Genomic DNA, 57,671 nt, shown 5'->3' on the forward strand with positions numbered 1-57,671 from the left:
CTGCCAGCCGTATTTACCGTTATGGTCGTGCACGCTGCCGATAACAAAAGTGAGACGGCAGAAGATGTGAAGGATGTCATTCGAACGTATTTGCAGCTAGAGGATAAAGTGAATCACGTCTATTCGGTTCAAGCAGATATCGTGGTTATATTAGGCAGCCTGTCAGATCGGCACTCACCGAAAGCGACTGCCGCTGATGTCATCGCACATCTGCAATCGAAAACGCATGCACATCCCTCCCCTTTGTATATCGGAATGGGAAGAGAGTATCGTGATGTCATGAAAATGAGTACAAGTCGATTTGAAGCGATAGAGGTCGTCAAGGCAGTGAAAATTGTTGGAGGACAAGACCTGATTCCATATGATTATGAGAATTTAGGGGTCTTCCGGTTTTTAGACTCCATTTACAGCCATCAAAAAAAGAAAAACGACTTCAATCCAGATTTGTTACGTTTGAAGGAAAAAGACCGCGAAAGTCAAACTTCGTTTTTAAAAACGCTTGAAGTCTACTTATTGAATAACTGCAAGTTAAAGCCAGCAGCGGAGCAGTTGTTTATTCATCAAAATACATTAAACTATCGAATGAAACAAATTTTTGACATGACGTCGATCGACTTAAGTCATTTTAGCCAGCGATGTGAGTTATTTATTGAATTGATGCTGATGAAAAAAGATCAATAATATATGATGGAATCCGCAGGTGCACGGATCACCTGCGGATTTTCATGTGAAATGCGAAAATGGCATACAACTGATGTATTTCGTTGTATGATAGATAAAGATTTTATGAGAAAAATGAAAGGGGGGCCACCTTTGGGTTCAGTCACCTTAGCCATTTTGATTTTCATCATGACCCTCGTCCTTGTCATTTGGCAGCCAGGACGTGTCACCATAGGATGGTCAGCATGTGGGGGTGCCATTCTTGCGCTTGCCTTTGGCGTCGTTCATCTAGGCGATGTATGGGAAGTTACGCAAATTGTATGGAACGCCACCTTTGCTTTTATTGGTATTATTATCATTTCGTTAATTTTAGATGAGATCGGTTTTTTTGAGTGGGCTGCACTGCATATGGCAAAAGCTGCAAGAGGCAACGGTGTCCGCATGTTTATTTATTTAACATTGCTCGGCGCTGTTGTGGCTGCTTTTTTTGCAAACGATGGAGCGGCACTGATTTTGACCCCAATCGTCTTATCTGTCGTGAGAGCGTTGAAGCTGGATGAGCGCATGGTGCTACCTTTTGTGATGGCAAGCGGCTTTATTGCAGATACAACCTCCTTGCCATTTGTCATTAGTAACCTGGTCAATATCGTATCAGCCGACTATTTTCATATTGGTTTTCTAGAATATACAGCGAATATGTTCGTGCCAAACCTTGTGTCGCTTGGAGCGAGCATGCTGGTTCTGTATGTGTTTTACCGAAAACTTATCCCAAAAACCTACGATCTGTCACAGGCGAAAGAGCCGGCATCAGTTATTCGAGATATCCGTATGTTCCGTTTGTCTTGGTATGTGCTCGGCTGTCTGCTTGTTGGTTATTTTGCGGGCGAGCTGATCGGTGTTCCAGTGTCTATTATTGTAGGCGGGATTGCCCTTGCTTTCTTGTGGCTGGCGAGAAGAAGTCCGCAAGTGGCGACAAAGCGAGTGATCAAAGAAGCGCCGTGGTCCATTGTGTTTTTCTCGATCGGTATGTATGTCGTCGTATATGGATTGAAAAATGTTGGCCTTACTGAAATATTGGCGGCATGGATCGAGCAAGGGGCATCACATGGCTTGCTTGCAGGAACGATGTTTATGGGTGTACTTGCCGCAGTGCTGTCCTCTGTGATGAACAATCTGCCGACTGTTTTAATTGATGCGATTGCCATTGGACATACAGATACAGCAGGTGTCATGAGAGACGGGCTGATTTATGCCAATGTTATCGGCTCCAACCTTGGACCGAAAATGACCCCAATCGGCTCATTGGCGACATTGCTGTGGCTTCATGTCTTAAAGAAAAAAGGCGTTCATATCTCTTGGGGGGCTTACATGAAAGCCGGAATCATCCTGACCATCCCAACCTTGATCCTCACTTTACTCGGATTATATGTGTGGTTATGGCTTATTCATTAATTATCGTGTAGAACAAACCCTCGCATTCGCCCGCAGGTCTGCGCTCCGGTGCTTAGGGCTGCAAAGGTTTTCTATCATGCTGAAAAGAGCAGATCCATGAGATCCGCTCTTTTTTTGCTACAGATATTTCGCATAGCGTTTTTCTAAAAAGTCCTGAAGCAATGAGACGACACTGCAAATGCCCCAGTAAATGAGTGCGACCAAAATATACATGGTCATATAATCAAATTCTCGTCCGCCTACAATTTTTGCTTGCTGGAAGAGCTCTGGTACAGTAATCATCGCTGCCAGTGAGGAAGCTTTGATTAAATCAAGCATGACATTGGTCAATGGCGGCAAGGCGATGCGGACGGATTGAGGCAAAATGACACCGCGCATCGTTTGCCAATAGCTGAGACCTAATGATTTAGCGGCTTCCACCTGTCCACTTGGAACAGAGGAGAGGGCCGCCCGATTAATTTCTGCAATATAGGCAGCACTATTGAAGCTGAACCCAATAATGGCGGCAGTGACTGCTGTAAACTCAATGCCGATATAAGGGAACCCAAAATAAAGAATAAACAAAATCACCAGAATGGGCACGCCTCGCATGAATGAGATATACAGCCGTGCAGGCAGCTTAAGAACCCATGAATTCGCCATCCTGGCAAGAGCGATAAAAAAACCAAGAATGGTACCAAAAAACATGCTCACAAAGGAAATGAGCAGCGTCAGCCAGATGCCTTTCATGACAAACGGAAATGACGCCTTTGCCAGTGCAGGATTAAATATATATTCTAAATGAATATCTCCCACGATTGCGGCTCCTTATTTGGAAATGTCGACATCTTCGACATCAGCATCAATTTTCTTTGAGACGTCTGCATGATTAAAGAATTTCTCAGAAATCTTTTTCATTGTTCCGTCTTTTTTCATGTCGCTTAATACACGATTCAATTCTTTTTGAAGCTCTTTGTTGTCCTTCTTCATGACAAATCCTTGTTCATTCGGCATGTATTTCAAGTCAGGGTGAATCGTAATATTTAATTTAGGAAATGCAGCAAGAGCCAGTGTCTGCAAGTAATAATCATTTAAAATGACATCTGTTCGGCCGTTTGCAACATCCTTTAAGTATTGCTCGTTTGTCGCATTATCATAAATGACTTCCTTTGCACCGTACTTACGAGCGACATCCATGTAAATCGTCGTGGCAGCACCTGCTGCTTTCTTTCCTTTTAAATCTTTTAAAGTTTTAATGCCAGATAAATCATCTTTCCGTACGATAGCCGTTCCGTAGGAATACTTATAAGGGGTTGAAAAGGCAAACTTGTCTTTTCTGTCATCTGTGATGTCGATATCATTTGCAGCGGCATCCACTTGACCAGAATTAATGGCGCTCAGCATCCCGTCATAACCCATTTCTTTAAATTCTACTTTCACATCAAGACGTTTAAACGCTTCTTTGACAACTTCTACTTCATAGCCAGTTAATCGATCCTTGCCATTAGAAGTATCATGATAAGAAGTTGGATAAAGGGTGCCTGAAGTTGCAACCACGATTTTTCCTTTCTTTTTAATCTCATCCCACTTTGTGTCTCCAGATTGAGATGAGCCTGATTGACTGCAAGCAGACATGATAAGGATGCAAGCAGATACAACAAGCATGATCCATATAGATTTTTTATGATAAAAACGACTCATTTAAGAATCCTCCTCTATTTTTTATACAAAACAAAACATAGCACGCTTTTTCTGATAGGACAACGTTTTCAGAAGAAAAGTGAAAAAGTAAGAATATTATAAGCAATTAGCGTGTTAAAATAATGTATAAAAAAGGAAAATGAGCGCAAAATAAAGGCGAATAAAGGAGGGAACAACAATGATGAAAAAAATAAGTGGTTTGATCATCTTGTCGATGATGCTGTTATTTGGTTTTCAGATAGAAACGGCTCATGGAGAAACACCTCAAATGGAAAAGCGCCCGGTGACACACCAAGTGAAATTAACAGCAGAACAACAAAAACAAATTGAAATCCTTGAGCAGCAAATTCTTTCTAAACGAAAAGCAGTCATTGAGAAATATGTACAGTATGGCGTGTTAACAAAGGAACAAGGCACACACATCACGAAACGAATGGATGAGCATTACAATCATTTGAAAAAGAACGGATTTGTTCCATTGCTGAAAAAACCACAGCACCATCGCCCATAATAATGATAAAACCGGCAGCGAGGTGCCGGTTTTTTATTGTGATCAGAAGGTGAGACTTTCCCCATCTTGAGGGACAAAAATGGCTTGATCTGCATGATGCTCTTGAATGTAAGCTTCCAAAGCAGCTCTTGTTAACAAGCAATGATTCACAGCTTCAAGATGACAGGCGACAATTTGAGCTTTTGGCTGAGAACGGTGAATGTCTAAAATTTCTTCCTTAGTCATGGTAATCGGATCGCCTTCTAAAAATTGAGCAGCTCCGCTATTGACCACAATGACGTCTGGCTTGCATGTATTCACAACCTCTTTCGGTTCATCACACCAAATGGTATCACCTGCAATATAAAGGGTAGGTTCATCAGGGTGAGAGAAAACAAAACCGCTCACCTGCCCCATTCGCTTCGCCGTTTCTCCCGTCCCATGCTGTCCACCTGTACGTTTAATATGAACGCCGCAAATGTCCATTTCATCTTCAATGCATGTGACATGCTGAAATCCAGCTTCTTCAACTTCTTTTCGATCCTTCTCCGATTGAGTATAAATTGGCCCATCTTGAGCTAATTTCCTTTTGGCCTCGTCGTCAAAGTGGTCCACATGTAAATGAGAGAGTAAGACAGCATCTGGGTGTAACAGACTGTCTAAATCTATATTTACAGGAAGCTCCACAATAGGGTTGTTCAAATGTTGATTGGCTGTATGAGGGAACGGTGGATATGTTCCTTTTGCTGCCAAAAAGGGATCGATTAAAAAAGTTGAATGACCATAGTGAAGGTATAAAGTAGCATTGCGAATGAGTGTAATTTTCATAAAAAGGCCTCCTTTTTTTCTGATTAAGTTTACAGTATATTAAAAGAGTTCTATGTGACAGAGGATCATGAAAGTCTTTTATCGGAAGGGCTTGATTTTTGAAAGAGGTGAGCCAATGCTAGACCAAACAGATATGAATATTTTAAAAGAACTATCAAAGAATAGCCGATTAACGATGAAAGCTCTAGGTGAAAAAGTTCATTTAACCGGCCAAGCTGTTGCAAATCGGGTGTTAAAGCTAGAAGAAGAAGGCGTGATCGAAGCATATACCATTTCAATTGATTGGCAGACGCAAAAGACGATTCAAACATTTTTGCAGCTCTATACCCGGAGTCATCATCATGAACCACTTCTGTCGTTTCTTTATGAAAAGGAAGAAATCAAGAATTTGTTCAAAATAAGTGGTGAGGGCTGTTATATGGCTGAAGGACATTTCTCGAGTCATGATGAGCTTGATCAGTTTTTAACGGAGCTGACAAATTACGCAAATTACAAACTGTCTATTGCGGTTAAACGTCTCATTCATCAATAATCGAAGAGACGCAGGAGGAAAAGGAACGATGCAAAAATTAATCGAAAATCAAGCTGAACCGATGACAAAGGAAACAATCAAAGCAGACTTGGAACAACTTGGTGTGAAAAAGGGCATGATTTTATGTGTTCACTCATCTTTATCATCCATCGGCTGGGTAAACGGAGGCGCTGTAGCCGTCATACAAGCATTGATGGAAACCTTAACAGAAGAGGGGACACTCATTATGCCGGCACAAACGTTAGAGCTTTCTGATCCTGCCGATTGGATTGATCCGCCTGTTCCTTATTCATGGTGGAAATCGATCAAAGAAACAATGCCTGCATTTGATCCAGCTTACACGACGCCAACAGCAATGGGAAAGGTAGCGGAAACATTTTGGAAATACCCAGGCGTGGCGAGAAGCAACCATCCCCATTTTTCATTCACAGCCTGGGGGAAAAGAAAACATGAAATTCTGAAACACCATGCACTTTCCTTTGGATTAGGAGAGCATTCGCCTCTTGGTCGCATGTATGATCTTCATGCTCAAGTGCTGCTGCTTGGTACAACATTTGAAAGCATGACAGCTTTTCATCTAGCTGAATACCGAATCCCCCAGCAGGACCTCATGACAAGAGGAGCCCCTATTTTAGAAAATGGGTGGAGAGTATGGAAAGAGTACCAAGATATCATCACAAGAGAAGAACTATTTGAACAGATTGGCCGTGATTTTCTGCAATCAGGAGGCCTCCATCAGCACAATCAAATCGGACTTGCCAGTTCATATTTATTGCCAGTGAGAGAATCGGTAGACTATGCGGAAAAGTGGCTTGATTTATACGATCAGTCGTAATCTACACTGTTTGGAAATTTACATAATAAACATCTTGATCAGGCTGCTGTGAGGTATAGCAGGTAAGCTGATAGTCTCCTTTTGGAATGGGGAAAGACAGTACATGAGCCATGACGCTTGTGATATAAACTTGATCCCTTGTATGCGTAAAGGGCACTGTTATAGCTCTATCAATAGAGACTTGGGGCTCATCGCTATTTAATGTCACAATAATAGACGCCTTTCCATTATTGATTCCTTCAAAGGAAACTCCTTGATCTCCAGTTGCGAATCCTTGAAGAATGTCCTCATCTGTCCAATCAATGATAGGTGGTGTTTCGCTTCCGGTGTATACCGTGATTTGGTGGTAGGAGATAGATAGAGAATAGGTTTGATTTAAGAGATTCATATAAAAAACTCCTTTATTCATGGATTTTCGTTGAAACGTAAATGGTTGAAAGAGTCATTCTTGAGGAGAAAGTTAGGCAGCAAGACGATTGCAGCCGTCTTGCGCTATTTGTTGTGGGATCTAGATGTGAAATTGCGAGACCATTGCTTTTAAATCTCCTGCTAAATGGGCAAGTGCTTCTGATGAAGCTGTTACTTCTTCCATTGCAGCAAATTGTTCTTCTGTTAAACCTGCTACTTGCTGTGAATGTTCACTCGTTCGTTTAACGCCTTCTGTAATAGACGCAAAAGACTGTTTCGCATCGTTAGTATAAGCTGCGATTTTTTGTGATGCACTCGATAAATGCTTAATGCCATCTGCCATTTCTCTCATGGACTGCTGGATATCATGAAAAGATTCTTCTGTATGAGAGATAAGGACAGCCCCTTGAGCTGCTTCTTCTCTTACTTGTTTGATGGCATTCGTCGAATGAGTCATCTCTTTTTGTATTTCAGAAATGAGATGGGAAATCATGTTTGATGATGCTTGAGATTCTTCAGCGAGCTTTCTCACTTCGTCTGCGACAACAGCAAACCCTTTTCCATGCTCACCTGCCCGTGCTGCTTCAATTGCTGCATTAAGAGCTAGCAGGTTTGTCTGGCTGGCGATATCTGTAATGACTTTGGAAATATGATCAATTTCAGCTGAACGTGTTTCCAATGCTTGAATTGCTGTACCGTTTTCTTCAATTGATTTTGCAATAGATGTCATTTGTGAATGAACTTCACCGATATTGTGTACACCTTTTTGGGCCATTTCTTGTGCGAAGTGACTTCTTGAAGCCATTTGTCCGGCATTTTCAGTGATGTTTGCCAGCTCGTTTGATACTTGAATCATCTTGTGCTCACTAGCTGTCATTTGAGCGGACTGTTCTTCTGAAGATTGTGCCACTTCTTGGATCGTGTGGGTGATTTTTTCTGATGCTGCACTCGTTTCTTCTGCGCTAGCTGACAGCTGTTCAGAGGATGTGGCCACTAATTCAGACGTGTTCATGACATTTAGAATGGTTTGATTTAGTTTTTCACGCATCTTATTGAAATGTCCAGCCAGATCAGACAATTCATCTCCGGCAGTATCCGTCACATTGATGGTTAAATGACCTTCGCCTGCACTCTTAATGGCAGAAGCCAAATGCTTGAGACGTACCTGAATCCGCTTAGTGAAAATAGAAATAATGATGACTGAAACGATCAGACTTAACAAAAGGACGATGACAAATTGTATATAGAATGACTGAAGCATTTGTGAAATCATGCTTTGATTAGCGCCAGTATAAAAAATACCAATTGTTTCGCCTGCTTCATTTTTGATTGGCATATAAGCCGTTTGATAGTCTTTCCCAGCAACATTTGCTGTCCCGTAATAGTTTTCTCCTTTATCTAAAACAGTGGTCTTCACTTCAGGAGAGACTTCTGTACCTACAGCTCGTTTCCCGTTTAACATGACATTCGTAGCAACACGGGTATTTCCTTGAAAAATCGTGATGGTATCACCGGTATATTCGGCTAATTGGTCAACCAATGTGTCATGATCATTGATTTGCGTATTTCCTTTGAATAGCTTGTCTTCTTTAATCTGCCACGAGCCTGACACTTTTTCATTTAGGTAGGCGTAGCCTAGTTTTAAGTCACCTTTTGCTTTTTCAGTTGCCATTTGCTTAATGTTTTCTGTCATTTCGCGATTCACAACATAACCAACAACCGCAGAAAAGATGATGAGGACACTTAAAAAGATCAGCAAAATTTTGGCGCCTAGCCTCAGTTTTCCCTTTTTCTTCATGATTTTTGACTCCTTTAGGTATAAGGTAGGATATCCCTCCTTAAGGATTATCGGCATGAAAAAAGTGTTTAAAATACCTGCAAGCAGTCATGTGAAAGTTTTTTTAATATAGAAAAGGGAAAGGCGGCTAATCGATGATAAATTGAATTCTTGTGCCGTCAGGATCATCCGATAATTGATGACTAACCCACGAGCCTGCGCCTCTATTATCAGAAGGGCGTACATATTTGACAGAAGCTCCACTGCCTCCTTCTTTGCACATCGCCATTGGCCATTCGTCCCGATCATACCCGCGCTTTGTTGGAATGCCATGTAGTGATCGATCTCTCTGCTCATCACTATGTTTACGGTCAATTGTACAAATGGACGAATGACCTTCATCAATGGCTTCTTCTATGTGCTTGGCTGTTTCTGGATAGCGGTCTGATGGAAAATGAATGGTTTTGTCATAAGATGAATTCGCTGTCTCTTGTTTCCCTTGCTCTAGCTGGATATAGCCTGTTGCTACACCAATGACAATCAATAAAAGCAAGAGAATCATTTTAAGAAGTTTCATAGATGCTGGCTCTCTTTCTTGTTTGCGTATTTTGTAAACAGAAGTATAGCAGAATTACTTACCAATTTCTCCTGGTTTTGAAAAAACGTCTTTTAAAATTCAAAAAACAGTTTTTACCTGATTTCTTGCTTTTCATTTTTGTAGAAATTCATAAAAATTTTAATTTTGTGGGTCAGAAAACGAATATGCTCATCCAAAATGGCTTTATCACTGCTTTTTTGGCTAATTTCAAGAATTTAACACACAGAAATTTCAAAAAAATAAAATTGACTAGACCGATCTGCTTTAATAATATGGAGTCAAATATCAAAAAATGTCGTAATTTATCAAAATATGATTCTAATTACATTGTAGGAGGGAAGTACAAATGGCGGATGTCTCATACCGGCTCGGAATAGACATAGGCGGAACATTTACTGATTTATCGCTGATAAATGAAGCAACAGGGGAGCTGACTGAACTCAAAACGCCTACAGTGACTGATGACCCAGCCCAAGGAATTATCAATGGGTTAAATCTTCTAAAAAAAAGAGGTGTTGATTTATCCAACATCCAATACCTCGTTCACGGAATGACAATCGGTCTGAATACATTATTACAGCGAAAAGGAGCAGATTTAGCCCTTTTTGTGACAGAAGGATTTCAAGATATATTGTCACTTCAACGTTTACGACTACCCGTTCCTTATGACTTCAATTCTCGTTTGCCAGAACCATTGATACCACGGAAGCATGTATATCCAATCTCTGAAAGGTTGATACACGATGGTACGATCAAAAAACCTCTCCATCTGCAGCAATTAGATGATGCGGTCCAGCATGTTATATCTAAAAAGCTAGCAGGTATCGTCATTTCATTTTTACATAGTTATCAAAACCCAGTTCATGAATTACAGGCAAAAGCCTATATCAATCATCATTATCCACAGTTAGAAGTCCTTACCTCATCTGAATTATGGCCTCAAATGAGGGAATACGAGCGTACAGTGATGTCTGTTGTTAATTTGTACATTCAGCCAAAGGTGAAACAGTATTTGCAAACATTGAAAAGCCGTTTGAAGGAAGAAGGTGTACCAATTTCTCCATACATTACACAATCAAATGGTGGTTTAATGGATGCAGAAAGTGCGGCAACCTCGCCTGTTAAGACTCTCTTTTCTGGTCCGGCAGCTGGTGTCATCGGTGCGGCGAGAATTGCAGCATCAGCGAGTGAACCCAATCTGATCACTTTTGATGTTGGGGGGACGAGTGCAGATATCTCAATCATTCAAAATGGACAGCCTACAATGGCTCAATCCAATCAGCTTTCAGGCTTCCCAATCATTCTTCCATCTGTTGCGATGTATTCAATAGGAGCAGGAGGAGGTTCGGTAGCATGGATTGATCAGGGCGGACTTCTCAAAGCGGGGCCGGAATCAGTTGGCTCAAACCCGGGACCAGCTTCGTATGGAAAGGGAGAAAAAGCAGCTTTAACTGATGCGTTTCTCATATGCGGTTATCTCAATCAAGAACGTTTTGCCGGAGGACATTTACATTTACAACTATCTGCGGCGAAAAAGGCCTTTCAGCCAATTGCTGATCAGCTCAACAAAACGCTTGAAGAGGCGGCTGACCAGCTCATTCAAGTAGCCGTAGCCAATATGTACACAGAATTAAGCAATGTGATGGAGCAGCAAGGATTTGACCCTAGAGATTTTAGTTTGCTGGCGTTTGGCGGAGCAGGACCGGTTGTGGCGAATTTCCTTGCAAGAGAAATTCATGCGAAAAATGTAGTTGTTCCTCCAAGTCCTGGTACATTATGTGCGTTAGGTGCTTTAACAGCTGATTTTATCCATGATGCGGTGCTGTCGAAGAAAATATGTTTACAAGACTATTCGATCAACCAACTAAAACAAGATTATGAGAAGCTGTCACGAAAAGCGACTGATTGGGTCAGCAAGCAGAACATTCAGCATATCAATCAGACATCCATTCTCTTATTAGCAGACGCACGATATCAAGGGCAGGCATTTGAGATTGAATTGCCATTATCGATTGATTGGTTAAAGCAAGAACAAGACATCCACCAACTTATTGAAGCCTTTCACAAATTGCATCAGCGTCAATATGGTCATAGGGATGATCAGGCAAAAATCGAGTTTACTCATTTACGCGTTCGAGTCATAGGTGAGACGCCTCCGCTGCCTTTTTCACCTGTTCAAGAAGGCATGGGACAGTCTTTGAAACCAAATGAATATAGACGAATTTTTATAGAAGAAAAAGAATACGAAGCATCGGTTTATAATCGGGATACGCTGTCAGTAGGTTCTATTGTAAATGGGCCTGCCGTGATTGAGCAGGATGATACGACAACATTAATTTTGCCAAACTGGACAGGCAGTATTGATCCATCAGGTAACTTAGTGATTTCAAAGGAGGCGGCTTTACATGAGAACTGACCCAGCAAAGCTTGAGATGATGCGCAGTTATTTTAATGCGATTGCATCAGGTATGGGGCATGTCATTGAACGGACGTCGTTTACGACCTTCGTCAAAGAATCTGCTGACTTTGCGACAGCACTAGCCACACCTTCTGGAGATTTCTTTGTTTATCCGAAGACAGTGGGTGTGACGATCTTTTTAGGGCTGAGTCTAAAAAAAGCAATTGAAGAAAGCGGACAGATGCAGCCAGGAGACATTATCATCACTAATGATCCTTATACGACAGATGGTTTGGCGACTCACCTGCCAGATGTCCATATCATTAAGCCGATTTTTGTAGATGGTGAAATCGTAAGCTATGCTTGGTCTTTTGTTCATGTCAGTGATGTGGGTGGCCTTGTGCCTTCGAGTATTTCACCGACAGCAACGGATGTTCATCAAGAAGGATTAAGAATTCCGCCAGTAAAAATTTATGAAGGTGGGAAAGAGAATCAGGTCGTACGTACTTTTTTGAGAGCTAACAGCCGCGCTAGTCATCTAAACGATGGTGATATCAATGCGATGATTGCTGCAGTGAATACAGCAGATATTCGGTTAAAAGAAATGATTGAGAAATTTGGAAAAAACGAAGTGAAACAAGGAATGATAGACTTGCTGAAGCAAGCCGAGGATCGTGCTGGAAAGGTCATTGAAGCTATACCGGATGGAACGAGTGAATTTGCTGATTATTTAGATGATGATATGATTTCAGACGTCCCTATTCGGTTGAAAATCAAGCTAACGATCAAAGGCAAACGGCTGACGCTCGATTTTTCTGAGTGTGACCCGCAAGTAAAAACAGCCTTTAACCTTGTTACCAATGGTCAGAAGCATTCCTTTCTTTATCAAGGGTTGATTAATTACATCATTAGTAAGGATCCTTTTATACCGATTAATGGTGGAATAACGTATCCAATCGATGTGATCTCTCCTAAAGGAACGCTGGTGCATCCAGAATATCCAGCCTCTGTCGGGATTCGTCATTCGATTACGATGAGGCTGTACAATGTCGTGCTAGGTGCGATTGGTAAGCTGCTGCCTGAAGCAGTACCGGCAGCAGGTGCAGGTCAATCTGCCATTGTGGTTCTCTCTGTACCTGATGATCAAACGGGTGGCAGGAAAATGTCCGTTGTCGAACCATTAGGCGGAGGCGGCGGTGCTCAAAATGGTACTGATGGAGTTGACGGTATTGATCATTCGTCAGGCTTTTTGAAGAATACCCCAATTGAGAGTTTGGAACAGCATATTGATATTCATGTTCACCGATATGAGCTTCTGCCGAATACAGGTGGAGCTGGTGAAAATCGAGGCGGACATGCGATTGGTTTGGAATTTGAAATGATGAAGCCTGAATCGATGGTGACAGCACGAGGAATGGAACGGATGAAGTTTCAGCCTTGGGGTTTAATGGGCGGCCGAGCAGGAGCGGTTGGTGAGGTCAAGCTGATCACAGCTCATGGTGAGAAACAAGACCAGCCCAAAATAGATGTTCTGCGACTTGAAAAAGGCGATATCGTTCAATTGATTTCACCAAGTGGAGGCGGCTGGGGGAATCCATTTGCCAGAAAGAAAGAAAAAGTCCTTCAGGAAGTGGAAGCTGGTCTATTAAGTGAAGAAAGAGCGCTGCAGCAATATGGTGTTCAAGTGTATTTAGAGCAAAATGAATGGAAGATTGATGAGGAGCAGACGAGCAAGGTGCGTGAAAAGGCTGGTGATCCTGCAGCTACTGATGTGTGGGATTTCGGAGAACAAAGAGCAGCTTATGAGAAAGTATGGACGGACGAAGCCAGCAGTGAGCTAGCCGTTCAGCTGCGTTCCTATCCGGCTAATGAACGTACGCACTATAAACATGCAGTTCATCAATATTTCAGTCATAGAAATGAGCCGTTAACAAAGGAAGATATTACTCAAGCACTTCGTCAAATGAATGGACAAAAAGGGGGAAATGAATCATGAAAAGAAGGTTAATCGCTATTGTTGCAGGTATCCTATCCATCGTTGTACTGCTGACCGCTTGTGGTGGAAATGGAAAGGATCAAGGCAAACAGCAGCAGACTGTGATTGTTGGCGTATATGGAGGCGATTGGGAAAAGAATATCAAACCAATCCTTGAAAAGTTTGAAAAAGATACCGGAATTAAAGTGCAGACCGTCTCTGGAGCGGATTCTGAATGGTTTACAAAATTAAAAGCGTCAAATGGGAAAAATCCACCATATGACTTACTTATCTTACAGCCTGATACGATTCAAAGAGGAATTGCAGCAAACGTTCTTGCGCCTATCGATGAAGATCAAGCGCCGAACGTCAAGAAACTTTACCGTTCTGTCCAAAAGAAGCTGACTGTGAATGGAAAACAATATGCAGCAGGCTTTAGTATGGGGCAGCTTGGAATTGCTTATAGAAAAGACCTCGTCAAGCAGGAACCAAACAGCTGGACTGACCTATGGAGCAGTCAGTTGAAAGGGAAGGTAGCCATTTCATCTCCGACTTATTCAGCTGGTTTGCAATTTTTCTCTGCACTTGTTCATGCACAAGGGGGGACAGAATCAAATCCTAAGGATATTGATAAAGCATTTAAAAGTCTCGCGCAATTAAAAGGTCATGTCGCTGCTTTTCCGGATAACCCAGGATCGATTCAAACCTTGTTAGAACGTGGGGATGTCGCAGCTGTTCCGTATTGGGACGGGCGAGTATTTGCACTTGAAGAAGAAGGAATGGATATTGGTTTCTCATATCCGAAAGAAGGCGCTGTTGCAGCTGTAGCGAGCTGGGCTTTAACGAAGGGAAGTCAGCACGAAGAAGCGGCATACAAACTATTAAACTACTTGAGTGGAAAAGAAGCTCAGGAGGCTTTCTCGGAAAAATCTTATTATGGCATGTCGAATTCTGATGTAAAATACGATGACAAGATTAAGGGGAAAGTGAAAGTTGGAGAAAATTATTACAGCAAGCTGACTTGGGTAGATTATGAAACAGCAACCTCTGAGCTTGGCAATTGGACAAATCGATGGAACGAAGTATTAGGCGGAGGAAATTAGGTGATCGCATGAGTGGAATTCATTTAGAACACATCAGTCAGCACTTCGGTGAGCAGATTGCTCTCAACGATGTCAGTCTTACTGTGAATGAGGGAGAGTTTTTCTCTCTTCTCGGTCCTAGCGGCTGCGGAAAATCAACATTATTAAACATCATTGGCGGTTTTTTAGAACCAACAAAAGGCGTCGTCTATATTGGTGATCAGGATGTGACAGCTTTGCCGCCTTATCAAAGAAAAACAGGTATGGTCTTTCAAAGCTATGCACTCTTTCCGCATCTGACTGTATTTGATAATGTGGCGTACGGGCTTAAGGTTCAAAAGAAAAAGAAGGCGGAAATCAAAGAGAAGGTGATGGAAAGCTTGTCTCTTGTTCAATTAGAGGCATTTGCGAAACGGATGCCCCACCAATTAAGCGGTGGTCAGCAGCAGCGAGTAGCGATAGCAAGAGCGCTGGCGATTCAGCCGTCTGTTCTCCTTCTTGATGAACCGCTCAGCAACCTAGATGCCAAACTAAGAAAAAACATGCAGACAGAGCTGCGAAATATTCAAAGAAATGTCGGGATTACAACCATTCTTGTGACACATGATCAAGAGGAGGCCTTAAGCCTTTCTGATCGAGTTGGAATTTTAGGAGAGGGTAGAATTCAGCAGATTGGGACGCCTTTAGAGGTGTACCGCCAGCCAAACAATCGATTTGTAGCTGAATTCATCGGACAGGTGAATATCTTTGAGGCCGTGTACAATGAAGCTGATGCTGCATTTACGGTTCCGCATGTAACCCATTCAAACGGTCAGCATCTTCAACTGCAGGCTGCGGCACATCAAGAGAAAAGGGAAAAGCAACTGCTTATGCTGCGTCCTGAAAGAATCAGCATCTCTTCTGAGCAGGAGAAAGTTCAGCCAAACCATGTATCAGGCGTGCTGTCAGATGTGAGTTATATTGGACATTCATTACGTTTGGTTGTGGGGCTTGATAATGGTGAAATCATTGTCCATGCTTCTGATGCGGCATTTCCCGAGCTGCCTGAAGTTGGAGAAACCGTCCATATCCATTGGCAGCCTGAAGATATCGTTTTCTTAGATTCGAAGGTGCATACGTGATGCGAATCAAGAAAAAGAATCAACGATTTCATTGGTTTATGCTGCTGCCAGCTTGTTTGTTTCTTGTTGTATTTTTACTAGCTCCGCTTGTGATGATGCTCGTTCTCAGTTTTCGCGATGTCGATTCGATGATGAATACATTACAAACGTATAGCTTTTCTCAATATATTCATGTGTTCACGACAGATGCATATGTAAAGGCGATTGGAAGTACTGTGTGGGTGGCTTTACAGACAACGGTGATTTGTTTATTGATGGCATACCCAGCAGCATACGTGCTTGTCAAAGCACCTAATCCGCGTCTGCGGGCATTTTTCTATATCTTACTTGTGTCGCCGCTTTTGACAAGTGTTGTGATTCGGACGTTTGCATGGATTGTTCTTCTTTCGCAAAATGGTCTGATCAATGGCATGTTACTAGATTTACATGTGATTGAGAAGCCGCTCTCGATGCTGTGGAATATGAATGCGGTCATTATTGCATATGTCCAGGTCATGCTGCCATTTGCAGTACTGCCGATCGCAACAAGTTTAACCGATATGGATCGTCACTTAAAACCGGCTTCTATGAGTCTTGGAGCTGGCCGGATTCGAACCTTTTTTCATGTCACCTTACCACTGACCATTCCAGGCATGGTGACTGGCGCGATCATCGTCTTCTCACTGGCAGCAGGAAGCTATATCACCCCGCTATTAGTCGGCGGACGGATGCAGCCGCTGCTGCCGCTGTCAATTTATCAGCAGGTGATGCAGGTGTATAACCTGCCTCTTGCTGCAGCTATGTCCTTTACATTATTGGTTTGTGTGCTTGTGGTGGTCAGTCTATTAAGCTATTTATTGAAGCGTTGGGAGGCGAGGATGCATGCGTAAAAAGTCAATAGGTGACCGCTTGCTTTCTATCCTGATTTGGACTGCTGGGTCATTGGTTTATCTTTTTTTAACCATTCCTGTTCTTGTGATCGTCCTATCTGCTTTTAGTCCAAATGCCTTTCCTGAATTTCCACCGACTTCGTTCTCTGTTCGTTGGTTTCATGAGGTCGTGTCAAATCCAGAATGGATGGAATCGCTTCGGATCAGTGTGATTCTGCTATTCATCGTGACGCCTCTCACGGTTCTTTTAGGAACAATGGCTTCGTATGCTTTAGCAAGGCTTTCCTTTAAGGGAAAGGAGGCTGTCCAAGCTTTCATTCTGTCACCTCTCATGATTCCTCAAGTGGTGTTAGGGATTGCTATGCTTTACTTGTTTACGGCTATGGGCTTTACAGGGTCTTTGTGGGCGCTCGTCATTGGTCATGTCATCATTGGTTTTCCCTATGTGGTTCGAACGGTAGGCGTGAGTGTTTCGAATTTAGATCCGCGGCTTGAGCTGGCTTCAATGAATCTTGGCGCAGGACCCATTCGCACGTTTTTTCGAGTCACATTGCCTTTGATTAAGCCGGGAATCATTGCAGGCGGAGTGTTTTCAGCTGTGACGTCATTTGGGGAAATATCGATCAGTTTATTCGTTTCCTCACCTCAAACCATCACAATTCCGGTCAGGACCTTTAATTACATTGAGCAGACCTTTGATCCAAGTGTCAATGCGATATCTGTCATATTTATTATCATTTCTATCATTGCGCTGCTCATTATTGAGAAAACGATTGGTCTGTCTAAGGTGATGTAAATATAATGAAGAAACAAGGAGTTGTCATTTGAAATGGCAGCTCTTTTTTTTGTTGTTTTTACAGTAAAAAAATTCATTTTTTTAGGGAATGTAGTTCTTAAGATTTAAGAATTTGCGGGAAACGAAAGGAGACCTCTATCCTAGATTTTCGGCCATATTTTCAATATTTAAGGGAAAATATGAAATTTTTGCGGTATTTAGTCGATTATTTTCGGTTGAACGCAACTATTATTAGTTATTTTCGGTAAATATCGTCAATTATCATGTAAACCCTTCGGTATAACGCATGAATCTTTACACCCATTTTTCGGTGAAAAAAACAATATTTTCATATAAAGTGGACGTAAATAGAAAATATCTAAAAGAAAAGAAGAAAAAGGCAAATCTATGGAAACATAGAGACGCAAAGCCATGTCCTAAGGTAAATGATTCTTTTTTTGCTAAGGTCGGCAGGCTACCGAATCAAAATGGGAGTCCCTCCGTTTTATTCGGGGTGGGCTCCTTTTCTGTTAAAGCGTCTATTTTAATGAAATAGACTTGGTTCTTTTGATATAGAGGGTGCAGGGTGAAATTGGTGGAGAAAACATAGAAGAGGCGGAGGATGAGAATGAATACAGTTTATTACCCCTTAACACATGCGCAAAAGCGAGTATTCTACACGGAAAGATTTTATCCAGGTACAAGTATTTCTAATTTGGGTGGATTCGCCAGGTTGAGATCAGCATCAGGTCTCAATCCTTCTTTGGTCGTCGATGTGCTTCAAGCGTATATTCGACAAACTGACTCTCTTCGACTGAGGCTCAAGTATCGAGATGAAGAGGAGGAGCCTGTTCAATATATCAAACCTTATGAAAAACAGCCGATTCGCATGGAGAAGGGCTGGAGTGAAGAGGAAGTAAGGGCTTGGGCGAACGAGCAAATTCGTGAGCCGATGCCATTGATTGACAGCCCCTTGATTGAATTTACGGTATTTCAAATCAGTGATCAAGAGTGCTGGCTGTTCTGTAAAGCACATCATATTGTCGCGGATGGGATTTCTATCATTTTAATGGGAAATCGCATTATTGATTTATATCATGACATGCTGCAAGGAGTAGACATTTCGCCAGTTGAGGAGATTTCCTTCGTTGATCACATTATGAGTGAGCAGACCTATGAATCTTCTAAACGTTTTCAAAAAGATCAAGCTTTTTGGAATGAGCAATTTGCTCATATTCCAGACTTCGCATCTTTAAAACCGCATAAGGGATATGAGATGAGTTTACATGCGGAGCGATTTTCAGGGGATGTTCCAGATTCTTTAAAGGAGAAGCTTCGTGTCTTTTGTGAAGAACAGAAAGTCAGTATGCTTTCGATGTTTATGTCCACTGTCTATATTTACTTACATCGTTTTAGCGGTATGGAGGATGTCGTTCTTGGAACCTTTATGGGTAACCGGACGAATGCCAAAGAGAAAAAGATGATTGGGATGTTTGTATCGACGATTCCAATGCGTGCATCTGTTCAAGGGTCGCAATCGTTTGTTGATTTCGTAAAGCAGGTCATGGCGGATCAAATGAAGATCTTGCGACACCAAAAATACCCTTACAATCTGCTCATGAATGATTTGCGGGAAAGAGAAGGGTTTACAGGACGCCTTTTTGATATTTCTTTAGAATATCAGGTCATGCAGTGGCAGAAAAAAGAGAACTTGTCGTTCATTACTGAACCGATTTTTAGCGGGAGCGGAATGAATGATATTTCAATACATGTGAAAGACCGCTGGGATACTGATACATTGACCATTGATTTGGATTACCGTACAGATGTATTCACAGAAGAAGAAATGAGTAAGATGTTTGATCGATTCTTGATTTTACTAGAAGCGGCGGTCTCTCAGCCTGAGCAGCTGATCGGGACACTGCCTTTACTTTCAGCAGGTGAACAAAAGGAACTGCTGCAATTATCTGAGGGAGAACCGTTTGAAAGACCAGCAGCAAAACCGGTTCATCACATGTTTGATGAGACAGCCAACAAATATGCAGATCGAACAGCCGTTGTAGCAGAAAATGGAACAATTACTTATGGAGAGCTGCAACAACAGGCAGAAAAGCTTGCACGTTTTCTTCAAATGAAAGGTATCTCACGTGATGTGCCTGTTGCTGTTTTGATGGAGCGGAAGGTAGATGCCATGGTAGCAGTCTTCGGCATACTAAAGGCTGGCGGGGCATATGTACCAATAGATCCAGCATTACCTGAGGAGCGCATTCAATTTATTGTGGAGGATTCAGGTGCTTCTATCGTGTTAACAGAGGAATCGTTCATTCAAGAGTACCCAGCCCTCTCGGAAAAATTGATCGTGCAGCAGCAACTATTATTAGATGATGGACGGCTGCCTGAGCTTGTCGATCAGACGGCGCCCGAAGATTTAGCCTACATGATTTATACATCGGGTACGACTGGAAAGCCGAAGGGCGTCATGATTGAGCATCTTCAGCTTCATCATTTGGTCCATGCTTTGCATCATGAGATGTATCAAGGGGCGAATGAGCTTCAAATGGCGCTTCTAGCCCCATTCCATTTCGATGCATCGGTGAAACAAATATTTGCTGCCCTTTTATTTGGACATACGCTTCATATCATCCCGCGAGAAACGACGAGAAATGGCATGCAGCTAGCGGCTTATTACAGAAAACATCAAATTGAAGCGGCAGATGGAACTCCGGCGCATGTGCAGCTTTTACTTGCAGCGGATTTGGACGGTCTGTCATTGACGCACATGTTGATTGGGGGAGAAGCGCTGCCTGCGAAAGCAGCACGTTCACTTATCGAAGCGGTTCGTATGAGTCAGCCTGATTTTACTCTATGGAATGTGTATGGTCCAACTGAGACGTGTGTGGATGCGGCAGTTCATCGCCTGAATCTCAGTGAGCTGAGCGAATCAACTGAACAGCGCTATGTGTCGATTGGAAAACCGCTTGGTCATCATCGTATTTATATTTTAAATGAACATGATCAATTACAGGTGCCAGGGGCTGCAGGAGAACTTTGCATTGCCGGTATAGGTGTTGGGCGAGGCTATGTGAATCAGCCTGAATTGACGAAGAAGGTATTCACGGCAGATCCGTTTTCTCCGAATGAGCGGATGTATCGAACAGGGGATCTAGTCAGATGGCTTCCAGATGGCACGATTGATTATCTTGGCAGAATGGACGATCAAGTGAAAATAAGGGGTTACCGCATAGAAACAGGTGAGATTGAAGCGGTGATGGAGCAGGTAGATGGAGTTGATAAGGCTGTCGTGCTAGTAGTTGATGAAGCGGATGGGGAAAAGGCGTTAAGTGCTTACTATCAAGCTCGTCATGAAGGTGTGTCTGTTGACATGCTGCAAGCGGCTATCAAACATCAGCTCCCTGCTTACATGATGCCGCTTTATTTCAAAGAGCTCGATGCTTTTCCACTCACAGTCAGCGGCAAAGTCGACCGTCGTGCACTTGCTGCCTTAAAAGGTGATAGAGCGGTTCATGCTGTTTATACGGCACCTAGAAACCATATAGAAACGAAGCTTGTTCATTTGTGGGAAGACATTCTTGATCAAGAACAAATCGGTGTATATGATTCTTTCTTCGATCGAGGCGGGCATTCGCTCAAAGCGATGACCGTACTTACAAAGGTTCAGCGAGACTTTCAAGTGGAGGTGCCGCTCTCTGTTTTATTTGAACAGCAGACGATTGCTGCTCTTGCTGCTTATATTGAGCAAGCAGAAAAGTCTACTGAAACGGTGATACCAAAAGCGCCGTCTGCAGATCATTATCCGTTATCGCCTCCACAGCAGCGTGTCTATATGGTGAGTCAATTGGAGCAAAGCACTGCCTATCATATGCCTGCTGTTGTGAGGTTAAAAGGAGCTCTGCAGCTTGAGAAGCTGACTGAAGCCTTTGACAGACTGATCTCACGTCATGATATGCTGCGTACTTCTTTTCATACGATAAAAGGTGTCCCTCGTCAGCGGATCGCTTCATCCGTTTTCTTTGAAATAGAACAGCTGACAGGCGGTACGATGGAAGAAAACATGCAGCACTTTGTCAGACCTTTTGATCTTGAGTGTGCGCCACTTCTTCGAATAGGATTGCAGTCATTGCATGATCAGGAGCATTTGCTCTTTTTCGATATGCATCATCTGATTTCAGATGGTCTTTCGATCGATTTAATACTGCGTGAGCTGTCAGATGCTTACGAGGGATCGGTGAAAGAACCATTGAAGCTTCAATATCAAGATTATGCTGTTTGGCAACAGCACCAAGACTTTCAAAAAGAAGAGGCATTCTGGCTGCAAGAATTTTCGGGGGATATCCCTGCTTTACAGCTGCTGACCGATTATCAGCGTCCAGCTGTCCAGTCCTTCGCAGGTGATCGTATCATCAAAGAAATCGATGAGGCGTTAAAGAATCAATTACAGGAGATTGCAGCAAACCATCACACTACACTGTATACGGTGCTGCTTTCTGCTTACTATACATTGCTTGCGAAATATACGGGTCAAAAGGAATTTGTGGTCGGAACACCGGCAGCAGGGCGTGTGCATACAGATTTGAATGACATGATCGGTATGTTTGTCCAGACACTTGCTTTGCGGTCAGAGGTAGATCCGAATGGAACCATGTCTCAGTTGATTGAGCAAGTAAAGGAAAAGACGATGCAGGCATTTGAGCATCAGCAATATCCGTTTGAGCGGCTGCTTGAAAAACTGAATGTGCCAAGAGATTTTAGCCGTCATCCATTGTTTGATACCGTCTTTACAATCGCGCCGGATCATTCAACAGCACAGCATATTGGAGACATGCTGGTCGAAGTCGAAGAAACCAATTTCCATATTGCAAAGTTTGATTTAACACTGCAAGCGATGGAGTCAGATCAAGGTTTATCCTTTGTACTCGATTACAGTACGGCGCTATTTAAACGAAGTACAGCAGAGCAGATGCTCAAACATTATGTTTATCTGCTGGAGCAAATGGTTCAAACGCCGCAGGAAGCTATTCAATCCTATCGCTTACTGTCTGAACAAGAAGCAGAAGCTCAGCTAAATAGGTGGAATCCGTTACCTGCGCCTTATCCAGCAGAAGAAACCATTGTGACGCAGTTTGAAGCACAGGTGCAGCAGTATGGTCATCAGCCTGCATTGCAATGTGAAGATGTGGTTCTTTCTTATCAAGAGCTGAATGACCGAGTGAATCAGCTGGCACATTATTTGCGTGAAAATGGTTTTGAAAAAGGAATGAAAGCAGCCTTATTCTTTGAACGATCCAATGAAATGGTGCTCTCTGTTCTAGCTGTGCTTAAGGCGGGCGGAGTCTATGTACCAATTGACCCCGATTTCCCTGATGAGCGCGTGAAGCACTTTTTAACAGACAGCGGTGCACAATTCTTATTGACACATCAAGTGCTGCGCCATCGCTCGGTGCTCACTGCATTTGAGGGAATCATCATAGAAACAGAAAATCAAGCGATTGCTCAGCAGTCAGACAGCCCAATAGATGCTCATATTTTACCTGAGGACTTGGCGAATTTGACCTATACATCTGGTACAACCGGTAAACCTAAAGGAAATATGGTGACACACCGGAACATTTTGAGAACGGTGAAGCAATCGAATTATCTCACCATTCATCATGAAGATACGGTGATGAGCATCTCAAACTATGTATTTGATGCCTTTATGTTTGATGTGTTTGGTGCTTTATTAAACGGAGCAAAACTCATTGTTCTGCCAAAGGACCATATTTTAAACATGAATGAGCTTTCTGGAGCGATTGAGAAGGAAAAAGTCAGTATTTTAATGATCACGACAGCTCTTTTTCACTTACTCATCGATATGAAAAAAGACAGTCTGAAGAACGTAAGAAAAGTGCTGTTTGGCGGAGAACGTGCTTCTGTGCCTCATGTGGTGACTGCACTTGAGACAGTGGGGAAAGACAAGCTTGTTCATATGTACGGACCTTCTGAGAGCACAATTTTCACCACATATTATCCTGTGAACCACATTGAGAAGCACGCGTTATCCATCCCAATCGGCAAGCCAGTGAGTCAAACGGCTGTTTATATTGTAGATGAATTTGGACATGTACAGCCGCCGGGCGTGGCAGGAGAGCTATGTGTCGCTGGTGATGGACTTGTGAAAGGATATTATAAGCAGCCAGAACTAACGAGCGAAAAGTTTGTCAAAAATCCTTTCCGCCCTGGAGAGATCATGTATAAAACGGGCGATCTTGCACGCTGGCTGTCAAATGGAGATATTGAATTCATTGGACGGATCGATCATCAAGTGAAGATTCGCGGACAGCGTATCGAGCTTGGGGAAATTGAACATCAACTGCTGCAGCATCCTCAGGTGAAGGAAGCTATCGTGATTGCTGCTCCGAATGACACGTTATGTGCGTATTTCACAGCAGAAGGATCTGTCTCATTAACTGATTTGCGCGAGCAAGCAGGACGTGAACTGCCCGTGTATATGCTGCCGGCATTTTTCATGCAATTAGAGGAGCTTCCTTTAACGAATAACGGCAAGGTCGATAGGCGGGCGCTGCCGGCACCTGATCTTAGTGAGCAGGGGGCAAATGAATACACCTCTCCTCAATCAGAAACAGAGCGTCTGCTGGCGAACATTTGGGAGGAAGTTCTTGAAGTACCGCGAATCGGCAAACACGATCATTTCTTTGAATGCGGGGGCCATTCGCTGCGCGGCATGAAAATGCTGAACAGGTTGTATGAAGAGATGCAGGTGGAGCTCACTTTGAAATCTTTATTTGAATCCCCAACATTAGAAGCGTTCGCGCTTGCGGTAGATCAAGCGGATCAAACGGAGATCAAGCGAGTGGAAGTTGCCAAAGAGGCGGCCTATTATCCAGTGACATCTGCTCAAAAAAGACTGTTTGTTTTGGAGAAAATGACTGATGCGGAGCAAAGCTACCATATGCCGGCTGCCTTAAAGCTAGAAGGCGTCTTTGATGAAAAACGATTTGAAAAGGCAATTGATCAGCTAGTCCAACGTCATGAAGCGTTCCGAACGAGCTTTGATTTTGTTCAGAATGAACCTGTTCAACGTATTGAAACAAATGTCTCAATAAACATTGAAAAAATTGAACAGAACGGCCGAGACATACAGCAATTGATGAATGACTTTATCAGGCCATTTGATGTAGAAAAAGCGCCTTTACTCAGAATAGGTCTAGTTTCCGTCTCCGTAAATGTCCATTATTTACTGATTGATATGCATCATATCATTTCAGATGGGGCGTCTGTTGGCATTTTAATTGAGGAGCTTTCAGCCCTGTATCGAGGAGACAAACTAGAGGAATTGCCTGTTCAATATAAGGATTATGCAGTTTGGTCAAAAAGTGAGGCATCTGCTGCGCAAAAAGCAGATGAAGAGGCATTCTGGCTGGATCAATTACAAGGAGAGCTGCCTGTACTGGCACTGCCGGAAGACCTGCCAAGGCCAAAAGTGCAAACATTCGCTGGAGATCGTGTCTCATTTACAATTGAAGGTTCGCTTAAATCAAAATTGGACGAACTCGTTAGAACGCTCAACAGTACGACCTATACAGTCCTGCTTGCTGGCTACAGTATTCTTTTAAGCAAGCTTTCAAGACAAGAGGATATCATCATTGGTTCTCCGGTTGTGGGTAGAACCCATCCTGATATTCAATCTGTGATTGGCATGTTTGTGAACACGCTGGCACTTAGAACAAAGCCAGCAGGACATCAGACAGCTGCTGAATTTGCGTCAAATGTTCATCAGCTTGTGTTAGAGGCAAACGAGCATCAGCTGTACCCATTTGAAGAATTGGTGGATCAGGTGCAAACGGTTCGAGACACAAGCCGTCATCCAATTTTTGATGTGGTCTTCTCAATGGAAAATGCGGATATTCGTGATTTATCAATGGATGGGCTTCACGTTGTTCCACAGCCATTCGAGGAGAATATCGCCAAATTTGATTTGACCTTAACTGGAAACGAATACGCAGATCGAATTGAGCTCGTGTTTGATTTTAATTGTTCTATCTTTCAAAAGACGTCAATTGAAAAGTGGAAAGAATATTTCCTTCATTTGCTGGAACAAATGGTGTCAGCGCCAGATCAATCGTTAGATCAAATGAAATTATTGTCACCGCAGCAGCAGCAAAAACAGCTGAACGAATGGTCAGGACCAGACCTTGTTGTTCCGTCAGATCAAACCGTTCATGCCCTGATTGAGGCGAAGGCACAAGAAGCACTGCATCAAAAAGCAGCGACATTCTGCGGAACGAGCTGGACGTATAAAGAGTTGAACAGCCGGGCAAATGTAGTCGCTTCAAGGCTCATCGCAAACGGCACAAAACCAGGAGACCGCGTCGGCATTCTCACTCGCCCATCCCTTGATATGACAGCCGCTGTCCTTGGTGTCCTCAAGGCAGGTGCGGCATTCGTTCCAATTGATGCGGATTATCCAGCGCAGCGTATTGCGTACATGCTGGAAGACTGCGGGTCAGAGGTACTTCTGATGCAGAAAGGACTCACTGCACCATCTTCATTCACAGGTCATGTCCTGTTCATAGAAGATGCGGTAGAGGGAGAAGCTCACGAGATTCAGGTTCATGTCAAACCAACGGACCTTGCCTACATGATTTACACGTCTGGGACGACGGGACAGCCGAAGGGTGTCATGGTCGAGCACCAGTCCCTTGTGAATCTTGCATTCTGGCATAATGATGCGTTCCAAGTGACGAACAAGGATCGAACTGCGAAATATGCCGGCTTTGGCTTTGACGCCTCCATTTGGGAGATGTTCCCGACGTGGATCGCCGGCGCAGAGCTGCACATTATTGACGAAGCAATTCGCCTCGATATGATCAAGCTTAATGCGTATTTCAATGAAGAAGGGATCACCATTGCCTTCCTGCCAACGCAGTTATGCGAGCAGTTTATGTCAATGGACAACCATTCTCTACGCTATTTACTAACAGGTGGAGACAAGCTGAAACAGGTGAAGCCAGTACCATATGAACTCGTCAATAACTACGGTCCAACAGAAAATACAGTCGTAGCGACAAGTGCAGTCATCGACCCAGAACAAGGCACGCTTCCGATTGGAACAGCCATTGCCAATACTCGTTTTTACATTATGGGTTCGTTATATGACCTGTCGCCGCCAGGCGTACCGGGTGAGCTCGTGATTGCAGGAAAAGGACTGGCAAGAGGCTACTGGAATCTTCCAGAGGAAACAGATAAACGATTTGTCCCAGATCCATTTTATCCAGGCGAGCGCATGTACCGCACAGGCGATTTAGTGAAATGGACAGAGGGTGGCGAGCTGATCTATCTCGGCAGAATAGACCATCAGGTCAACATCCGCGGCTTCCGTATTGAGCTGTCAGAAATTGAAGCCCAGCTTCTGACGCTGGATTTGGTGAAAGAAGCCGTCGTGACAACAGTCAAAGATGTGAGTGATCAAGATGCACTTATCGCTTATGTCATCGCGGCTGAAGAAACAACAGCCCTGAAAGAAAGCCTAAAACGAACGTTGCCTGAATACATGGTGCCATCATGGATCATCAAGCTAGACCAATTTCCAATGACGGCAAATGGAAAAGTTGATCTGAAAGCATTGCCAGCTCCTGATATCGAAGCGAACCAAACGGTATACGAAGCACCAAGAGATGAAGTTGAAACGCTGCTTTGCGGCATTTGGGAAGATGTCCTTGGCGTCAGCCAAGTCGGTATTCACGATCACTTCTTCTTCCTTGGAGGAGATTCGATTAAAGGCATCCAAATGGCAAGCAGACTCACGCAAGCAGGCTGGAAGCTCGATATGAAACTTCTATTCCAGTACCCAACGATTGCGGAGCTCCGCCCATATATCGAGGAAGCCGATCTTCTCACAGCCGACCAATCACCTGTCGAAGGAGAAGTCATTTTAACACCGATTCAACGCTGGTTCTTTGAACGAAACTTTACGAATCAGCATCATTGGAACCAATCGGTTATGCTCCAAGCACCAAATGGTTTGGATGAGGAAGTCGTTCAGCAAGTACTGGAACAGCTCATGATTCATCATGATGCCTTGCGACTGGTGTATCCGCTCGAAGAAGGGCGCGTCATCCAGCGTCATCGAGGAATCGAGGAAAACAATGTGGCAATTGACGTGGTGGAAGTAAAAGGAGAGCTGTCGCAGCAAATCAGGCAGGTAGAAAAGCTGGCAAATGAAGTGCAGGCGAGTATATCGCTAGCAGACGGGTCTTTAGTGAGATCTGCTATTTTCCGAACGGATCAAGGGGATCATTTATTGCTTGCTATACACCATCTTGTCATTGATGGGGTGTCATGGCGCATTTTCCTTGAAGATTTCATGGCTCTTTATGAACAGTCGAAGCGCGGGGAAACTCTTACCCTCCCTGAAAAAACACACTCCTTCCAAGAATATGCCCAGAAGCTGACTGAATACGCTGTGTCAGATGAGCTGCTATCGGAAAGAGCGTATTGGAAAAAGGTACTTGCGCATTCCGTTCCTCCGCTTCAAAAGGATCATGTCACGGAGGATCAACGAATGCTTCATACAGAAACCATTCGTTTTACATTGTCTGAAGAGGAAACGCACAGGCTGCTGACGGATGTACATGAAGCCTACCAAACAGAAATCAATGATATTTTGCTGACGGCATTAGGATTGTCCATGAAAGAGTGGACAGGTGAAGACAGGCACTTTATTCATCTTGAAGGGCACGGGAGAGAAGACATCCTCCCTGCGGTTAACGTGTCACGGACCATCGGCTGGTTTACTAGCATGTATCCTGTGTTACTGGATATGTCGCATGCAGACGATCTTTCTTATCAAATCAAGCATTTAAAAGAGGAACTCAGACACATTCCGAACAAGGGGATCGGCTATGGCGTTTTAAAATACTTAACGCCTGACAAGATGAAGGACGATATTGATTTTCAAGTCACACCAGATATCAGCTTTAACTATCTTGGCCAGTTTGATGAACAGATCGGTGGCGGTGAAATGAGACGCTCTGCATGGCATGCAGGACAATCGCTGAGCCCTGAATCCGAGAAACCTCATGCGCTAGATATTGTTGGTTTCGTAGAACAAGCAATGCTCCATGTGACGATTTCCTATCATCACCTTGAATTCGAAGAGCGGACGATGGAACAGTTCAAGGAACTCCTAGAAAAGAATGTGAAGGCTTTGATCTCACATTGTCTATCACAGGATGAGAGTCAGATCACACCTAGTGATGTGGGGGATGAGGATCTTACCATGGATGAACTTGAAAAGCTAATGGATCTATTTTAAGCAAAATGAAGAGGTGGACTTATGAGCAAGCAGAAAATTCAAAAGGTATATCCTTTAACACCAATGCAAGAGGGCATGCTGTATCATGCCATGCTAGACCCTGATTCCTCCTCTTATTTCACACAGCTTGAGCTTGGAATAAGCGGAGATTTTGATCTCGATCTTTTTGAAAAGAGCCTCAATGAACTCGTACGGACATATGACATTCTGCGTACAGCCTTTGTCTATCAGCAGTTACAAAAGCCTCGTCAGGTTGTATTGGCTGAACGTCATTTAGATGTGTATAGAGAGGATCTATCGCATCTGAATGATCAAGAGCAGAAAAAGGTATTGGATCAATATAAAAAACAAGTGAGAAAGCAAGGATTTCACTTAACGAATGATCTGTTGTTGAAAGTCGCTGTTTTTCAATTAAATGAAACAAACTGGCACCTGATTTGGAGCAACCATCACATCATCATGGATGGTTGGTCCATGGGTGTTTTGATGAAAAAACTGTTTCATTACTATGAATCTTATCGGAACGACCGAACCCCGGATCGCTCACAAGGTAAGCCTTATGCGGACTATATCCAGTGGCTTGGAAAGCAAAACAAACAAGAAGCGGAAGACTATTGGAAGGAGCGGCTGGATGGCGCTGTTCAGCACCAAGGGCTGCTGCAGCAAAAAGAGGCGAACGGACAATATGACCATCAGGAATGGACGTTTACATGGGATGCACAAACGGTACAAGCCATTCAAGATGCGGCAAGACAATGCCAAGTGACAGCACCGAACCTTTTTCAGGCTGTCTGGTCCGTTCTTTTAAGCACCTATCATGCAGCAGATGATGTCACATTCGGAACAGTCGTATCGGGCAGACCTCCAAGTGTGTCTGGAATTGAGCGAATGGCAGGGCTGTTTATCAATACGATACCTGTTCGGGTGACATTGGATCAGGAACAGACCTTCAAACAGCTGTTTCAAAAGGTTCAGCAGCATGCACTGGAAGCGGAAAACTATGATTTTATGCCGCTTTATGACATTCAGCAGAAAACAGCTGCTGGAGGAAAGCTCTTTGATCATTTGGTTGGGTTTGAAAACTATCCTTTAGATCAGGAGCTGTCTGGTGACACCATGTCTGCACGTCTCGGTTTTGCCATTGATGTAAAGGACGGATTTGAACAAACGAATTTCGATCTGAATCTTCTTGTCTATCCGGGTGAAACGTGGACATTGAAAATCAAATACAATGCGGTGGCGTTTGAAGAAAAAGTCATTGAAAATATATCGAAACATCTGACCAATCTCATAAAGCAAATCATTCAAAATCCTGACATGTATCTTCATGAAGTGACATGTATCACAGAAGAAGAAAAGCAGCAGATTGCAGCGTGGAATCAGACGGAGAGAGATTATCCGAAGCACCTGTCCATTCCCGAGCTGCTCAATGAACGTATCAAAGCGCAGCCAAACCACCTGGCATTAGTCGAAGGCGAGCGAACATTCACATACGAAGAGCTTGGACAAGAAATCCGTCGTTTAGCCAGCATCCTTGTAGAAAACGGCGTTCAGCCGGGGGATGCTGTCGCGGTGTATATGAACCGATCAGCAGATGCGGTGATCGCCATTTTAGCCATTTTACACGCAGGGGCTGCCTATGTGCCGATTGATCCAGCTCAGCCTGAGGAGAGAATCCGTTGGATGCTTGAAGACAGTGGCGTAGCCATTTTGCTTTATGCTGACAGCCAGCCGCCGGTTGATGAAAGCATCAAAGCAATTCATGTGACCGGCATGACTCATCACTCACAAGCGGAGTTTTCAGTCGTCGAGACGTCTCCATCTCAATTGGCATATATCATGTTCACATCGGGATCAACTGGACGGCCCAAAGGAGTGCAAATTGAGCATCAGCATATTGTGAGGTTAGCATGCTCTCAGGAGAAATTGGGCTTGAACACGTCGGATCGTATGGCGCATACAGGAGCTGTCAGCTTTGATGCGATTACCCTTGAAATCTTCACTACGCTTCTGAATGGGGCGACGCTTTATCCTGTTGACCGTGATACTTTATTGGATATACACCGATTCGAACAATTTATCCAAACACATCAAATCACGGCGCTCTTTTTAACGACTGGTTTATTTAATCAGCTCGCTCAGCAGCGGCCGCAAATGTTCAAAGGGTTAAAAACATTATTCACCGGCGGTGATGTGATCAATGAGAAAAGTGCGGAGCTTGTGAAAAAGCATCATCCATCACTTACCTTGCTGAATGTCTATGGTCCAACAGAAAATACAACCATCTCGACCATTTACGAAGTAAGAGGAGATGAAACGGGTCCGATCCCAATTGGTCAGCCGATCAATCATACGTCAGCTTATATTTTAGATGACTATCAGAGACTTCAGCCAATTGGAGCGCCAGGAGAGCTGTATGTAGGCGGGGACGGTGTTTCAAGAGGGTACATCAAACGTCCAGATTTGACTGATCAAGTATTCATGGCAGATCCTTTTAAGCCGTCAGGACGGATGTATCGAACAGGTGACTTGGCTAGATATGGTGCGGATGGTCAGATCGAATTCCTTGGCCGTGCAGATGATCAGGTGAAAATTCGAGGCTTCCGTATTGAGCTTGGAGAAATTGAAACGGTGCTTCGCCAAGAAACGGGTATCGATGATGCGGTTGTACTTGTTCAGCAGCTTTCTTCAGAAGAAAAGGAAATCATCGCCTACTTCACAGGGAGACTCGCAGAAGAAGAGGTGCGAGATGTATTCAATCAAAAGCTGCCAGCTTATATGGTGCCGCACTATGTGATGAAGCTGGATACCTTTGCACTGACAACGAACGGGAAGGTAGATCGAAAAGCTTTACCAAAGCCGGACGAAGTGCATCGCGAAGAGATCAAAATCATGCCGCCTGAGACCGAGACAGAAAAGGTACTCGCTGACATTTGGGAGGAGCTTCTTGGAAAAACGATTGGGATAGACGAGCATTTCTTCATGGCTGGCGGGCACTCGCTCAAGGCGATGATGATGTCTGCGAAGGTTCAAGAAGCGCTTCAAAAGGAAGTGCCGATTCAAATGATTTTTGAGAAGCCGACGATTCGCTCATTAGCGGCTTACATCGATCAGGAAGGTCAAGAAGATGCTGGACATCCTATTTTACCAGCAGAGCAGGCGGGCGAATATCCGGTATCACCAGCTCAGCGCCGTTTATACATTTTGCAGACACTTGAACCTGACAGCACGAATTATCATATTCCAATCGTCTTAACGCTTGAAGGAACACTCGAATATGAGCGTCTCAAATCAGCATTTAATCAGTTAATCCAAACGCATGAAATCTTAAGAACGAGTTTTCATATGAATGGGGAAGACATTGTCCAAAGGGTGCATGAATGGTCAGCATTTGACCTTCCTGTTCATGACATCAAGGAAGAAGAGGCTGAGGCATTTCTTGCTGAACGTCAATCGCCATTTGATTTAACAGCGGCACCCCTTTTACGAGCTCAGCTGCTAAAGGTCAGTGAGAATCGTCATCTTCTCGTTTTGGAAGCACATCATCTCATTACAGATGGCAGCTCCATGAAGACGTTCATTCAAGATTTGGCGAAGGCTTATGATGGAGAAGCTCTTGCTGAAAGAGCCATTCATTATAAAGATTACGCTGTCTGGCAGCTAAGTGAAGAAGAAACGGAGAAACTGAAGGAGCATGAAGCATATTGGCTGAAGCAATTTGAAGGAGATTTACCGGTTTTAGAGCTGCCAACTGATTATCCGCGTCCAGCAGAACGTGATTTTTCGGGAGAACGATTCATGTTTGGCTGTGATCAAGCAACGACTCAGCGCATTTATGAACTGCTTCAGAAAACCGATACGACCATGTATATGTTCTTGTTATCCGCCTTTCAAGTGCTGCTTGCCTCCTATAGCGGTCAGGAAGATATCATTGTGGGTTCGCCTGTTGCTGGACGGACACACCCTGATATCCAGGACATGCCGGGGATGTTTATTAACACCATTGCATTGCGCGGAAAACCAGAACAAACCAAAACATTTTTGCAGCTGCTTGAAGAAATAAAAGAAACAAGTGTTGACGCTTTTGCACATCAAAGTTATCCACTCGAAGAGTTAATTGCACATCTTCCGTTAGACCGTGATACAACTCGGAGCCCGCTTTTTAGCGTGTCATTTAACATGCAGAACATGGAGGTTCCAGCGTTAAAGCTCGGCGATCTGAACATTTCGCCTTATGCCATTCAGCATCACTCGGTCAAATTTGATTTATCTTTAGAAGCATTTGAACGCGAGGGAGCATTAAAACTGAGCTTTGACTATGCAGCGGCGTTATTTAAAGAAGAGACCGTCCGCCGGTTCGGAACTCACCTCCTAGCGATTATTCGTGAGGCGGTTCGTCATCCAGAGGAACAGATCGGCTTGCTCTGTATACTGGATCAGCATGAACAAATAGAGCGTCTGGAGAAAAAAGCCGAAGGGCCAACGAATCGTCATGAGCCATTCCATGTCCAATTTTCACGTCAGGCTAAGGAAACACCGGATGCTATTGCCGTCATGGATGATCAAAGAAAACTCACCTACCGTGAGCTGGAAGACATGTCACATGCACTTAGCTGTGAACTTAAGAAACGAGGCGTAGAGAAAGAAAAAACTGTGGCACTGATTCTTGACCGCTCTGTCTATGTGATCGTCTCCATGCTTGGTGTGATGAAAGCAGGAGGAGCGTTTGTCCCGATTGATCCAGCTTTTCCGGCTGAACGAATCCGCTACACATTAGAGGATTCAGGTGCACAAGTCATCGTAACAAATGAGTCTCTTGCTGATTCCTATCAAAATCGCAAGTCGATTCAAGTGGTGCAGGTTGAACAAGCAGTGCAACAAAGCTATTCACTAGAACTGCCAGAAGTATCGGTCGATCAGCTCGCTTATGTGATTTACACATCTGGGACAACAGGGAAGCCGAAGGGAGTACAGCTCGCGCATCGTAATCTATCACACTATGTCAACTGGCTGACAAATGAGGTGACATTGCAAGAATGTGATCGGACAGCACTGCTTTCTTCTTATGCATATGATCTTGGTTACACAAGCATTTTCCCTGTTTTAAAAGCAGGGGGGACACTTTATGTTCCTCGTGAAGAGGTGTATACAGACCCTGTACGTCTGATGCGTTTGATTGATGAACAAGAGCTGACTTATATCAAAATGACACCATCCTTATTTCATATGATGGCAGATTCTAAAGAACATTCATTTAACGCTTTACGCCTAGTGGTACTTGGAGGAGAACCGATCATTCCTGAGGATGTTGAAACATTTATGAAGCAGCATCCATGCGTGGCAGTAATGAACCATTACGGTCCGACTGAGACAACCATTGGTACAGTGACCAAGCTGATCACACCGCAAGAGCTGGACGCTCTGAAGGAACGATCTTTGATCGGACAGCCAATTGCTCACACAAGAGCACTCGTATGCAATCAGCAGCAGCGTCTTGTCCCTTATGGCGCGCCGGGAGAGCTTTATATATCTGGGGAAGGCGTGTCGAGAGGATATTTGAATCAGCCTGAGTTAACAGCGGAACGTTTTCTTGAAAATCCATATGACCCTCAAGAGCGAATGTATCGAACAGGGGATTTGGTCAGACAGCATGCAAATGGAGATATTGAGTTTCTTGGAAGAGTCGATGATCAAGTGAAAATCCGCGGCTATCGCATTGAGAAACAGGAAATTGAGCATGCCGCACGTGCTCTGGCATCTATTCAAGAAGTCTATGTGAAAGTTCTGCACCTGTCCGGTTTGCCGGAGCTTGCACTCTATTACACAGCGCCTGAACACATTGGAACATTGACGTTTAGAGAAAATCTTGCGGAGACACTGCCGGATTATATGATTCCAACGTACTTTGTGAAAGTCGATCACATTCCACTTACCCAAAATGGAAAGGTGGATGCGAAGTCTTTGCCGCTTCCGCATGAAGTGCATATGAACCGTACGGCGCATGTGGCACCAGAAACGGAACTTGAGCGGACGCTGTGTGACATTTGGTCAGAAGTTCTTGGGGTGGAACAAATGGGTGTTCTTGACCACTTCTTTGAATTAGGAGGTCATTCCCTCAAGGGTATGGTGCTCATTTCGAAGGTGCAAGCAAAGCTGAACAAGCATGTGCCGCTCAAAGTCCTTTTTGAAAAACCAACCATACGAGCGATGGCTGCCTACTTGGACGAAACGGATTCTTCGGTGGTTACATCCATTGAGCCGGCGGAAAAGCAAGATTTCTATCCCGTCTCTTCTGCTCAAAAGCGGATGTATGTACTGCAGCAGCTGCATCCAGAAGCAGTCACTTATCATATGCCAGCCGTTTTAATGATGGAAGGCAGCCTTGATGTGAAGCAGCTAGAAGCAGCGCTTCAAGCCTTGATCGACAGACATGAATCGTTGCGGACAGCGTTTGTAGAAATTGACGGCGTACCCGTTCAAAAAGTCTATCGCCAAGTGCCGTTTACATTAGAGGTTGATGAAATCGAGGGCGATCAGGAGCAGTCTGTCATCGAGTCATTCATTACACCATTCTCACTACATCAAGCACCATTAATGAGAGCAAAAGTGGCGAAGCTTTCTGATGAGAAATATGTATTCATGATGGATATGCACCATATCATTGCAGACGGTGTCACACGTAGCCTGCTTATTCAAGAACTGGCAGAGCTTTATGAGAAAAAGACGTTACCGCCAGTTCAGCTGCATTACAAGGATTTTGCGGTATGGCAGCAGGAAGAAAATCAGCAGGCGCTCCTTGAGAAGCAGCGGCAGTATTGGCTGGAGCAATATGCACAGCCGCCAGAAGACTTAGCGCTGCCCCTTGATTTTCCGCGTCCTCAAGTTCAGTCATTTGAAGGAGGGCGAGTCGATAGATGGTTGTCTGCTGAAAAGGTGCAATCTATCAAAACGCTCATGGCGGAAAAAGGTGTGAGCTTGAACATGGTGATGCAAACAGCATTTGCCATTTTCCTTTCGAAATTAACTGGGCAGACAGATATCGTCATAGGCGCTGTAACCGCAGGACGTACGCATGCTTCAATCGAACGAGTTCCAGGCATGTTTGTCAATACGCTTGCTCTTCGAAACGAAGTGCAGCCAGAAGACACGACAGCACAGCTGCTTGAAAAAATGAAAGATCGCAGCCTATCAGCCTATGAACATCAAGAATTTCCGTTTGAGGAATTGGTGGCTCAGTTAGATCTTTCGAAAGACACGAGCCGCAATCCATTGTTTAGTGTCATGCTGACTACAGATGACCGTGACCTGACGTTACCGGATTTGAATGGACTCAAGCTGTCACAAAAGCAGCAAGATACCATTCATGCAAAATTTGATATAACGCTTGGTGTATTTGAAGAAAATGATCAAGTGGGCTTGCGCTTTGAGTATGCAGCGGCTCTGTTTAAAAAGAGCACCATTCAGCGCTGGAGCCGATATATTGAAAAAATCATAGACGATATGGTGACTAAGCTGAATCAGCCGATTTCAGCGCTATCTCTCATAACTGAAGAGGAAAAACGAGAGCTGATCAATGAATGGTCAGGACCTGTCCTAGACGTCCCGTCAAATCAAACCGTTCATGCCCTGATTGAGGCGAAGGCACAAGGAGCACCGCATCAAAAAGCGGCGACCTTCTGCGGAACGAGCTGGACGTATAAAGAGCTGAACAGCCGGGCGAATGTAGTCGCTTCAAGGCTCATCGCAAGCGGCACAAAAACAGGAGACCGCGTCGGCATTCTCACCCGCCCATCTCTTGACATGACAGCTGCTGTCCTTGGCGTTCTCAAGTCAGGTGCGGCATTTGTTCCGATTGATGCAGATTATCCAGCGCAGCGTATTGCATACATGCTGGAAGACTGCGGGGCAGAGGTACTTCTGATGCAGAAAGGACTTACTGCACCACCTTCATTCACAGGTCATATCCTGTTCATAGAAGATGCGGTAGAGGGAGAAGCTCACGAGATTCAGGTTCAGATCAAACCAACGGATCTTGCCTACATGATTTACACGTCTGGGACGACGGGACAGCCGAAGGGTGTCATGGTCGAGCACCAGTCTCTTGTGAATCTTGCATTCTGGCACAATGATGCGTTCCAAGTGACGCACGAGGATCGAACTGCGAAATATGCAGGCTTTGGCTTTGACGCCTCCATTTGGGAGATGTTCCCGACGTGGATCGCTGGCGCAGAGCTGCATATCATCGACGAAGCAATTCGCCTCGATATGATCAAGCTCAATGCGTATTTCAATGAAGAAGGCATCACCATTGCCTTCCTGCCAACACAGCTTTGTGAGCAGTTTATGTCAATGGACAACCATTCTCTACGTTACTTACTAACAGGCGGAGACAAGCTGAAACAGGTGAAGCCAGTTCCATATCAACTCGTCAATAACTACGGTCCAACTGAAAATACGGTCGTAGCGACAAGCGGAATGATCGATCCAGAACAAGGCACGCTTCCGATTGGAACAGCCATTGCCAATACTCGTTTTTACATTATGGGTTCGTTATATGACCTGTCGCCGCCAGGCGTACCGGGTGAGCTCGTGATTGCAGGAAAAGGACTGGCAAGAGGCTATTGGAATCTTCCAGAGGAAACAGCCAAACGATTTGTCCCAGATCCATTCTATCCAGGCGAGCGCATGTACCGCACAGGCGATTTAGTGAAATGGACAGAGGGTGGCGAGCTGATTTACCTCGGCAGAATAGACCATCAGGTCAATATCCGCGGCTTCCGTATTGAGCTGTCAGAAATTGAAGCCCAGCTTCTGACGCTGGATTCGGTGAAAGAAGCCGTCGTGACAACGGTCAAAGATGCGAGTGATCAGGACGCCCTTGCCGCTTACGTGATCACAGAGAACGATACTGATGCAGAAGACTTAAAAGAAAGCCTAAAACGAACGTTGCCTGAATACATGGTGCCATCATGGATCATCAAGCTAGACCAATTTCCAATGACGGCAAATGGAAAAGTTGATCTGAAAGCATTGCCAGCTCCTGATATCGAAGCGAACCAAACGATATACGAAGCACCAAGAGACGAAGTTGAAACACTGCTTTGCGGCATTTGGGAAGATGTCCTTGGCGTCAGCCAAGTCGGTATTCACGATCACTTCTTCTTCCTTGGCGGAGATTCGATTAAAGGTATCCAAATGGCAAGCAGACTCACGCAAGCAGGCTGGAAGCTCGATATGAAACTTCTATTCCAGTACCCGACGATTGCGGAGCTGCGCCCATATATCGAGGAAGCCGATCTTCTCACAGCCGACCAATCATCTGTCGAAGGAGAAGTCATTTTAACACCGATTCAGCGCTGGTTCTTTGAACGAGCATTCAGCGATCAGCACCATTGGAATCTCTCGATGATGCTTCATGCGCCAAATGGATTTGACCTTTCCATTACAGAACAAGTCATGCAAAAACTACTTTCACATCATGATGCACTGCGTATGGTATACAAGCAGGAACATAGCGGCATCCTGCAATACAACCAGCGGGAGCTACCGGAACCGATAGCGATTATTTCTCATGATGTCTCAAAAGAGCACGATGTGAAAAAGGCAATTTCCACATTTGCCAATGAGTATCAGCGTCAGCTGAACCTCGAAACAGGTCCATTGATGAAAGTGATTTGTTTCCATGCGGAAGATGGCGATCATTTACTCATCGTGACACACCATTTAGTTATTGACGGTGTCTCATGCCGAATTTTACTAGAGGACTTTATGTCTCTATATCAGCAGGCATCTCAGGGACAAGCCCTTGTCCTGCCGCTGAAAACTCATTCCTTTAAAGAATGGGCAGAGGCCATTGAACGTTATGCACAGTCACAGCCATTAAAAAGTCAGCGGGAGTATTGGGCAGAAATTGAAAGCAAACCATTAACCGCATTACCTGTTGATCATGAAGTGACGAAAAGAAGAGTTGCCGAAACCAAATCGGTTCAAATGCAGCTGACAGAAACAGAAACTGAGCATCTTTTGACCGATATTCATCTGCCGTACACAACGGAAATGAACGATATTCTTTTATGTGCTCTTGGTCTTGCTGTTCAAGAGTGGACAGGTGAGTCCCATGTACATGTGCAGCTTGAAGGTCATGGAAGAGAGGATATTTTATCAGGGCTGGATGTCTCTCGCACAATTGGCTGGTTTACGAGTATGTATCCAGTTGTTCTTGAAGCGAAGCCGGATCAGACCATAGCTGATGCTATTAAAGGAACGAAAGAAATGCTGCGCCGTGTGCCAAATAAAGGGATTGGCTATGGGATTTTAAAATACATGACAGCCACTGAACCGTCAGGGCACCATGTACATCCTGAAATCAGCTTGAACTATCTTGGACAGATTGATCAGGAAGTGACGACAGAACTCTTTGGGCCGTCCATCCATGATATGGGACGACAAGCAAGCCCAGATTCGGAAGCTGTTTATAAGCTGAACCTTAGTGGTCTTGTTCAACACAATCGATTCATTTTGTCTTGCTCCTATTGTGCAAGTGAATATGAAGAACAGACGATACAGCAGTTCATGGCATTGTTGAAGGAAAAAATCCAATCCATCATCACCCATTGCTTAGCGCAGCAAGAACGGGAATTTACACCAAGTGACTTCTCTGCGGCTGACCTTGAAATGGATGAAATGGACGACATTTTTGACATGCTTGAGGAGAAATTGACTTAACAACACACGAGATCAGTCATAAAAATAGGAAGGGAGGATGAAATAGATGAGTCAATTTAAAAGGGATCAAGTTCAAGACATGTATTATCTGTCACCGATGCAAGAAGGAATGCTGTTTCATACCCTCCATCATCAAGAAAAGGGCTTCTATGTAGAGCAAATGGATATGAACGTTAAGGGCACACTGCATCATGACTTACTTGAGAAAAGCATGAATATCATCGTGGAGCGGTACGATATTTTTCGTACCGTGTTTCTCCACGAAAAAGTAAAGCGCCCTGTCCAAGTTGTGCTAAAGGAGCGTCCTTTTACACTTGATGTTGTGGACTTGCAAGATCTTTCTGAAGACGAACAGCTTGAACGTATCGAGAAATTCAAACAACAGGATCAGTTGAGAGGATTTGACCTCTCGAAGGATTCTCTCATGCGGGCATCTGTTTTCCAAACGGGTTCTGCCAGCTATCGATGGATATGGAGCTATCATCATATCCTTCTGGATGGCTGGTGCTTTGGACTTGTGGTGCAGGAGTTGTTTGCGATTTACCATGCACTTTTACATGACGTTCCTTATAAGCTAGAACCGGTCAAACCATATAAAGAATATATAAAGTGGCTGGAAAAACAAGATAAACAAGCATCACTTCAATATTGGCAGCAATCATTAGCAGGGTTTGATGGACAATCAACCTTTAAAGAACAGCGAAAACAAACGAATGAACATGAATTAGGCGAAATTGAATGGTCCATGAGCAAAGAAGAAACGGCTGCTTTGTCAGAGTTAGCGCTGCAGCAAAATGCGACGTTAAGCAGTGCGCTTCAATCCGTTTGGTCGGTTCTGCTGAGCAGGTATCAGCGGTCAAATGATGTGCTGTTTGGAACAGTTGTGTCAGGACGCCCGGCAGACTTGGCTGGCGTTGACAGGATGGTTGGATTATTCATCAATGTCATACCAAGAAGAATTCAGCTGACAGATCACATGACATTTCGTGCACTCCTGTCAGAAACACAGCAGCAGTCTCTGGCAGCCGAGCCGCACCAATATATTCCCATTTATGATATTCAGGCAAAGACAGGTCAGCAGCAGCTCATTGATCATATTGTCGTGTTTGAAAATGTCCCAGCTGCAAAGAAGGACGAGCAAGAGGCACGGTTAGGGTTCACGGTGGATAACATGAATGTCTATGAAAAATCAAACTATGATCTCAATCTGCTCGCATCGCCTGGAGAAGAATTACTATTGAAGCTGGCCTTTAACAAAAGAGCGTTTGATTCTCAATTTGTTCACAAGTTAAAGGAACAGCTCAGTCTATTGATAAATGAGGCGGTCAAGCATCCCGATCAATCGGTTCATACACTCCCGCTCGTCACGAAGCAGGAAAAACAGCAGATTCTTGAGGAATGGAATGCACCTGAGCTTGAGCATGACCAGTTGTATTTGTCGAAATGGTTTGAGCATAATGTCGGCAAACAGCCAAATGCAGTGGCACTATCAGCAGAAGAGCAAACGATGACATATGCCGAGCTGAATGAACAGGCCAATCGATTGGCAAGGCATTTGCAAAAAAATGGGGCTGAACATCAAACGGTCATCGCCATTTTAGCCGATCGAACACCTGAACTCATTGTCAGTCTGCTTGCTGTCTTAAAAGCAGGTGCAGCCTATGTGCCAATTGATCCTGATTATCCAGAAAGCCGCATTCAATACATGCTTAAAGACAGCGGAGCGACGCATCTTCTGACTCACTCATCCTTTATTGGTCAGGCGAAGGGACTCGGGTTTACTGGTACGTATCTGTTTGCAGATGATCAGGAAATTTCACTTATGAGCTCAGAGAATCTGCCGCTAGAAGCAGGTTTACACGATACGGCATATATCATGTATACATCAGGTACAACGGGTCAGCCAAAAGGCATCATGACAACCCATTCCAATATTGCCCGGGTGGTTAAAAATACGAACTACTTAACCATTTCAGAAACAGACACACTGCTGTCGCTATCCAACAGCGTATTTGATGGCTTTACCTTTGATGTATATGGTGCGCTTTTAAATGGGGCAAAGCTTGTCTTGCCGAAAAAAGACACCATTTTAGATATGCATGAGCTGACGGAGCTCATTAAAAGAGAAAGCATTTCTGTCATGTTTGTTCCAACTGCTTTATTTAATCTTCTCGTTGATGAAGAAACCGATTGGATGCACAGTGTGCGCAAGGTGTTATTCGGAGGGGAGCGTGCATCTGTACAGCATGTGAGAAAAGCCTTTGATGTCATGGGAAAAGGCAGACTAATCAATGTCTACGGCCCAACCGAATCAACCGTTTTTGCCACCTATTATCCTGTAGATGAAGCTCCGCCGATAGAAGCGCATTCTATTCCAATCGGAAAGCCGATTAACCAAACGGGTGCTTATATATTGAGCCAGCAAGGACAGCTTCAGCCGATTGGAATGGTCGGAGAACTTTGTCTCAGCGGCAAAGGGCTTGCGAAGGGGTATTTGAATCGTCCTGATCTGACAAAAGAAGCCTTTATCACACATCCATTTGCTACGGGAGAAAGGCTGTATCGTACGGGAGATTTGGCTTATTTTCGAGCAGACGGTCTGATTGAGTATGCAGGCAGAGTGGACGATCAGGTGAAAATTCGCGGCCACCGAATTGAGCTGACAGAAATTGAAGCCCACCTTCTCATGCATCCAGGCGTAAAGCAAGCTGCCCTTATAACGGATCAGCATGGCTCGCAGCATACAAGACTGCTCGCCTATATGACATGTGAGGAGAAGTGGAAGGACAAAGTTGATGTGATCAAGTCAGGGCTGAAGGAGAAACTTCCGGCTTACATGCAGCCTCATGAGCTGATCAGACTTGAGAAAATGCCGCTGACACCAAATGGAAAAGTTGATAAACGTCAGCTGCCAAAGCCAGAAGCGCCTCAAGGAAACCGCCATGTGAAGCTTCCGGCAAATGAGGTAGAACAAAAGCTGCTTGTCATGTGGCGTGAAGTGCTTGAACGAGATGATATCAGTACAGATGACCATTTCTTTGAGCTTGGAGGACATTCTTTAAAAGCGATGTCGCTTTTATCAAAGGTGTCGAAGGAATTCGATGTTCAGGTGCCTATTCACTTGTTGTTTGAGACACCTACAATTGAAGCCATCAGCCGTTATATTCAACAGCAGGATCATGAAGCTGCCGGCTATCTTGTATTCAATGAATCTCAAACGCCAACAGTCTTTGCTCTTCCGCCATTACCGGGCTATGGCTTTATCTATCAGGAAGCCGCCAAAACGCTCGATAGCGTTCGTTTGATCGCCTTTGATTTTATTGAAGCTGATCACCGCATGACGCAATACGTTCAGCATATTCAGCATCTTCAGCCTGAAGGGCCTCTGACTTTGATGGGTTACTCTGGCGGGTGCTATCTGGCCTTTGATCTCGTTCAATCGCTTGAACAAGCAGGACGGACGGTGGATAAGGTCATCATGATCGATTCCTATAAGAAAATTGGAGAAAGTGATTTAGAAGGACGATCCATCGAGGACGATATCCAAGCGATTGTTCATCAATCAAAGCAAAGTGAACTTGCCCAAGAAGAGCTCGTTCAAGAAGCGCTTGCTCAAAAAACGCGGGCCTATTATGAAACATTTGTTAAGGGGGTGAATCAAGGAAAGATACAAGCAGATATTGATTTCATCCAATCAAAAGAGCAAATTGAGATTCCAGACTGGATGGATCATTGGGAAAAGGCGACGACCGGTGCTTATCGCTATTATCAAGGCTACGGTCAACACGCTGACATGTTCAAAAACAAAGAATGTGCAGCCCAAAATGCCCAGCTGATCCAAAAGATCGTGAATCAAAAAAATAGAGAAGCCGTTTTGTAAACTTTAGTTCAGGCAGGGGTGCATATTGGCAGCCCTGCCTGACAAAAAAGGAAAGGAACTCATATGAAACCATCAATTATAAATAAATCAAATGTACATGAATCAATGGATACGATTTTACAAGATGTACAGAGAACGATTTTACAAACCAACGAATTCGAACGCTTCGCTGTTTTTTCTCATGAAAAAACCATTCGACCGCGGCCATATCACCTCTCTCATTTATTTCTCGACAATCACATGGAGCAGGAAGCCGCAGCTGAATCGATACAGACGCAAACGGCTTCCCCTGCTTTAGCGGACATGCCGCCCGCCCTTTCCTATGGAGGGGATCTAGATGTTAAGGCAGGAGCCCAAACCTTGCAGGACGCCTTAACAGAGGCGGCAAAAACGAAAAATGGTCTGACTTATATCGTCAATAGTGAAAATGAACTCACACAATCCTACGCGCAGTTAAAGGAGGACGCCGAGCGGGTTCTGACAGGTTTGAGGGCTTTAGGACTTGAACCGGGTGATCCTGTATTCTTTCAGTTTTCATCCAATCATGCGATGGTAACAGCCTTTTGGGCGTGTGTGTTGGGAGGATTTGTTCCAACACTAGTGTCCGCTGCACCGACCTATCGGGAAATGAATGCCTCTGTGAAGAAGCTTCATCATGCGTGGAACCTGCTGGAGCATCCGCTCATTTTAACAGATGACTCGCTGGTTGATGAGGTGCAAGGCTTAGCTTTATTGTGGCATACAGACAAGTTACGTGTCGCAGCCGTTGAGCCGATGCTTTCTTTAGAAAGAGATATAGAAGCTTATCCAGCGTCACCGGATGATTCAGTCTTTTTTATCTTAACGTCTGGAAGCACAGGGATGCCCAAATGCGTAGAACATTCTCATCGAAGCGTACTGGCGAATGTCAAAGGAACAGTGGCAGCCAACGGGTTTACACAAGAGGATGTGTCGTTAGACTGGATGCCTTTAGATCATATTGGCGGTATTGTGATGTTTCACCTTGTCAATGTGTACACGGGCTGTGAGCAGGTTCGGGCAAGAACAGATGATTTTATCGCTCAGCCGCTGCGCTGGCTTGACTGGATGGACCGCTACCGTGCAACGAAGACATGGGCGCCTAACTTCGCATTTGCGATGATCAATGATTATGAGAAAGACATCTCGTCAGGATCTTGGGATCTTTCTGCTATGACCTGTATGATCAATGGGGCAGAAGCGGTCGTACCGAAGACGATTCAACGATTTTTACACTTGTTGGCTCCACATGGCTTAAAGGGAGACGTCATTAGACCAGCATTCGGCATGTCTGAAATCTCTTCAGCCGTTGTCTTCTCTTTTGCGATAGAGCGGGGAGATGAAAGCAGCGGGGTTCTAACCTTTGAGGAAACATCACTCACAGAGCAGCTAAGACCAGCGGAGGCACGGGAGACAGGAACCGTCAGCTTTACAGAGCTGGGAAGACCAATTCCGGGTATTACGATTCGTATCGTTAACCATCAGCATGAGCTTCTTCCCGAAGATCATATTGGCAGTGTGCAAATTAAAGGGCCGACGACAATGAAGGGCTATTACAAGAATGACGAAGCGAATCAAGAAGTTTTTCAAACAGACGGCTGGTTCCACACGGGGGATTTAGGTTTCCTGCACGAAGGAAGGCTGACATTAACCGGTAGAGAAAAAGACATGATCATCATCAACGGGAAAAATTATCACAACTATGAAATTGAAGTCATTGCAGAAGAAGTACCCGGCGTCGAAACGAGCTTTGTAGCCGCTTGTTCCGCTCGGATGGAAGCATCTGCATCCGACGAGCTGATTCTCTTTTTTACACCGAAGCTGTATGAACCTTCTTATATCATGAGGGCAAGTCAAAATATTAAATCCCAAATTGCAACAAAAATGGGGCTATCTGCATCGCGCGTGATCCCTGTCCAGAAGCATGCCTTTCCGAAAACAAGCTCTGGAAAAATAGAGAGGGCACAGCTCAAGAAGCGATGGCAGGAAGGCGAATTCGATGAAATCATCAAGGAGCTGGACATCAGACTTGAAAATGAACACACCTTGCCTGATTGGAGTTTACAAAAGAAGTGGATACCTGCTCCGCTCCATGAAGCTCAAAAACAAACATTAGGGAACACGGTGATCTTTGCAGATACATTAGGACTGGCAGATCAATTGAGATCCCTTTCAAGCAATGAAGAAACCTATATTACGGTTGAACCGGGTCAAGCATTCACACAACTCACACATACACACTTCATCATCCACCCGAATCGGCCGTCTGACTACGAACAACTCTTTGAGACGCTCCGTTCGTATGGCGTTTCGGTGAAACAAATCATTCACCTTTGGAACTACACAACTCAAGAAGACACACTTCATGCAGCGTTTGCAAAAGAAGCGCAGAAAACTGGCAGCATGAGTGCATTATATGTAACAAAAGCGATCGCTGCCTATGAGGAGCCAGTAGAGATCACCTTTATCTCTGCTCATGCGATGAATTTGCCGGAAGATCAAACACATGATGTGGAGAAAGCAACGACAGCAGGATTGATGACAGCTGTTCAGCATGAATGGCCGTTTATCAAGGTGCGGTGTCTTGATTTTTCTCTAGCAGAATCAGCTGCTGGTCGTTCTCATGCATCATCGATTATGACAGAGCTTACACATGACACAAGCCATCATATCGCCGCTTATCGCGAAGGTGTTCGTTATACTCCTCTTTTAACGCCGCTTCATCTGGAAAAAGAACAAAGGAGGAAGAAGCCGCCGTTTGAATCATCCGGGCTTTACGTGATAACAGGCGGGCTTGGCGGCATTGGGCGGTTGCTGAGTGAGCACCTGCTGACATCCTATCAAGCGCATCTTGTGCTGGTTGGAAGAAAGGCGAGAGAGGCTTTATCTGTGGAGCAGCAAGACGTATTGATTTCACTTGAGAAATTAGCGGAAAAGCGCGGTGGCACAGTTCTTTATGAAAAGGTGGACATCACTGACGCAAAAGCCATAGAAGCCTTGATCTCAAAACAGGAGGCAGCTTTAGGCAAAAGGCTGCATGGCGTCATTCATTTCGCTGGCATCATTCAAGAAGAGCTGCTTCGTGACATGACGTCTGTGTCATTACATGCGATGTACGAAGCGAAGGTATATGGCACGATTGCGCTACATGAAGCAGCTTCTAAACGGCAGAATGTCTTATTCCTTTCTAGCTCGTCAGCTCGAACGTTAAAGGGCGGGATGACCGTTGGCGCTTATTGCGCGGCCAATGAGTTCGTTGAACAATTTGCTCATTATCAGAGGCTCACCTCTACAGTAAAGCCGTATTGCTTTAGCTTTAGTATGTGGGATGAGACGGGAATGAGTGAAGGCTCAATGATCAAAGGCATGCTAAAAGAAAGAGGCTACCTCCCGATTCCAAAGCGGGCAGGCATTCAAACAATGCTGGCATGCTTGATGACAGATACTCCTCTCATTTATATCGGGTTGGATCGATCGAAGCAGGATATTCAAGAAATGATACAGGGGGATATTCAAACAGAACAGGCCGTATATGTCTTTTTCAAGACTGATCAAACAACGGCTATTGAAGAAAGGCTGTATCAGTCCATTTATACGTGTATACAGTCTCGTCTATCTGGGGAATGTTCCGTACATCTCTATCCTGAAGAATACTGGAAAGAAACAGAGGATGGGATGCCGGACGAAGTGCATTTCAATGAATTAATAGAGGAAAGTGGACAGGGTTCAGAGGACAGAGCACCTCAAACTGAGACGGAAAAACTCTTGGCGCGCATTTGGTCCGAACTGCTTGATGTTTCAAACATCAGCTGTGGTGATCATTTCTTTCTACTCGGAGGTCATTCGCTCAAGGCAACGCAAATGCTGTCAGCTGTTAGGCAGAAAACGGGATTTGACGTGCCGCTCGCCGTTCTTTTTGAGCATACGAGACTTGGAGAGTTAGCGGACTGGATTGATTCATATGCCAAAGCCGATGAAGCGATTCCGATACGGAAAATAGAAAAGGGTCAGGAGCTTCCGATGTCCTATGCTCAGCAAAGACAGTGGTTTCTCTATCAATTACAGCCCGATCTAGCATTATACAATAATACGATTTCCTTTCGGATGAATGGACCTTTAGATGTAAAGGTGCTTCAGCACAGCCTGCAGCAAATGGTGCAAAGGCATGAATCGCTCAGAACATCCTTTGCGATGAACGGCGATGAACCGGTACAGATCATACATGAGCATATGACTCTTCCAGCGCTTGAGGTGGTAGATGTATCAGAGCTGGCATCACAGGAAGAAAAAGAACAAAAAGCGGCTGAATGGGCGAAAAGAGAAGCGGGCACACCTTTCCGCTTAGAGCAAGATGCACTTTTTCGCGCGAAATTAATTCGGCTGTCAGAAACAGATCATTTGCTGCTGATGTCCATTCACCACATCGTGTCAGATGGCTGGTCGATTGGCATTGCCGCAAGGGAGCTATCCGAATGGTATACAGCGATGATCGAGGGGAGGGAGCCTGATCTCTCACCACTGCCAATTCAATATGCAGATTACGCACTATGGCAGAAGGAGTATTTGACGGGAGAAACACTTCAGAAGCAGCTTTCCTATTGGAAGGAGCAATTTGCGGTACCTGTGGAAGAGTTGATGCTGCCGTATGACTACACGCGTCCGGCCGTTCAATCCTATAGGGGAAAAACGAAAAAATACCGCTTGTCGAAGCCGTTATCAGAACAGCTGGCGGTTCTTTCTAAGAAAACAGATAGCACCCTTTATATGACATTACTTTCGGCTTTCTCTACCTTGCTGCATCGATTGTCTTCACAGGATGAGTTTGTCATTGGATCCGTCATTGCCGGGAGAAATCGGACGGAGATGGAGCAGCTCATCGGATTTTTCGTGAATACGCTGGCACTTCGGATCGATCATAGCGGGAATCCGGCTTTCACAGAGCTATTAGAGCGAGTGAAGGAAACAACAATGGGTGCCTATGCACATCAAGATGTGCCGTTTGAGATGGTCGTAGATGAACTGAATATTGTACGTGAGGCTGGAAAGCAGCCGCTGTTTCAGGTCATGTTCGTTCTGCAAAACCTGCCTCTTGAAGCATCACCGATGGGTGAGGCGACATCCGTTTTAGCCATTGAAGATAACGATACGGCCAAGTTTGATCTATCCCTGTTTGTTTTTGAAGGGGCGGAAGGTCTTCAATTAAAACTAGAGTATGATGCAGACTTATTTTCTGACGACACGATGGAACGGTTCCTTCGTTACTACGAACAGCTGCTTGCGTGTATTTGTGAAAATCCAGCACAGCCGATCAGACAAATGAATTATCTGCCAGAGAAAGAGAAGCAGAAGCTGCTCTATGAATGGAGCGGCAAAACAGAACAACCAGCAGGCCCGCTTCTCATCACAGAACGGTTTGAAGCACAGGTGAAAAAGACACCTCATGCGATCGCCCTCGAATCTGGGGAAGACCAGTGGACGTATCAGGAGTTACAAGAGAAAGTCAATCGGCTTGCCGCTTATCTGCAGCAGCGAGGAGTGAAGCCGCATGAACCAGTAGGGCTGCTGATCGACAGGTCGCCTGAAATGATTTTTGGGGTGCTGGCGATTGTGAAAGCAGGCGGGGCCTATGTCCCAATTGATCCTGAATATCCAGATGCACGAATTGATTATATGCTGAGGGATACAGGTATTCAGCTGTTACTAACAAAAAATGAATGGCTGAAACAAGTCTCGATCAGTCAAACCGAGCTCATTTGTCTTGATCAGGGATATGAAGAGTTTTTATCAGAGGGAGAACTCAAACCTGCTGCCTTAAAACCTGATGGACTCGCTTATATCAATTACACATCAGGGTCAACTGGACAGCCAAAGGGGGTTTTGATTCCGCATGAAGCGGTCATCCGGCTTGTATGTGAAACAGATTATGTCACCCTTGACGAACATACGCGTATTTTACAAATCGCTAGCTTTTCCTTTGATGCCTTTACGTATGAAATATGGGGAGCCCTGCTCAACGGAGGAAGGCTGATACTGACCGATCGAAATACGATTTTATCAATGGATACGCTGGCTGACACGCTGACATCTTACAAGATCACAACAGGATTTCTGACAGTGCCGTTGTTTAACCGATTAACAGAGGAACATCCAGAAGCTTTATCTGGATTCAATGCCTTATTGGTCGGTGGTGATGCTTTGTCAGCTGCTCATATCCGTAAAGCGCTGCCGTATTTACCTGAAGGCCTTTTAAACGGCTATGGACCAACTGAGAATACCACGTTCTCCTGTGTGCATCACATTCGGGCAGTGGATGAGGGGCAGGTGGCGGTTCCTATCGGTCAGCCAATTGCGTATTCACAAGCTTATGTACTAGACGACCAGCTGCAGCCGGTTCCACAAGGTGTCATTGGAGAGATCTATGTAGGCGGTACAGGGCTTGCACTCGGTTACCTTGGAGATGAAGAAAAAACATCACAATCATTTATCCCGCATCCTTTCCAAGAAGGAGCGCGTTTATATAAAACTGGCGATCTGGGCCGCTGGCTGCCAAACGGCATCATCGACTGCCTAGGAAGAATCGATCATCAGGTGAAAATTCGCGGACACCGCGTCGAATGCGGGGAAATTGAAGCCGCTATGCTGCGCTTTGAAGACATCATAGAATGTGCAGTCATTCCGCATCAGCATGAGAGTGGCCACAAGCGGTTGATCGGTTATTTTGTCCAAAAGGGCAGCGTGACCACGCAAGACATTCGCCATCAATTAAAAGAAATACTGCCAGATTATATGGTGCCAAGCCTATTAATAGAGCTGGAGGAACTCCCGCTCACGGCAAATGGCAAGGTAGACCAAAAACGTCTCCCGCCGCCAGAGTGGAGACAGGAAGAAGTGGACAAACCGGCTGACAAGGCACTCAGTGAGGAAGAACGTGTACTGGAAAAAGTGTGGACTCAGCTGCTCGGCGCTCCTTCGATTGGCGTACATGATAACTACTTTGAGCTTGGCGGAGATTCGATTATTGTCATACAAATGGTGGCGCGCTTAGCACAGGAAGGCTACGTCATTCAGCCGAGAGATGTATTTGAAAAACAGACGATTTCACAACTGGCACTGGCTATGAAAAAGTCAGATGCTGCTGCGTTCTATGATCAGTCGCCTGTCACAGGAGCAGTTCGCCTGCTTCCGATCCAATCATGGTTCTTTGAGCAATCATTGATAAACCAAGATTACTGGAATTTATCTGCGCATATGGAATTCAAGCAATCCATACAGCTCAAGCAGCTGACACAGGTTCTCTCAAAAATTGTCGATCATCACGATATGCTGAGAGCGATTTATACAAAAGCAGCAGATGGCTCGTGGATTCAAACCACTCGTGCGCCCGGCATCACCCCTTGTGTCACCTTCTTTGATCTGACGAGTGTTTCTCAGGAGGAAGCGCTGGAACAAATCCGCATGGAGACCGCCGCTTGTCAAGGAACGTTGTCATTAGAGCGAGGGGAAGTCATCAAAGCCGTTCTTTTTCACACAAGTGATGGTATGTCTGAACTCTTTATCGCTGCCCATCATCTTGTGATGGATGGAATCTCATGGCGCATCATACAGGAAGACCTATTAAATGGACTGAAGCAGCTTGCGGCAGGGCAGGAAATCGCGCTTGCAAAGAAAACTGCGTCCTATCAGCAGTGGGCAGAGGCTCTTTATGAATATGCACAAACCGATCAATTACAAGAGCAGGTTCCTTTTTGGCAAAATATCATCAGTCAAGAGGAAGAGGGTTCTCCTTTTCAAACACCTGCGCTTTTCAATATAGAAGAACATGCAGAAATCCTGTCTATTCAATTAACGAAGGATCAAACAGATATTTTACTAAGACAGGCATCTCAAGCGTACCGAACAGAGGTAAACGATTTACTTTTATCAGGACTCACGCAAGCCGTTGGAAAGCCACTACTTATTACGTTAGAAGGGCACGGACGCGAGGATTTATTTGAACAAATGGATTTGTCACGAACAGTCGGATGGTTTACAAGCTCTTATCCTATTTTTATTCCTTTTATTCAAACCGATGTTGAGAGACAAATCAAAGATGTCAAAGAAACCTTAAGAGCTGTGCCGCAAAAGGGAATCGGCTATGGCTTGCTTCAATACATGACAGCATCTCGTTTACTCAAAAAGGCAGCGCCGCAGATGAGCTTTAATTACCTTGGACAGTTAGATCAAATAGACGAGACACACCTTTATATAGCTGATGAACGAAATGGACATGTACATGATCCAAAAGCAGAAAGACAGCATTTGATCGATGTGTACGGATATGTTGTGAACGGTCAGCTTCAGATGAATTTTATGATCAATCGTGAACTGCTTCAGTATGAAGAGGTGCGTCTGTTACCTGAACGGTTCAAAGAAAAAATGGAGGATATTCTGACGCATTGTGTAGAGACAAAAGGCGGTTTTACGCCATCTGATTTTCCAATGGTTCAGCTGACGCAAAAGCAAATCGATGATCTCCCAGACAATGTAGTGGATGTGTATCCACTATCTCCAATGCAGCAAGGGATGCTGTTTCATGCTCTATTAGATCAAGCGTCACAGGCGTACTTTGGTCAAGTGCATATGACGCTCGAAGGCTTAACGGACGGCGCAGCCTATGAAAAAGCCTGGAATCTGCTTGTGGAACGTCATTCGATTTTGCGGACAACATTTGCTTGGGAAGGGCTAAAGGAGCCTGTTCAGTTGATTCAATCAGAAGGCAGCATTCATCTCACTCAGCACGATGTGCGCCACCTGAGTGAAACGGATCAGAAGGAAGCCATCCAGCAATATTTGCAAACAGATCGTTTAAAGGATTTCAAACTAGAAGATATGGATGAACCGCTGATTCGTATTGCCTTATTCCATCGTGATGAAAACACATGCACGTTTGTTTTTAGCTTTCATCATATTTTAATCGATGGCTGGAGCTTGTTCAGCTTTATTGAAGAATCCTTTTCTTTGTACCGCTCTCTTGTGGATGAACGGGAGGTGGATCTTCCTGCTGTCCGTCCATATAAAGATTTTATCGAGTGGCTGCAAAAGCAGGATCAAGAGAAGGCGCTAGCGTTCTGGAAACATTATATGTCAGGAGTAGAGGAGACTACGCCACTTCCAGGAGACGATGGGCATGCTTCAGATGAAGATGCAGGTGTTGATCAGCTAAGTATCAAACTAACGCCCGAGATGCAGGAGAAACTCGAAAAGATGACAGGCAAGCAGAAGGTGACAATGAGCACCCTGATTCAGACAGCATGGGGGCTGCTTTTGCATCTTCATTCAGGATCTGATGATGTCGTGTTCGGAGTGACAGTATCAGGACGGCCGGCGGATTTACCACAGGTTGAAAGCATGACAGGGCTCTTTATTAACACATTGCCGCTCCGTTTGCCGATCACGCCAGAGTGGACCATTTCCAAGCTGCTGGCACATACGCAGGACACAGTTTTTCAGATGCGGGAATTCGAATATACCGTACTGCCAGATATTCAGCAGCTGACCCACATCCCGAATGGAGATTCATTGTTTAACAGCATTGTCGTGTTTGAAAACTATCCGATTGAATCTATCGAGCCATACGGAGTGCGTATTGTAGACATTGCGAGTCATGAAGAAACGAACTATGACCTGACCCTTGTGGCAGTTCCGGGAGATACGCTGGAGCTTCGGGTCACATATCGCCTCAATCAATATACAGAAAAGCAAATACAATCGTTGATGCAGCAGCTGATCCACACACTTGAAGCGATGACAGAACAAATGGAGACACCCCTTTCTTCCTTCACAATCGTGACGAATGAAGAAAAAGAGCGGATGATCACCGATTGGGCGAAAAACGCACAAGTCAGTGTGCTGTACCTAGATCAAGAAGAGGTCTATTCAGGTGTGCATGATCCTTCCTGTGAGACGGAAATATATGTCCTGAGCGAAGAGCATCAGCTCATGCCGATAGGATTCCCTGGAGATATTTTTATCGGCGCAAAGGATATCAAAGCACTTTGCGGGGAGCTTGCTGATTGGATGGAGACGCATAAAATTCCGCATCCATTCAAACATCAAACTGGCGAATACCTCTATCCGACAGGTGATGTCGGCGTTTGGACTGAAAAAAATAAGATTCAGATTTTGGATTGGATGTAGGAGGAGAAGAACGATGTTAGTGAGTAGACGAAAAGGACATGCAGCAAATCATATCGTCAGAATCAACGGAAAACGGATGGATCTCAAAGCATTAGAGCAAGTCATGATGCTTCATTTTCCGCTTAAGGAATGTGCCATCATTCCGAAGAAAAATCAAGAAGGCAGTCTATCGCTTGTGCTATTTGCACAGGCGAAGGACCCTTCGCTGACAAGGGAGGACCTGATGAAAGGTCCACTTCACCCTCATGAAGTGCCAGCTGCTCTTGTCTTATTACCTTCTTTGCCAAAGACAGAAAGTGGAGCAGTCGACACAGAGGCACTGCTTTCAATTGAAATCATAGATCAAGAGGAATTAAGAAAGATAGAAGAGCGCACCAAAGCTATAGATGGAGTAGAGGAAGCGGCCGCTTTCATTGAAAGTCAGTCAGAAAAACAAACGCCCTATCACTTAGATGACCTGTTTCCTAATCGACAGCATACTCAAGGGAACGGATCGCTTTCGAAGAAGGAAGCGAGCGAGACAAAGCAATCATCTGTACATGAGAAGCCGCCTGCACTTGTGTATGGCGGAGATGTGATCAAAAAGCCAGGCACACCTGTCACACTGACAGAGGTGCTGATTCGAGCAGCTTTTATGTCACCAGACCGCGGGGTGACTTATTTGAAAGAAGACGGGCATACGTTGACCCAAACCTATCCTGAATTACTAACAAGCGCTGAACGGGTTCTGTCCGGTTTAAGGGCAGCAGGACTGACAAACGGTGATCAAGTGTTACTTCAATTGAAAGATCATCAAGATTTTATCACGGTGTTCTGGGGCTGTATTCTCGGAGGAATCATTCCGACCCCGGTCTCCGTGCCGCCTGTTTATGATGAAATGAATCAAGGTGTAAATAAGCTGAAGGGCGTGTTTCAGCTGCAAAACGAACCTTTCATTATTACGAATGAAGCAAATGCTGAGGACATTGCTGGTCTGCGTGAGACATTTGAAGCAAAGACCATGCCTATCTTAACAATTGAAGCATTGCTGACGTATGAACCAGATGAACAGCATTATGAGCCGGAGCCGGATGAGCCTGTGCTGCAGCTGCTGTCTTCAGGAAGTACGGGTGTACCAAAGTGTATCCGTCATCATCATCAAAGCATTCTATCTAGAATTATTGCTTTTGAGCAGGTAAACGGCTTTACACATGAGGATGTGTCGCTTAACTGGATGCCGCTTGATCATGTTGGTGGAATTGTCATGTTTCATGTACATGACGTCTACCTTGGCTGCCAGCAGATTAGTCCATCCATCGATCAATTTATCGAGCGGCCGATGGTGTGGCTCGATTGGGTAGAAATATACGGTGTGACAAGAACATGGGCGCCAAACTTTGCTTTTGCCATGATGAATGAATATGAGGAGGACATTCGTAAAGGGAGCTGGGACCTGTCTACTCTGACTTATATCATGAATGCAGCGGAAGCAGTTGTCCCGAAAGTCACACAGCGCTTCATGCACATCATGGGTCAGCACAGATTAAGCCGTCATGCGATGGTACCTGCTTACGGCATGTCAGAAACATCCTCAGCCATTGTTCAGTCAAAGAAATTTATGCGGAACGGTGAACAGGATGGCCAGCTGACGATTGATCAAAATTCATTAACAAGTGAGATCGAATATGTGACGCACGATCACCCGAACAAGATGACGTTTACAGAAGTCGGCACACCGATTCCGTCTGTATGGATTCGAATTGTAGATGAGCATCACGAGGTGCTGCCAGAAGATCAGGTTGGGCGCTTGCAGGTGAAGAGTCCAACAATTATGATGGGCTACTATCAAAATGAGGAAGCCAATCAAGAAGTATTTGCGGAAAACGGCTGGTTTCACACGGGGGATTTAGGCTTTATTCACGAAGGGCGTCTCGTTCTGACAGGTCGAGAAAAAGACATCATTGTTATCAACGGCGCTAACTATTTAAATTACGAAATTGAAGCGGTTGTAGAAGAGGTGGACGGGGTTGAAGTCACCTTTGCCGCTGCGTACGGCATTTATAATCCCGAATCAAGCAACGACACGCTTGCTGTCTTTTTTGTCTCACAAAGGGATTCAATAGAGGAACAAATCACAATGATTCAACAGATTAGAGAGGCCATCATTCGAAAAATCGGCATAGAGCCTGATCACATCATTCCGGTGAAAAAAGATCAATTTCCGAAAACGGAGAGTGGGAAAATCCAGCGTGCTCAGTTAGGCGCAGCACTAAAAGATGGAGCCTTCCGTGACATTGAACAGGCACTGGATCTTGCTTCTGAAAATGAACAAACACTCCCAGATTGGTTTTTTAAACGCATTTGGGCTAAGGAGAATATCGGTCCAACTCAGCCTTTTGCTGAACATGTCCTCGTTTTCGAAGATGAAAAAGGACTTTATCAATCGCTTTACGCCCAATTTGAGCAAAAGAATCAGCCATATATTTCTGTGAGAAAAGGGCATGAATTTTTGCGTCTGTCTAAAGGGATGTATCAGATAAACCCGAGAATCAAGGGGGATTACGTCAGGCTCATTGCAGCACTTGAAGCAGATGAACTAAAGACCGGGCGTATGCTCCATCTGTGGAATGTGTCAGACAAAGAAGACATCGTTGATCCTGCGCATTTCAAAGAGCTGCATGCCAGCACCAATCAATCCATTTTGTACTTGTATCAAGCATTGAGACAAGCAAATAAAGAGCCCAGCCGTTTTGTCGTTGTGACAAAAGGTGGACAATTTGTGCAGCCTGAAGACGATCTTCATGTGGAGAAAACGCCGCTTGTAGGTCTATTAAAAACCATTCCGCAAGAATGGGAAGGAGCAGAGGTGTCTCATCTTGAAATTGAAGCGGAGAATGTAGAACAGGATGCCAAGCATATTGCGGATGAATTGTCTGCTATCCATATAAAAGCAGAAGTGTCTTACCGAAATGGGGACAGGTTCGTACCAAAGCTGGAAAAAGTCAATATGATGGAAGCACCTCAAACAGAAGGGTTTTTAGAATATGAAGGTCTTTATTTATTGACTGGAGGACTTGGCGGGATTGGGTTTGAGCTGTCTAAGCAGATGCTCCAATTTGGCTTAAAGCTCGTCTTGATTGGACGGACATCTCTGGAAGGCAGCTTGGAAAAGAAAGAAGCCTTCTCACAGTTAAAAGGTTTTGGTGACGTCATTTATGTCCAAGCGGATGTGACCAACTTATGTGACGTCGAACAGGCGATTTATGAAGCAGAAAAGCATTTTGGACAATCGATCCGAGGTGTGCTGCATTTGGCCGGTGCTGGCAATGTGTCTGAGCATTTTCAGCAGGCGGACAAGTATACACTGGCTCATACGTCAGAAGAGGATTTCACAAAAGAAATGTCAGGGAAAGCAGACGGGGCATGGGTGCTGCAGGAAGCCTTTAAGTATGATCCGACAATACCGCTTGTCTTTTTTGGATCGGTCAATGGCTTTTTTGGCGGCACGACATTTGGTGCATACTCTGCGGCCAACAGCTTTTTAGATGGACTCGCCCACGCTCTCACCTTTCAACAAGGAAGACGAGCGATCTCATTGAACTTCAGTATGTGGGATAATCTCGGTTTGTCTAAGGGGCATACCGGAGCAGCTCTCACCGTTCGCAAGGGATTTCAATTGATTGGAAAGAAGCAAGGTCTCCATTCATTATGTCTAGGTGTTCGGCTGAATGAAGCGCATCTATTTATCGGATTGGATGGAGCAAACCCAGACATCGCCGGATATCTTCAGCCAGCTCCAATACCGGTCTTTGAGAAAAAGCTTTTTTACACTGTTCAGCCTGGCAAAGAAGTGCATGTTGAAGAGATCAAGAGCATCGCAGAAGGTAAATGGGACATTCAGCAAGTACAGGAAATACCGAAAAAGCAAGATGGATCTATTGATCATGAAGCTCTCAAATTGAATCATGACAAAAATGCACAAAGCCTTGAAAAACAATTGCCAGAAACGAAGACAGAGCAGCGTCTTGCCGTCATATGGGAGGACATTTTAGATGTGGATCGCGTGTACAAAGAGGAT

At 44.6% G+C, this 57,671-nt stretch carries 22 protein-coding genes and 1 riboswitch (2 of these 23 running past the window's edge); of the genes, 16 read left to right on the forward strand and 6 right to left on the reverse strand.

Translation table 11 applies throughout. The annotated features are described in order from the left end of the window. Together NST59_RS01860 and NST59_RS01865 are read left to right on the forward strand one after the other, a co-directional pair. Positions 1-681, forward strand: partial view of a PucR family transcriptional regulator gene (locus NST59_RS01860; RefSeq protein WP_039176388.1) — the 3' portion only. 552 nt of this gene lie to the left of the window's left edge; the window shows 681 of its 1,233 coding nt (coding positions 553-1,233); the start codon falls outside the window, past its left edge; it ends in the stop codon at positions 679-681. Positions 682-813: 132 nt separating this feature from the next. Continuing rightward, a complete protein-coding gene (locus NST59_RS01865) occupies positions 814-2,112 on the forward strand; it encodes an arsenic transporter (protein ID WP_341039844.1) in 1,299 nt (432 codons plus the stop codon). A gap of 117 nt (positions 2,113-2,229) precedes the next feature. On the opposite strand, the gene NST59_RS01870 is transcribed toward NST59_RS01865, so the two are convergent. Next, on the reverse strand, positions 2,230-2,907 hold the full coding sequence (locus tag NST59_RS01870) for an amino acid ABC transporter permease (protein WP_064498644.1): 678 nt from the start codon (positions 2,905-2,907) through the stop codon (positions 2,230-2,232). Positions 2,908-2,919: 12 nt separating this feature from the next. Then, a complete protein-coding gene (locus NST59_RS01875) occupies positions 2,920-3,792 on the reverse strand; it encodes a transporter substrate-binding domain-containing protein (RefSeq protein ID WP_039176396.1) in 873 nt (290 codons plus the stop codon). 181 nt (positions 3,793-3,973) lie between these two features. On the opposite strand from NST59_RS01875, the gene NST59_RS01880 reads away from it, so the two are divergent. Continuing rightward, the gene (locus tag NST59_RS01880) at positions 3,974-4,303 is read left to right on the forward strand and encodes a YckD family protein (protein ID WP_039182972.1); all 330 of its coding nucleotides are present in this window, start codon (positions 3,974-3,976) and stop codon (positions 4,301-4,303) included. Positions 4,304-4,345: 42 nt separating this feature from the next. Here NST59_RS01880 and NST59_RS01885 read toward each other — a convergent pair whose 3' ends face one another. Next, complete coding sequence (locus tag NST59_RS01885) at positions 4,346-5,110, reverse strand: MBL fold metallo-hydrolase (RefSeq protein ID WP_058837296.1); 765 nt, start codon at positions 5,108-5,110, stop codon at positions 4,346-4,348. A gap of 115 nt (positions 5,111-5,225) precedes the next feature. Here NST59_RS01885 and NST59_RS01890 point away from each other — a divergent pair, with 115 nt between their 5' ends. Beyond that, entirely contained in the window at positions 5,226-5,642 is a 417-nt protein-coding gene (locus NST59_RS01890) for an Lrp/AsnC family transcriptional regulator (protein ID WP_039176401.1), read from the forward strand. A 28-nt stretch (positions 5,643-5,670) separates the two neighbouring features. Further along, positions 5,671-6,477, forward strand: a complete 807-nt coding sequence (locus tag NST59_RS01895) for an aminoglycoside N(3)-acetyltransferase (protein ID WP_064498645.1) — start codon at positions 5,671-5,673, stop codon at positions 6,475-6,477. Between the two features lies 1 nt (position 6,478). On the opposite strand, the gene NST59_RS01900 is transcribed toward NST59_RS01895, so the two are convergent. The 3 genes from NST59_RS01900 to NST59_RS01910 form a co-directional block, all read right to left on the reverse strand. Beyond that, on the reverse strand, positions 6,479-6,865 hold the full coding sequence (locus NST59_RS01900; protein WP_064498646.1) for a competence protein ComJ: 387 nt from the start codon (positions 6,863-6,865) through the stop codon (positions 6,479-6,481). 120 nt (positions 6,866-6,985) lie between these two features. Continuing rightward, on the reverse strand, positions 6,986-8,683 hold the full coding sequence (locus NST59_RS01905; protein ID WP_144490706.1) for a methyl-accepting chemotaxis protein: 1,698 nt from the start codon (positions 8,681-8,683) through the stop codon (positions 6,986-6,988). A 127-nt stretch (positions 8,684-8,810) separates the two neighbouring features. Continuing rightward, a complete protein-coding gene (locus tag NST59_RS01910; protein WP_039176411.1) occupies positions 8,811-9,239 on the reverse strand; it encodes a NucA/NucB deoxyribonuclease domain-containing protein in 429 nt (142 codons plus the stop codon). A gap of 367 nt (positions 9,240-9,606) precedes the next feature. Here NST59_RS01910 and NST59_RS01915 point away from each other — a divergent pair, with 367 nt between their 5' ends. From NST59_RS01915 to NST59_RS01965, 11 genes are all read left to right on the forward strand, one after another. Next, positions 9,607-11,676 (forward strand): hydantoinase/oxoprolinase family protein, encoded by a 2,070-nt coding sequence (locus tag NST59_RS01915; protein WP_144490707.1) that lies wholly within the window; start codon positions 9,607-9,609, stop codon positions 11,674-11,676. Continuing rightward, positions 11,666-13,654: a hydantoinase B/oxoprolinase family protein gene (locus NST59_RS01920; RefSeq protein ID WP_144490708.1), complete on the forward strand. Its 1,989-nt coding sequence runs from the start codon at positions 11,666-11,668 to the stop codon at positions 13,652-13,654. The genes NST59_RS01915 and NST59_RS01920 overlap by 11 nt, the downstream gene beginning before the upstream one ends. Continuing rightward, a complete protein-coding gene (locus NST59_RS01925) occupies positions 13,651-14,736 on the forward strand; it encodes an ABC transporter substrate-binding protein (protein ID WP_144490709.1) in 1,086 nt (361 codons plus the stop codon). Before NST59_RS01920 ends, NST59_RS01925 begins: the two co-directional genes overlap by 4 nt. 8 nt (positions 14,737-14,744) lie before the next feature. Further along, on the forward strand, positions 14,745-15,836 hold the full coding sequence (locus tag NST59_RS01930) for an ABC transporter ATP-binding protein (protein WP_144490710.1): 1,092 nt from the start codon (positions 14,745-14,747) through the stop codon (positions 15,834-15,836). Next, a complete protein-coding gene (locus NST59_RS01935) occupies positions 15,836-16,705 on the forward strand; it encodes an ABC transporter permease (RefSeq protein WP_039176427.1) in 870 nt (289 codons plus the stop codon). The genes NST59_RS01930 and NST59_RS01935 overlap by 1 nt, the downstream gene beginning before the upstream one ends. Then, positions 16,698-17,501 (forward strand): ABC transporter permease, encoded by an 804-nt coding sequence (locus tag NST59_RS01940; protein WP_024424298.1) that lies wholly within the window; start codon positions 16,698-16,700, stop codon positions 17,499-17,501. The genes NST59_RS01935 and NST59_RS01940 overlap by 8 nt, the downstream gene beginning before the upstream one ends. Positions 17,502-17,869: 368 nt before the next feature. After that, positions 17,870-17,963, forward strand: a riboswitch (cyclic di-GMP riboswitch). A 145-nt stretch (positions 17,964-18,108) separates the two neighbouring features. Then, a complete protein-coding gene (locus tag NST59_RS01945) occupies positions 18,109-28,815 on the forward strand; it encodes a non-ribosomal peptide synthetase (protein WP_341039860.1) in 10,707 nt (3,568 codons plus the stop codon). A gap of 21 nt (positions 28,816-28,836) precedes the next feature. After that, the gene (locus tag NST59_RS01950; protein ID WP_144490712.1) at positions 28,837-39,540 is read left to right on the forward strand and encodes a non-ribosomal peptide synthetase; all 10,704 of its coding nucleotides are present in this window, start codon (positions 28,837-28,839) and stop codon (positions 39,538-39,540) included. Positions 39,541-39,586: 46 nt separating this feature from the next. Then, positions 39,587-43,420, forward strand: coding sequence for a non-ribosomal peptide synthetase (locus tag NST59_RS01955; protein WP_144490713.1), 3,834 nt, complete (start codon positions 39,587-39,589; stop codon positions 43,418-43,420). A 63-nt stretch (positions 43,421-43,483) separates the two neighbouring features. Beyond that, entirely contained in the window at positions 43,484-53,614 is a 10,131-nt protein-coding gene (locus NST59_RS01960) for an amino acid adenylation domain-containing protein (protein WP_341039862.1), read from the forward strand. Between the two features lie 13 nt (positions 53,615-53,627). Beyond that, positions 53,628-57,671 carry the 5' portion of a non-ribosomal peptide synthetase gene (locus tag NST59_RS01965; RefSeq protein ID WP_144490715.1) on the forward strand. Its footprint extends 4,152 nt past the window's final position, so only the first 4,044 of its 8,196 coding nucleotides appear in the window; it begins with the start codon at positions 53,628-53,630; its stop codon lies beyond the right edge, outside the window.

This window comes from Bacillus sp. FSL R5-0439 (genome assembly GCF_038008805.1).
Classification (GTDB): domain Bacteria; phylum Bacillota; class Bacilli; order Bacillales; family Bacillaceae; genus Bacillus; species Bacillus safensis.

Coding starts and splice junctions, on each gene's coding strand:
- NST59_RS01875 (WP_039176396.1), bottom strand. CDS start 3,792: ATGAGTCGTTTTTATCATAAAAAATCTATATGGATCATGCTTGTTGTA.
- NST59_RS01880 (WP_039182972.1), top strand. CDS start 3,974: ATGAAAAAAATAAGTGGTTTGATCATCTTGTCGATGATGCTGTTATTT.
- NST59_RS01885 (WP_058837296.1), bottom strand. CDS start 5,110: ATGAAAATTACACTCATTCGCAATGCTACTTTATACCTTCACTATGGT.
- NST59_RS01890 (WP_039176401.1), top strand. CDS start 5,226: ATGCTAGACCAAACAGATATGAATATTTTAAAAGAACTATCAAAGAAT.
- NST59_RS01895 (WP_064498645.1), top strand. CDS start 5,671: ATGCAAAAATTAATCGAAAATCAAGCTGAACCGATGACAAAGGAAACA.
- NST59_RS01900 (WP_064498646.1), bottom strand. CDS start 6,865: ATGAATCTCTTAAATCAAACCTATTCTCTATCTATCTCCTACCACCAA.
- NST59_RS01905 (WP_144490706.1), bottom strand. CDS start 8,683: ATGAAGAAAAAGGGAAAACTGAGGCTAGGCGCCAAAATTTTGCTGATC.
- NST59_RS01910 (WP_039176411.1), bottom strand. CDS start 9,239: ATGAAACTTCTTAAAATGATTCTCTTGCTTTTATTGATTGTCATTGGT.
- NST59_RS01915 (WP_144490707.1), top strand. CDS start 9,607: ATGGCGGATGTCTCATACCGGCTCGGAATAGACATAGGCGGAACATTT.
- NST59_RS01920 (WP_144490708.1), top strand. CDS start 11,666: ATGAGAACTGACCCAGCAAAGCTTGAGATGATGCGCAGTTATTTTAAT.
- NST59_RS01925 (WP_144490709.1), top strand. CDS start 13,651: ATGAAAAGAAGGTTAATCGCTATTGTTGCAGGTATCCTATCCATCGTT.
- NST59_RS01930 (WP_144490710.1), top strand. CDS start 14,745: ATGAGTGGAATTCATTTAGAACACATCAGTCAGCACTTCGGTGAGCAG.
- NST59_RS01935 (WP_039176427.1), top strand. CDS start 15,836: ATGCGAATCAAGAAAAAGAATCAACGATTTCATTGGTTTATGCTGCTG.
- NST59_RS01940 (WP_024424298.1), top strand. CDS start 16,698: ATGCGTAAAAAGTCAATAGGTGACCGCTTGCTTTCTATCCTGATTTGG.
- NST59_RS01945 (WP_341039860.1), top strand. CDS start 18,109: ATGAATACAGTTTATTACCCCTTAACACATGCGCAAAAGCGAGTATTC.
- NST59_RS01950 (WP_144490712.1), top strand. CDS start 28,837: ATGAGCAAGCAGAAAATTCAAAAGGTATATCCTTTAACACCAATGCAA.
- NST59_RS01955 (WP_144490713.1), top strand. CDS start 39,587: ATGAGTCAATTTAAAAGGGATCAAGTTCAAGACATGTATTATCTGTCA.
- NST59_RS01960 (WP_341039862.1), top strand. CDS start 43,484: ATGAAACCATCAATTATAAATAAATCAAATGTACATGAATCAATGGAT.